Here is a 55423-nt window from a genome sequence, read left to right on the forward strand (position 1 = left end):
CACCAGCGTGGTTTCACAAACTCTGGATTGGGATGATCCCCGGGTGGCTAAGTTAAACTTGAAATTCGCGTTTTTAGATCAGTCTGATAATAAAAGGGTTTTCTATAAATTCAAAAAGGATATGCTGCCATTCATGTATTGGCATGCGCTGCTAAAAGGGAGAATATAAAATAAAAACGCACACCGACTTTTGCTGGTGTGCGTTTATTCTATTCAAAGATTGTAAAATCTTCCGCCAAATCTTCAACGTCATCATTAAGATTTGTTTCAGAAATATTGCGTGCATTATACCCTATACGTTCTAAAGTACTGATCAGGTCTACATATAATAGGCCACCATCAGTTGAACATAGCCCTTTGTTCAGACGCTTGACGTGCTGCTTTCTAAGTTTGTTCTCGATCTTATAGGATTTCTGGCTGAGTCTGATGACTTCCTCGAGATCTTGTGGGCTGTATATATCGAGCGATTGGACAGCCTTGCTGTAAGATTTATAGACATGTTTGAATAGATCTTCCAAGCCCTCTTGTGCCGGCTCGGTCAGAATGATCTTTTCACGGAACTTTTTGTTGTAAAGGTCTGTATAGTCATTGATCTGATCTGTCGCCTTGTAGAAGATGCGGGTTACTTCAAGCAGCGTTGATTGCCGCTCTGCATCTTCAGGGGAAATGTCGTACTTGGATGCATCTATCAGATATTTTCTGAGTGCATCTTGAAGTGTATCAACTACGTTTACTTTTTCTTTGATCTGCTTATACATCTTTGGATCATTATTTTCACTGAATTTTTTCGCGTCATCCAGTATGCTTATTGTGAGGTTTCCAAGGTTCTGAACTTCCTTTTGGGCACCTTGCAAAGCGAGACCTGGAGACCGCTTCAACAATAGTGGGTCAAGATGGTTCGGTTTGTAATCCTCGGAAAAGTCCCGGCCCGGTACGATGCGGGTTACAATCCAGGCAAGGATGGCAATGAATGGCAGCTGGATAAGCGTGTTGGAGACGTTGAAGAAGCCGTGGGCAAATGCAATCGTCATTTCCGGATTCAGTTGGAGCAATGACTGCAAGTAAGATACCAAGCCGATAAAGAGCGGCATGATGATCAGAAATATTGCTGCCCCAATCAAGTTGAATATAACATGCACAGCGGCAGCTCTTTTTGCTGCAATAGAACCGACGAGTGCGGCAAGTACAGCTGTAATAGTTGTCCCTAAGTTATCCCCGAGCAGTACCGGCAATGCTGCACTTAGATCAATCAGATCATTGCTGAATAAACTTTGTAAAATACCGATAGTGGCACTCGAACTCTGTACGATGACCGTCAATACTGTTCCTACTGTTATACCGAGGAGCGAATTGGATGACATGTCGATCATGAGGTCTGTAAACCATGGGTATTCCGCCAATGGTTTCATTCCCTGCCCCATCAGGTCAAGCCCATAGAATAAAGCACCAAATCCGAAAAGTATCCGTCCGATATTATGTGCTTTAGGGTTGTTTTTCAGAAAGAAGATAAGGAAAGCGCCCACTGCAAGAATAGGCAAGGCGTAATCACCGATCTTCAATCCGATGATAAATGCTGTAACTGTCGTCCCTATGTTAGCTCCCATTATGACACCGATGGATTGACGCAATGTCATGAAACCTGCTGATACCAGGCCGATGGTCAAAACTGTGGTCCCCGTACTGGTTTGAATCAAGATTGTAACGATTATACCAGCGAGGATACCTTTTATAGGATTTGAAGTCATGCGGTTGAGTATCTCCCGTAGCCTGTCTCCGGCTGAAGCTTGTAAGCCGTCACCCATCTGTTTGATGCCGTAAAGAAAAATACCAAGTCCGCCTGCGAATAGGAAGATGACTTCCACCGGACTGAGTTCCATAATTATTCCTCCAACCAGGTACATAGTACCTTACAAAGTTTTTTCTTTTAAGAGTGCTGACCCATTTGTGGTTACGCCTTACATTATAAAATGAAAGATATTAAAATGCATTAGGATAAAAAAATTAACCTGAGTTAAAATCTTGCATTTGAAGGGAAGCGCGAATTCATCCTATTAAAAGTCAATATAGCCAATATTCAAACTAGGAAAAATACTCACGTGTATATGGTATCTTAAATTATACTTTTACTAAAGGTAAAGCTATAATGATGGAGACTATTCAGATCATCTGAAGTATCGTCGACAACTACTTGATGATATGAGAAACTTAATCTTATATCATCTGAATAGAGACGGGGAGGATAAATTGTGACTGTTGTATTGTTTGATGTAGATGGGGTGTTTTTAAGTGAGGAAAGGTGCTTTGATGTATCAGCACTTGCGATCCATGAAATGCTTTATAGCCCAAGGTACCTTAACCTTGACCAACAAGAATTCAAGACGGATTATGATGATCATCAGATTAAACAGATACGTAATGAAATATTCATCGACGATGCAGTTTTGAGCCGCTTTAAACAGATGGGATTGAATTCCAACTGGGATATGCTGTTCATCACTTTCTCTATTGTATATATAGATCTGATTGAAAAAGCCGGCATCAATCTATCAAACATAGACCTTTCAGACCTCCAAGGGATGGGTGAGATGCTAGGGTCCGGGCGTCCTGATTATTCCAAGGTACTGGCCTTCCTACAAAAGGAAGGGTTCAAAAAAGATACCACCTTTGATGCTTTGCAGGAATATGCAAAAGAACATCTGGGTGTTGAAGACGTATCAGCATTCGGTATATCCGGGTCCATTTGGAGGACAGGCCAGTATAAATATCAAGAGTGGTATTTGGGGAGCAGGGACGTCAAAACTTCAACTGGAATTGAAGCGGAGGAAATGGATAAAACCGGATTCATTCACGATGAAGAATGGATTGTACCGCCAGAAGAGATCCGGGGCATGCTGAACAGACTTCTAGACGCAGGTGTTGAGATTGGAGTGGCTACAGGAAGACCACGTCAGGAGACGTTAATCCCTTTCAATCAGGAGCGTTTGATGGATATTTTCAGAAGCAACAAAATTTCTACAGCATCTGAAGTGCTGGCTGCAGAAGCAGTTGAAGGTGTAGGGATATCTCTGGCAAAACCGCATCCATACAGTTACTTATGGACACTTTATGGCCATGACGAAAATCATTTTTTCGATGCGGTAAACAAGAAGAATAATGTCGATGATACTGTGATCATTGTGGGAGATTCTGTTGCGGATTATTATTGTGCCGAAGCGATTGGCGCCGGATTCGTTGCGACTTTAACAGGTCTGACGGGACGTGAAGTGATTCCCACTTTTAAGGCCCTTGGGGTAGATGAGTCCCAAATGACCGGGACAGTGCTTGATGTTGAAGAAATCATTTTAAAAAGCCATCACGCTTAAGTGATGGCTTTTCTCTTGCTATGACAAATCTACTTGTTTCAAGTTATGGAACCCTTCGATCTGCCCGAGTTCATCCATAGCCTCTTGATTGACACTCTGGTCAAGTGAGAGGGAGAGGAGTGCAGACCCTCCGGCATCAGTCCGGCCAAGTTGCATTGAGGCGATATTCACGTTGTATCTGCCTAAAGTGATTCCCATTTCACCGATGATCCCCGGACGGTCCAGATGGTTTATGAATAGGAGATGATTAGTGGGTTTTATATCGACTTGGAAATCGTTTATTTTGACGATGCGCTCACCATAACCATTGAGTACGCTGGCCCCAAGGGTGAGCGACTCTTCTCCATTAAGGAGTTCTACTTCAAGGTAATTACTGTATCCATGTGCCTTGCCCCTCTTCTCGACCTTGTAGGTGACGTCTTGCTCTTGAAGGAGGTAGAGTGCATTGATGATGTTGACGGTCTCCCCCAAATGGGGTTTTAACATGTTCGCGACAAATGAGCGCGTTAAGAGGCTGGTATCGTCCAAAGCCAATTCCCCATGGTACTTCAGCTTCACTTCTGATGGAGGGCGGTTCATCAGTTGAATGGCAACACCACCCATATGGGTGGCAATATTGATGTAAGGTTTAAGCTCATCATTGATGGTGTCCCCCATCCTCGGTGCGTTCACGGCATGGATGACTGTATCGTTCTCCAAAATATCAATGATTTCCCGGGAAACGCTTGTTGCGACTTTTTCCTGGGCTTCTACAGTCGAAGCACCCAGATGTGGGGTGACTACGATGCGTGGATGTCCAAGAAGCTTTTTATTAGAGGGGGGTTCCTCTTCGAAGACATCGAGGGCTGCGCCTTCGATTTTACCTTCGTCCAAGGCACTCAGCAATGCAGTTTCATCGATGATGCCTCCACGCGCGACATTTACGATTTTAAGCCCGGGTTTTGCACGGGCAAAAAAGGATTCTCCAACTATACCTGTTGTTTGAGGAGTAAGAGGAGTATGTACAGTCAAAAAATCGGCGTTTGAAGCAATTTCTTCAACTTCCATTTTTTCTATCTCCGCTTCTTGTGCTTTCTCATCAGAAAGGTAAGGGTCGAATGCAATAACCCGCATACCAAAGCTCTGCGCCCTTTTAGCGACGCCAAAGCCAATTTTGCCTACGCCGATTATTCCAAGCACTTTTCCGTACATTTCTGTACCCTTGTACTTCTTACGGTCCCACTTGCCTTCAGAAAGCGCTTTGTGTGCAGCTGGAATCTGGCGTGTCAACGCGAGCATCATGGCCATTGTGTGCTCTGTCGCGGATATTGTATTGCCATCAGGGGCGTTGATGACGATGACCCCATATTTTGTGGCGGCATCGACATCAATGTTATCAACGCCAGCCCCGGCACGGGCAATCACCTTCAGGTTGCGTGCATATTGAATGATTGTTTCAGTAATCTGCGTCTGGCTGCGGACGATAAGGGCTTGGTAACCATGTACGATATTCAAAATTTCTTCTTCAGCAAGACCAATATGGACATCGACTCCATAGTTGGGATGATCGACGAGTTCTTTTAAACCTTCTTCATTTACCGGGTCTAGTACAAGCACTTTAAATTGATTCATGGTAGGCCTCCTGTGCGGCAGTCAATGCTGTGCCGTAGTAGTTCTTATTGCGGTATCGGGTCAATATAGATTCAAGGGCTGCAAGGACGGTGAGCATATCTTTAGGGAACATATAACCCATATGGCCGATCCTAAGGATTTTCCCTTTTAATTGCTTCTGGCCACCAGCTATGGAGATGCCATATTCTTTTTGAAGGGTGTCTTTTATATGGGATAATTCTGCTTCTTCTCCTTTAAATGCTGTAACAGTTGGAGAGGCATATGCTTCTTCGACCAGAAGTTCGAGGTCAAGGGCTGTGAGTCCGGCTCGGATCATGTCCTTCATTTTCATATGGCGGGCAAAGATCTTATCCATCCCCTCTTCTTTATAGATGGACAGCACCTTGTCCAGCCCCTGCATAAGAGATACAGCCGGCGTGAAGGGGGTGGAGTGCTTTTCCAAGGCAGAGAAGTATTGGTTGATATCCAGATAAAATCTTGGCAGTCTGTTTTGTGAGGCCCGTACTCTCGCTGCTTCATTCATGGTGACAAAGGCGATGCCCGGCGGAAGCATCAAAGCTTTCTGACTGCCGGTCACCAGGCAGTCTATGGATTGCGCCTCGAGATTGAAAGGGGTGCCACCTACAGCGCTCACGCCATCCACTATAAAGAGGGTGGATGGATCATAGTTTTTAACTATCCTGCCAATTTTCCCGATTGGATGCAGAACTGCAGTTGAAGTTTCACATGCCTGGCTGAAGACGGCTTTGATATCAGACTTACTGTTTAGGAAAGCTTCAAATTCCTGAATGTCGACCCCCTCCCCCCAGGGCACTTCATATACATGTACGTGGAATGGGTGGGCTTTGGCGATACTTTTGAAGCGATCACCGAATGCACCGCTGGCTATAATAATGATCGATTCATCTTTTCCGACAAGGTTGATCATGGCAGTTTCAAGTGCGCTGGTTCCGCTGGAAGTAAGCACTGCGACTGGATATTTGGAACCGAAGACCTCCCCAATATTGGATTGTACATGCTGCATCAGCTCTGTAAAATCCGAAGAGCGGTGTCCGATCATTCCTTGCGACATGGCTTGTGACACTTCAGGTGGAATAGGTGTAGGTCCAGGTGTAAGAAGCAGTTTAGGCTCCATGCATTATCAGCCTCCATGGCATATAGTAAATCTATAGTATCAAATTTTTCAGTATTTTACATAAATTATGAAGATATTCGTTATTTCAAATGCCCTTCATCACTAAAAAATAATGTCGTTTCAATTATCTTTACCATCCTGTAGTAGCCCGTCGACGAGGGAATGTGCTTTTTGGTATCTATCGCGGTAGGAATCTCCATCCAAAACATGGGTGATTGAAGAGAGCTCGTTTTTGTTGATTTCATCCCACAGCATTGAGTGTATGCGATGCTTAGTCGCATCATGAGGGTCTTCTGGCGGGAGCAGCAAGATCAGCGACCAGTGCTGGAGATGGATATAATAGTCGAACACCGACTTCAGACGATTGAATTCCTCGCCGTCGGCACGTATCTTCATGTTCACTTTAGTGTACATTACATCGGTGTCAGCAAAAAATACTTTTCTTGTCCCTGTCGAATGGATACGCTGTTTGTTGTTTTCAAATTGACCAATGCCGATTGAATGAAAATCTTTAACATCGAGTTCATCCTTATGAAGGCGCTGTTCCATCAGGTAACTTTTAGCATATTCCGTCGAATGACTGGTGGAGTATCTGCGCGCCAGATCTTGGACGAGCGAGGTTTTGCCCGTCCCCGGTGCACCAAGTATCAACACATTCTGAACAAAGAACTTTCTGAAAGGCCGTGTTACATAATCCCAATTCAAAATAGGCTCTTCGCGTATACTGGTACCGCTGATGCCTAATATTTTACGGTCTACCATGGTGATATGGATGGCTGAGTTTGGGCGTTCAGCTTCAAAAAATGACTTCAACGGTTCGAGATACTCCTGTTCACCCGCATAAAAGGTTAAGCTATCGACTTTAAATGGAAGGGTGGCTTCTTCCTGACTGATGATATCGGATAACCGATCCAACCAAGAGCGCCATCCATGGGGGTATCTTGGTATATCTGTTTCATCAAGTTTAAGGATGGTTACATTGTCATCCGGGGTAAGCAGTTGCCGCATTGCCTTAACACGATTGTCGAGCGTCATTTCGTGTTCTTGACCCCGGTCCCCTTCATATCCACTGACGATTACGAATGCATGCCGGTTTTCACGTTTTGCACGTATGACCTGTTCGAAGTGACCAACGTGACAAGGGGCGAAAGTGCCAAAATAGATGCCTAAATCTCTCATTGAACTAGCTCCTAACTGTTTCAGTGTTAAAATAGTTATATCAGTATAAAATTTGTTTATCAAATCATCAGGCGGCCGTAATCCCATTTATGCTACAATCAGTATGTCAAAATGAAAAGTAGAGGGATAATGAAATGATAAGATGGATAAATATATTTAAAGGGTTTCTGATGGGTACATGTGAACTCATACCCGGTGTCAGCAGCGGCACCATGGCCTTGCTCCTCGGCATATATGACCAGTTTTTAGGAGCCATCTCAAGGATAGTATCAAAGGACTATAAAAAAGCAATCTTGTTTCTGGTTCCGCTTGTGGTCGGCATGGGTATAGCCATTGTAACGCTGTCTTCATTGATTGATTATTTGTTGAAGGCGCATACCGTACCTACCCACTGGTTTTTCATCGGTTTAGTATTGGGTGTGGTGCCGATGCTGCTGAGGATTTCAAACTATAAGGTTGAATTCCGTACGGCTCATTACCTCATCTTCCTAGCTGCGGTCGCGGTGTTGTTCATAACGGGTATGGCCAGGGGAGAAGGCGCACCTGTTACGGAAATTGTCATCACTGGTCCCTTGCTGTTGAAGATGTTCGCAAGTGGTCTGCTCGCGTCCACCACCATGTTGTTGCCGGGGATATCGGGATCATTGGTACTATTGATACTCGGCTCTTATTCGGTCGTCATATTCTCAATCAGTGAACTTCTGGATCTGAACTTCAGCATACTGCCGGTCGTCATCGCTGTGGGCATCGGCATCGTATTGGGGCTGCTTGCAGCAAGCAGAATCATACAATATATGCTCAGACATTATACCTACTTGACTTATGCAATGATTTTGGGGCTTGTGACGGGCTCTGTATTCGCAATATATCCAGGGCTGCCTGACACTATTGGCGCATGGATTGTAACGGTCATAACAGCATTTATCGGATTCATCATCAGCCTATACATGGGATCAAGAAATGAAGATGGCGTTTAGGAGGTGAATAGGCATGGAGAAAGAACATCCTTTGCTGGAGTCCTATCATGAATATATCAAAAGCACTTTAGATTATCGTATTGCGATAATTGGCCAGGTTGATGCCGGAAAAAGCGCACTCGTCAATCGTCTGACAGGAATGGATTCAGCCGTCTCGACACAGACTGATGCCACACGTGAGGTAAGTGCCTATCCCTTTGGGGATAAAGGTGAGATATTGGACTTCCCGGGCGTCGGTACTACAGAGTATTCCCCAAAACAGTACAAAAAACTGATTTCAAAAACAGGGATAAAACATGTACTGTATGTCTTTTCCTCCAAGATAAGAGAAGCGGATGAAGCGGTGATCCGGTACTTGGCGAAAAAAGGAGTACGCATCACCTTCGTCTACAATAAAAGCGACACCTTGATTGATGTAAGCGGCGAGCGACTGCAAAAAACACTGATGAACGACAAGGATACTGAGCTGCATGTCACCTTCAAGAAGCATCTCGACCAGCCGCTTCATTACCAATTTGTCAGTGTTAAGGACGATGTCGGCATCCATGAACTGGAACAGACGATATCATCCGTATTCGAGGAGAAGGATGCACTTTTTGATAAGAGGGCTAAAAGTGCAGGGTATCTGGAGAAGTTCCTGACCCGCAAGATGAATACATTGGCGAAGAAGCTCCTTTCGCCAAGCTTCAAAGACATCATATTGAACCGGTCATATAAGTCGATTGAAGAGATGACCGAAGACCATTATCAAGTCAGTAAGGCTGATGCCGATGTCATTGGCCGCGAAATACCAAGAGCAGTCGATCACATCAACCGCGCAAAAGCGGAAGACACTGATAAGAAGAGTCCAGCAGACTACATCACTCACCTTACGTCATTATTCAGCGCGGTATTCAAAATGCGTAAATTAAACGTGGTGACGTTCATTGTATCTTCACTGGGTGAAATGGGAATCAAAAACATCTATCCGGTCCTAAAAGGGACTTTCGGATACGCGGGGGACATGAATGATTTTGCGCGCGAAGTCATAAAATACCACCGCTAAATACACCGGCATTTGCTGGTGTATTTTTTTGCGACAATCGTTTGCATAGAAATTTCTTCGCACCTCCATAAAAACTTTCTATGAGCGTATCAATTTAATGCAATCGTTTGCAAAATGAGCATTGACAATTATTATCAGAAAAATTAATATTGATATAAGAGCGTTTGTTAACGCTTACATATGAAGGGGGAAGCTGAATGAGGAAATTCAAATGGGGCTACATATTTCTGGTGGCTACGGTTCTGGTCTTAGGTGCCTGTGGAAATAGTGGCGATGCCGGTGGGACGGCAAGTAGCGGCAACGAGCAGGACAGTGAGGAAGGCGGCGAAGTCACAATCGACCTCTATCAGTTCAAAGTAGAATTCAAGGAACAATTTGAAGAAATGGTGGCACAGTACGTAGAAGAAAATCCAAATGTCAAGATCAATGTCGAGACCGTCGGTGGTGGAAATGACTACGGCGCAACATTGAAGTCTAAAATCGCCTCTGGGAATGAGCCGGATATATTCAATATAGGCGGTCCTCAGGACTATGAAGACCATAAAGATCGCATTGCACCAATAGAAGATTCAAAAGCGGCCGATACTGCACTCGAAGGCACACTCGATGCTGTGACGGTAGATGATCAAGTATATGGTCTCCCGTATAATCTGGAAGGTTACGGATTGATCTACAACAAAGCAATCCTTGAAGAAGCGGGCATCAATCCAGATGAATTGAAGACTATGGAAGATCTTCAGGGCGCAGTGGAGGAGCTTGATGGCATGAAGGAAGAATTGGGACTGGAAGCAGTCTTTGCGTTCCCTGGTAAAGAAAGATGGGTCTACGGGAACCATTCCAGCAGTTCTTTCCTGGCACCTGAGTTCAATGACAGTGTCACTGAAGCTTTCGAAGCAGATACAGTGGAATTCGAACTATCAGAAGAATTGAAGAATTATATTGATATGCAGGTCAATTATTCAGAACAACCGGTTTTGAGCCTGGATTATTCACAACAAGTAGAAGCACTCTATTCAATGGAAAAAGTGGCGATGATCCAGCAAGGCAACTGGGCCTATCCATCTATCGAGCAGATTGCACCTGAAGTTGCTGAGAATTCTGGAATTATTCCTATTCCTGTAGACGGAGAATCCAAAATGCCAGTAGGCGTTCCCCAGTACTGGGTAGTAAATTCAGGAGCTGAAGATGAAGTCCAAAAAGCCGCTGTTGAATTTCTAGACTGGATGTATACTTCAGAAGCTGGTATGGATATAGTGTTGAATGAGTTTAATTTCATCCCGGCGTATGAAGGCTATGACACAAGTCAGATCTCTGACCCTCTCTCGGAGGAGATCTATCGATACTCTGAAGAGGGCAACACCAGTGGTTGGGTATTCCTCGGATATCCGACAGGATTTTCAGAAGATGTCTACGGTAATAATGTACAGCAGTATATATCAGATGAAATTACTTGGGAAGAAGCCATGGAGAATTCTCAGAAGTATTGGGAAGAGAATAGATAGTATTTAAATGATGGAGCGATCATATTGCTCCATCATTTCTTAAAAGAGGTGTATATATGAAGACTAGAAATATCATGTACTGGGTGTTTATCGCGCCGGTTTTAGCAGCCCTCCTCATTGTTGTCGTCATACCATTCGTCTGGGGCATCTACTACTCCCTCACAGAATGGTCCGGGGATATGGCACAGATACCGATCTTCACAGGATTTGAGAACTATAAAAGTCTACTCTCGGACCCCACATTCTTGAGCGCTCTATGGTTCACCTTTAAATACGCCATCGTTACGGTAATCATTATAAATATCGTTGGCTTCTCATTGGCACTTATAGTAACAAGCTACATAAAGTCCAAAAACTTCCTCAGAACCATCTTTTTCATGCCAAATCTTATTGGAGGATTGATTCTGGGCTTCATATGGCAGTTCATATTTACGAATATATTTAATGCTCTGGGTGACGCGATGGGGGTTGAAATGCTGCAGGGTTGGCTTGCAACCCCTGCTACCGGCTTTTGGGGCCTGGTGATCCTTCATGTATGGCAGATGGCGGGCTACATCATGATTATCTATATCGCATATCTGCAGAGCCTCCCCGATGAACTGCTTGAAGCAGCGGATATGGATGGGGCAAGTTATTTCCAGAAGCTTAAGAATGTCGTAATGCCCCTTGTAGCGCCAGCGTTTACAGTGAGCATGTTTTTGACACTCTCAGGAGCGTTCAAAATATATGATCAGAACTTGTCCCTCACAGGAGGAGGGCCGGGTGGTTCCACGAAAATGATAGCCATGGATATTGTAGACACTGCATTCGCGATGAATACGATGGGCCTCGCCCAGGCAAAAGCAGTCATATTCTTTATAATTGTAGCCATTCTGAGTCTGACACAAGTTTATTACAATAAGAAGAAAGAGGTGGAGATGTAATGAAGAAGAATAAGTCTAAAGGTCGTATCACTCTTGAAATCATAGGCATTCTACTCGCGCTTCTTTGGCTCTCCCCTTTCTATATCATGTTGGTGAATGCGTTCAAAACTAAAAGGGAGATGTTCGGAAATGTATTGGCGCCCCCAAAAGAACCGGTATTCTCAAATTTTGTGGAAGCGTTCCAGGAGCTTGATTTCTTAAGGACTTTCTTCAATTCCTTTCTCATTACGTCACTGAGCATTGTCTGCATTGTTTTCTTCTCTGCGATGGCCGCATATGCATTATCAAGAAATAAAAGTAAAGTGAGCGGCATCATCTTCTTCCTGTTTGTCGCCTCTATGCTCATCCCATTTCAATCCGTGATGATTCCACTTGTTAAGGTCTTCAGTGATCTCCAGAGTTTAAATAAATGGGGATTGATCATCATGTATATCGGCTTTGGTTCAGGGCTCTCGCTATTCCTTTATCACGGAGCGCTCAAAAACATTCCTTTATCATTGGACGAAGCCGCAAAGATTGATGGGGCCACTAAATGGCAAACATTTTGGCATGTCATTTTTCCGTTGCTACGTCCAATTGGCGTGACGGTAGCTATACTGAATGTAATTTGGATCTGGAATGATTTCCTCCTTCCGAGTCTTGTATTAGGAAAAGGTGATGAGACCATACCGCTTAAATTATTTTTATTCTTTGGTCAATATACTAAACAGTGGACGCTAGCATTGGCTGGTCTGACGATTTCAATCATCCCAGTAATCATCGGATACTTTATTGCCCAAAAGCATATCATCAAAGGCGTTTCAGATGGGGCAGTGAAATAGAGCAGGAGGACAGCACTAAATGGCTACAATAAAAGATGTGGCAAAGATCGCCGGAGTATCACCGTCTACGGTATCGAGAGTGATCAAAGACCATAAAGGTATAAGTCGGGAAACGAAGAAAAGGGTTAGAAAGATAATGGAGGAGATTGGCTATACTCCAAATATCGCGGCGCGTAATCTGGTGACCAATCAATCGAATACAATCGGTCTTATACTAAAGAGTGGAGTCTACGAAGTGAATTTGAACCCATTCTATTCGGAAGTGAGCCTAGGTGTGTCTGATACATGCCGAGACAAGGGGTTTTCCACACTTACGACGGTTGAAGACAACGATATGAGACTGCTTGAGGAAGTGAGGGAACTGGTGAACTCCAGGCAGGTAGATGGCTTCATCCTACTGTACTCGAAAGAGCGGGACGCCATCATGGATTATTTGATGACTATCAACTTCCCGTTCGTAGTCATCGGAAAAGATGTAATGAACAGCGGTGATGCCATCCATGTCGATAATGATAATGTACAGGCTGCAAAAGAGATGACGGAGTTGTTGATTGATGAAGGTTATGAAGATATCGTCATGGTGGTCGATAATGAGGTTTTCGCTGTTTCCCAAGATAGGATAGCCGGTTTTGAACAGGCGATGGCAGCTAACGGGCTAAGCAGTAAATGCAAAGTCGTGCAATGCGACAAGGATGAGTCTTCTATTGAAAGGATGCTGGTTGATCTCTTTGACCACACACCACCGCAAGCACTTCTTACACTCGATGGGGTATTGAATGCACGGATCATCTCCCGGCTGTATCAAATGCAGATTCGGATACCAGAGGATGTGGCGACAGCCACTTTCAGTGAATCACCTCTAACCAAGTTTGCAGCACCTCCCCAGACAGTCGTGGACATATATCCCAAGGAATTGGGGAAAGAGGCAAGTAACGAAGTAATCATGCTGATAAAGGATGACAACAGACTAAAACGCAATATTACTGTACCGACACGTATCATAGAACGCCAATCGACGAAAAAGGAGGAGGATAAAGGATGAAGGTAACAGTTTGGAATGAATACCGTCATGAAAGAGAGTCGGAAGTTGTAGAGCGTGTCTACCCGGAAGGCATCCATAATCAGATAGCCAGTTTTCTGGGAGACCACGAAGTGAAGACGGCTACACTGGACGAGCCTGAAAACGGATTGACTGATGAAGTGCTGGACAACACTGATGTCCTTATATGGTGGGGGCACAAAGCCCATGACGAAGTGTCCGATGAAGTGGCTGATAAAGTACGCCAGCGCGTCTGGGACGGCATGGGTCTGGTGGTGCTGCACTCTGCTCATTTCTCAAAACCATTCAAGCTTTTGATGGGGACCTCGTGCGATTTGAAGTGGCGTGAAGCTGGGGAAAAGGAGCGTCTTTGGGTGGTAGATCCAACCCATCCGATTGTGGAAGGTCTGGGAGAGTATTTCGAACTGCCAGCAGAAGAGATGTACGGTGAGCACTTCGATATTCCAACCCCCGAGGAGTTGATAATGCTCAGTTGGTTCGAAGGCGGAGAAGTCTTCAGAAGCGCATGCACGTTCAAAAGAGGGAACGGCAAAATATTCTATTTCCGCCCAGGTCATGAAACACATCCGACGTACTATAACGAAAACGTTCAGACAGTCATCAAAAATGGTGTCGTTTGGGCAGGAAGCGGACATGGCAGGAAACATCATTACGGAAATTCCGAACCACTGGAAGAGATAAAGGAGAATGAACATGATTAATGTTGGCATTATCGGTTGCGGCAGTATCGGTGTAAAGCGGCATATCGCTGAATATGAAGAGAACGATAATGTAAAGCTGACAGCCTTTTGCGACCGTGTAGTCTCGCGTGCGGAGGCACAACAGAAGATATATGGAGGAAAATCCTACGAAAAGTATCAGGACCTTTTAGAAGATGATTCCGTCGATGCTGTAAGTGTCACGGTGCCTAATCACCTACATGCCGAAATTTCCATTGCTGCCCTGAAAGCGGGTAAGCACGTTCTATGCGAAAAACCTATGGGGCTATCTACTGAAGAGATGGACCGTATGATTGCAGCAGAAAAAGAGTCAGGCAGACAATTGATGATCGGCCATAATCAGCGGTTGATAAAAGAGCATCAGGTGGCACGTGATTATGTAGCCACAGGAAAACTCGGAAAGGTCTATGCCTTTCGTACGACGTTCGGTCATCCGGGACCCGAAGAGTGGAGCGTAGATGGAAAGGAAAGTTGGTTCTTCAAGGAGGACGAAGCGGGTATGGGCGCAATGGGGGACCTTGGGGTGCACAAGGCAGATCTGATCCGCTACATTTTAGACGAAGAAATCGTTGAGGTAGGTGGATTGATCTCCAAGGAAGCGAAAAGTTTCTCGGATGTCGATGATAATGCAGTATGTATCCTGCGGACAGCGTCCAATGCCGTCGGCACACTTCAGGCAAGCTGGTCCTTTTATGGATTGGAGGATAACTCCACGACGATATATGGTGAAAAAGGAGTGCTGCATCTCCTTGGCGACGAGAAACATTCTTTTGTATTCACAGGACGAGACGGCACAGTTGTACAGGAAAACTACGGAGGCATCCAGACGAATGATGAGGAAGGGCAAGCAAAGAAATCATTTGTGATGGATGCATTCATCGAAGCACTTGTAATGGATGAGCGGGTGCCAGTGACTGCTGATGATGCAAAGAAATCCGTAGAAATCATTTTGGCGGCTTTTGAATCGGACCGGACCAAAAAGATTATGATGGAGGAATAGGTGCTGAACATGACTAAAATCAGATTGGGTTTCATCGGGGTAGGTGGGATAGCTACAGGGCGCCATATACCAACCTTCAGAACATTTGATGAAGTGGAGATTGCCGCTGTTCATGATGTGGATATAAAACGGGCAGAGAAGGTAGCAGAAGAACTGGGGATCCCCGGTGTCTTCGCCGAAATTGAAGATATGTATCCACACGTTGATGCCATAGTCATTTGCACCCCGAATAAATTCCATGCCGAGCTTAGTATAGACGCGATGGATAACGGAAAACATGTACTGTGCGAAAAACCGATGGCCATGACGACCGAGGAATGCAATGCCATGATTGAAGCGGAAAAACGCAATGGTGTAAGGCTTCACATTGCTTACCATTACCGCTATATGAAAGAAGCCATTGCATCCAAGAAAGTAATTGAACGTGGAATGATCGGGGATCCATTGGTGGTACGTGTGCGCGGATTAAGACGGCGGAAAGTCCCGGGATGGGGTGTGTTCACCAATTATGATCTGCAGGGTGGAGGTGCTCTGATCGACTATGGATGCCATCTGCTTGATATGGCCATGTATCTTATGGGGGATGTCAAGCCAGTGGAAGTGTCGAGTACCACCTATAACCATCTGAGTCGTACAAACACTGTCAATGAATGGGGGCACTTCAATCGGGATACTTTCGAAGTGGAGGACCACGTCAGTGCATTCATCCGCTTCAACAACGGTGCCACTATGCTCTTTGAAACAAGTTGGGCAGCGAATATTCCTGAAGATGAGAATCATATAAGCATCTCTGGCACAAAAGCGGGGCTTGATGTATTCAACATGCAAGTCAACCAGGCTGATGAAGACCTTATGACGACTATGAGGATTGATTATATCAAAGTCGACGAAACATTCAGCCGGCTTCAAGCTGAAGATTTCATTTCGGCTGTCAAATACGGGACCCCCTTGACAGTGGCTTCAGAAGAGGCGAAAGAAGTATCGAAAATCATCGAAGCAATATACTTGAGCTCGAAAGAACAGCGCAGTATCAGACTTTAGGAGGCTAACGGATGAAACTAGGAGTATTCAATCCTCTGTTCCAGAACATGGAGCTTGAGGAAATGTTGGAGTACATCGAAGCATCAGGACTTGAAGCGGTTGAAATAGGAACAGGCGGCTATCCGGGAAATGCACATTGCGATGTTGATGCATTGCTCGAATCTGAAGAGTTGCGAGCCGAGTATATGGAGAAGTTCGCTTCGCGCAATATCATCATCAGCGCATTCAGTTGCCATGGCAATCCAATATCGCCGGATGAAGCATTCCGTAAGCAATCTGATGAGAATCTGAGAAAGAGCATACAACTTGCAGAACTCATGGATGTGCCTGTCGTGAACACTTTCAGCGGAACGCCTGCAGGCAATGAAACAGATACGACAGTCAATTGGCCGGTGACGCCGTGGCCGGAGGAATACTCTGCAATAAAGAAGTGGCAATGGGAAAACAGATTGATTCCTTATTGGCAGGATATCGCGGAGTTGGCAAAGTCAAAGGGTGTCAAAATCGGGCTTGAGCTTCACGGTGGTTTCCTGGTGCACTCCCCCCACACCATGCTTGAACTGAGGCGCGCGACGAATGAATATATCGGAGCGAACCTTGACCCGAGTCATATGTGGTGGCAAGGCATCGACCCAGTAGCCGCCATTAAAATTCTGGGTCGTAGGAGTGCCATTCATCATTTCCATGCGAAAGATACCTATATCGATCAGGACAACCTTAATATGTACGGCTACCTGGACATGAACCCATACAGTAGCATCAAAGATAGGAGTTGGACATTCAGGAGTGTCGGACTCGGCCACAGTATGGATGAATGGGCTGATATGATGAGTGCCCTCAGAATGTATGACTATGACTACGTCGTCTCCATTGAGCACGAAGATGGGTTGATGTCTATAGAAGAAGGGTTCCGTACTGCTGTCAGGAACCTGCAGAATGTCATTATAAAAGAGAAGCCGACTGACATGTGGTGGGCTTAAAGGAGTGGGAATATGGCAGAACTAAAACTCAGCAATATACAAAAGACATATGACAAAGGCCCGACAGTCGTCCATGACTTCAACCTGGATATACACGATGAGGAATTTATCGTTCTGGTCGGCCCTTCAGGATGCGGCAAGTCGACGACGTTGCGCATGATTGCAGGGTTGGAGGAGATTTCAGGAGGAGATTTGTACATCGACGATAAACGAATGAATGATGTCGAGCCAAAGAACAGGGATATTGCGATGGTCTTCCAGAACTATGCCTTATATCCCCACATGAGCGTCTACGACAATATGGCGTTCGGCCTCAAATTGCGCAAGACCCCGAAGGCGGAAATTAAAAAGCGTGTGGAAGAAGCAGCGGCAATTCTGGGATTGACAGATTATCTTGACCGTAAGCCAAAAGCACTGTCGGGTGGCCAACGTCAACGTGTGGCGCTTGGCCGTGCGATTGTCAGGGAAGCCAGTGTGTTTCTGATGGATGAGCCTTTATCCAACCTTGATGCAAAACTGAGGGTGCAGATGCGCGCTGAAATCATCAAGCTACATAAACGACTCAAAACTACGACCGTCTATGTGACGCATGATCAGACCGAAGCGCTTACTATGGCCTCTAGAATCGTCATCCTCAATGAAGGGGACATCATGCAGGTGGGCTCCCCGAAAGAAGTATATGATTACCCTGAGAACGTCTTCGTGGCACAATTCATCGGCTCTCCGGCAATGAATGTATTTGATGCGGAGATGAGGGATGGCGTGCTTATGATCGGAGATACCACAATAGAAATCCCTGAAGCGAAACGCCGCATGCTCATTAACGGTGGATACGACAATCAACCGATTAAATTCGGCATCCGTCCCGAAGATGTAAGGGAAGAGACCGTGTTTGTGGAATCCGGTCTATCGACTGCTTTCGAGGCGGAGGTGAAGGTGAGTGAACTGCTCGGATCAGAAATCATGCTCTACTCAGAGTTAGAAGGCCAGGAATTCATTTCTCGTGTAGATGCGCGGAACAATCTGGCACCGGGTGATGTCGTCAAATTTGCTTTTGATATGAACAAGGGTCATTTCTTTGATTGGGAAACTAAGCAGCGCATCGTCACAAAAGACGATCGGGCGAAAGAAAAAAAGACTTTGGCATCCAAAAATCAGACTTCGAATGTAATAGAGGCATAAGGTCAAAAAACAGTCCACCCATATTCAGTGGACTGTTTTTTTGCTCATTCGATCTGATGCCATGGTATTATGATATAGTTGAAGTGAGGTGAAGAAGATGATTAAATTTGATCATATCATACACTATGTAGATGATTTGGATGCTGTAAAATCCGAAGGAGTACTGCCCATCCATTCAGGTGGGGAGCACCCTGCCTTCGGTACTGAAAATGCACTGTCTTACTTTGATTTGAGATATATAGAGTATTTGACGATAAGCGATGAAAAGCAGTTCAATACCCATCTTGAGGACGGAACAGAGTCCTTTGCCAGGACCATTGTGGACAAAGGCTACAAGGAAGGGTTTATCAGGTATGCGATAAACACCGACAAAATTGAACAGCTTGCAGAACGATACCGTGCCAAAGGATTCAACGTATCAGGTCCGGTTGATATGGAACGGGAGACCGCAGGTGAAACCATCCGTTGGAAATTACTTTATATAAAGGATGATGTTGAAACATTTCCATTCTTTATAGAATGGGAAGAGAGTGACGACATACGGCTATCACGTATAGAGGCGATGGGAAAAGAAATCATCTCCCCGGAAATCGTCATCCATAACAATGTAGTGGATTTGAAGAGATGGGAAGCGTTCTATGATGTGGTTGGCGTGTGGGAGGGCCAGTTGGATTCTCGGACTACAGTCTCCCTCAAGGAGACCGGGGCACCTTCAATTACTCTACAGATAGAAATGGAGGGCACCTCAGCCCACTACAGGGGAGCGGACTATAGATTTATATAAAGAATCATGAGCAGATGGCCCAAGGCTAAAAGCGCCGTGACCACACTCAGGATGACAAGGGACTTCGAACCGCGTACAAGGATATAGGCAATGCTCAGCATAACAGTGACAACGCCAAGTATTATCCTCATGCTCATTAGCGCGATGAGGTCACCATGTCCATATTGATTCAATTGGAACATGCTGATTGCGTTGAGAACGATAAGTAGGATTAAAATGACTTGTCTCATTTATAAAGGACCACCTTTCTTGCAATTATTATATCAGATTTTAATCGAATGGAGATTATTATGCTTAAACTAATCAATCTGACCGAAGAAGAACACAATCAATTTATAGAACACCACCCGAATGGCGATTTACTTCAACTGACTGACTGGGCACAGTCAAAGCGGCTGACAGGATGGTACTCCAGAAGGTTTGCGGTCAGCGATGGTGATCAGACCGTAGGCGCTGCGGTACTGATGTTCAAAAGGCTGCCAAAACTGAAGCAGACGTTGTGCTATGCCTCAAGAGGGTTCGTCTGTGATTATGATGATGAGGGACTCGTGGAATTCATGCTTGAAGAAGCATTGAAAATCGCCAAAGAAGAGAAGGCCTATGTACTGAAAATCGATCCCGATATACCACTTGAGACACATGGAGGGACCATAGAATTCCTCAAGCAGATTGGATTCAGGCATCGTGGGTTAAAGGACGGCATGAGTAAAGATAACATCCAGCCGAGGCAGACAATGGTGACACGAATCGATAAGTCGGATGAAGATCTGCTTGGAAGTTTCGAAAGGAATAACCGGACGAGAGTGCGCAACGCAATAAGAAAAGGGACGAAGGTATATAAAGCTACGAGAGAGGATCTGCCGATTTTTGTGGAACTGATGAAAGTCACAGGGAAAAGAGATGGCTTCTTGACCCGGGATATCACTTATTTCGAGTCCTTATATGATAACTTGCATGAGAACGGCCATATGGAATTGTTCCTTGTTAAACTTGTGCCAAAAGACGTATCCGCGTCGCTTGACTCTGATATCAGCAAGGTAGCCAAAGAACTGGAGAAAGCCCAGAAGAGGAAAGACAGCAACAAAAAGGAAAATCAACTTAAAGACCTTGCCAACAGAGCGGAGAAACTGGAGAAGCAGAAACAGGAAATTGAAGAAATGGCCCATGATCATCCAGAAGGCATTATTTTATCCGGTGCGCTTTTAGCACATTCGGGACATAAAGCGTACTACCTCTACGGGGCCTCCTCTGACTTGTACAGGGAATATCTGCCAAATCATCATATGCAGTATGAGATGATGAAGTACGCGCGTGATGTAGGAGCGCTGACCTATGATTTTGGTGGCGTCAGTGTCGATCCGCCTCAAGACTCAGGGCATTTCGGCTTATGGCAGTTCAAGAAAGTATGGGGTACGGAGGTAAGTGAGAAAGTCGGCGAATTCGACTATGTGATCAATAGACCACTCTATACATTGGCTGAAGTGGGCGTTCCACTGTTTCAAAAAGGAAAGGTTAAATTGAACCAGCAGATTAAAGCATTCAAAGAAAGAAAATAAGCTGCCCTTGAAAGGGCAGCTTTTATATTCTATAGGAAATACGGCCTCGTCGCTGCAATAAGCGCAACGAATATCAGTGACATCAAGGACATTATGAGAAGTGTGAGAGACAACGAAAGATGTATGCTTCTGTTCTCATATAGGTTTGGTTCGGCAACGACAGCGCGCCAGGATGAAATGAATGAGATTATACTAAGCAGTGCCCAGATATAGATGCTGAAGAAGATGACACCGTTGTTGACGATATAATTTATGAAGAACATCGCTTGCATGAGAATGAGAAGAATGAGGATGACACGTCTCATCAAAACACCTCTTTCCTGTTACGCTGTCAGCAACATGAGTATAAGTACTGCAGAAATCATGAGTGTGAACGCGTGAATGAGAAATAACCGGTTACGATCGCCCTTGTATTCCTTGTAGCTAGTTATCTCCACAGAGATGAAGAGGCTGAGCGCAAGCGCAAAAATCAAGTAACCATCTGGGTTGGGTATTGCTAGGGCGAGAGTGGTGATCATTAGGAGGAACGCCACTCCTGCAATGATGCGGAAAACATCGAATAGCATACTTCTTTGATATAGGATGGTCATGGCACCGACTACAAGGTACATGAGGAGCATGAGGACTGCTAGAATCATACAACTTTCCTCCTCTTTCTAAAGTATTGGAATATAAAGTATGTCGATAATACAGTAGTTATGGCGCCGAACCAGAAGGGCAGCCCAGGAGTCATAAGGAATAGTATATTAAAGGCCAGGGGACCAAAAATCCTCCCAAGACTATCTAACGAATATGTGGTCGCTGTAATGCGTCCCATCTCCGCTCGACGTGCCTCCTTGGTGATCTGTGAAGTCAGGAGCGTCTTTACTAAGGCATTTCCTGTCATGAGGAGCACAATGCAGAATCCAGCAAACAGCAGGCTCGACATGAACGGCAGCAAAACGAAAGCGATGATGGTCATAACTTGGCCAAGCAGCATCATCGGATACTCCTGGCCATCTTTCAATCGGCTGATGACACCACCTTGAATGCCTGCATTGAATATTCCACCGATGACAAAAAGAAGTCCCATCTCAGCGGGGGTGATATTTATCCGGTCTATACCCAATAGCTGGAAAGTGCTCTCCATCCCGCTCATGGTGAACATGATGAAGAATGTGGAGATCAGAAGAATGCCGACAGGTTTCAGGAAGTACTCGCTGGCAACAGTAATTTCCTCTCTTGAAGATGCACCCGGCTGATAGGTCTCTTCAATTTTAAACATGCTGAAGAGTAGTGCCCCTATGATTACAGCAGCAGTCATATAATAGGCAAGACTCAGGCTGATTTCCGCCAAGAGGCCACCTACACCTGGACCGAAGATGAATCCGAGCCCGATTGACATTCCTATCAAGCCCATGAAGCGGGTGCGTTCCTCCCTGGTCGTCAAGTCTGCAACCATACTGGTCGTTGCAGTGTAGAGTGCCCCAGAAGCGGCTCCCCCTATTACCCGGCTTATGTATAGAATCCATAATACATCGATGAACATGCCGAAAAGAAGGAAGCTGAAACTGAAGGCCAGAAGGCCATACAGCAAGATGGCACGACGGCCATGCCTATCGCTGAGCCTTCCAAAAAACGGGGCGGATATAAAACTGGCTATTGAATACACAGCAAGCAGTCCGCCCATATGGAGAGTAGAGACTTCAAGCGTGTCCACCAACTCAGGTATGACGGGTATGACCATACTAAAACCAAAGTAGATCAAGAATTGTATGATCATAATGAATAGAATCATTTTTTTCATAGTCTGCACTTCCTATTTATTACTTTGTTCTCTGACCTCTTTTTTCGTCTCAGCAATTTCTGTTTCTATCTGAGCAAGCCTTTCGTCCATTTTGGATGTACTGTTTCCAGTAGATTCGAGTTTTTCCAAATCACCTTGGATACGCACATATTCATTTTTCAATTCTCTCAATTTATACTCTAGATCCATTGTGCTCACCCCCCTTGAAATTATAGTTGTATCTTATCATAACATATTGCATATTAGGGGAAACACTGATGACATCTGAAGGATGATTGAAGTAAAATGGGAGGGAATGGAGGGACATTGATGCATACATTTGAAATATACGAAGAATATTATGATTGGGAACAGCTGAAAGGCGATTCTGATGCAGAAGTGCACTTGCTGAGTTATGGAGGAGAGGACCCGCCCAATATGTATCAGCCCCAAGAGCCGTTGATTGCGAAATCATATTTAAATGATATCAGGAAAACAAGGCGTGAATACAAAAGACTCCTTTGGATGGACATCAATAATGTGAATGGCGTGCCAAAGCCGGTCACCTTATATGAGGAAGCAGGGGCTTATATGTTCTATCTCGCCCTACCGGGCGTAGATGCCCAGGCATTCCTGAAGCATCAGGACGAGAAGACGACAGCTGAGACCCTTAAGCAGATTGGAAGATATTTGAGTTTTTTCCATAAGCAAAAGGTTGAAGAGTGCCCATTTGACCATAGGAATGGACTATTGGATGAGGACCCGGTTTTCAGCCATGGTGATTTTAGATTATCCAATGTGATCGTCAATGAGAACTATATTACCGGAAGCGTTGATATGGTCGGGATTGGTATACGTGACCGTTACTATGACATTGTGTCGATGGCTTTGGATATAGAAGAAAAGTTGGGTGAGGGTTATGTAGAGAGTTTCTACGAGGGGTACCGCATAAAGGATCAGGTTGAAAAGGGAAAGTTCGAGCAGTTTGAAAAACTTATAGTCAACAAATAAAGATGCCCGGTGCAACCCGGGCATCTTTATTTGATTAATCATCGGTTTTCAGGACTTCTCCATTTTCTGCATTGATTTTAACATCATGACTGTTGCTGTCTTTCTTCAGTTCTACCTCGTATTCCAGCTGACCATCATCCTTATCTAGACTCCATCCTTCCAGCTTGCCATCTTTCTCGTCCATTGCGGTCTGGATGGCGTCTTCTGCTGGGATGGCATCTTGGTAATTGAAATGTTCATCCGTATCGAAGTCGCTGTCTTTTTCGTTTTCTTCATTAATTACGGAAAGGTCATCAGCTGAGATGTGCGCTTCGTATTCTTCGCTTTCATTCTCAAATTCTACTTTGTAGACCCACGCATCATTTTCTTTTTCGAACTCTAGACTTTTCAACTCCCCTTCGAAATTATCAGATGCCGTCTGTACCGCTTCATCCGCACTATGTTTTATTTCCTCAGGAGATATGGTATTGCTGGTGGTGCCGGAGGATTCGTCCGTAGTTCCGCTCGCCGAGCTACTTTCAGTAGTAGCCTTATTACTGCTGGAACTTTCATCTGTTCTCTCTTCTGTCGTAGTTTCTTCTGTCGTTTCGTTTGCTGTACTTTCTTCTGTTGTGGTTTCCGCATTCTCACTTTCGGAGTCATCACTGCATGCCCCGACTATAAGTGACGTCGCGAGGAGTAAACTTGCTAACTTGTATCGTCTGTTCATAAGATTGCTTCGCCTCCCATAAAACATTTAGTATCATATTCCCGTACCAGCCAATGTTAAAACTATTAATAGGGTCTGTAAAGCATATTGCAATTTTTTGTGGCCGGGCGTACACTAGTTTAGATAATAATAGGTATGGAGGTGCCCTGTGAAAACCAATATAATGAAACGCTGGATATTTTATATGATGGGTCTTGTCATTTTGGCCTTAGGTGTTACGCTGACAATCAAGGGTCATCTCTTGGGGCTTGGGTCATGGGATGTTTTCCATTATGGATTGTGGCAGACATTCGGCCTCACAATCGGAAGCTGGTCCATTATAGTCGGTGCAGTAATTGTCATATTCACTGCGGTGATGACGCGTGAATGGCCTCGTCTCGGAGTCTACGTCAATATGCTCTCCATCGGCATTTTCATCGACCTCTTCAATTGGCTGCTGCCGAATTTTGAAGGTTGGACGCAACATACAATCGTCTTTTCCATCGGTCTTTTAGTAATGTCATTTGGTGTGGCATTCTACATCACCCCAAATCTCGGTGCCGGGCCGCGTGATTCACTGATGCTTCTAATGGTCGAAAAATTTGGCTTAAAAATTTCCGTTGCCCGAAATATCATGGAATTCAGTGCAGCGGTAGGGGGCTATCTATTGGGTGGCCCGGTATTCATAGGCACCCTTGTGATTGTATTTGGGCTTGGTAAATTAATAGAAGCGTGGCTACCTTTAACGCGTCGTCTACTGGTACTGTTTTTGGGCGCTGAAGATAAGAACATCATTAAAGTGATCTAGTTTTTATAATATGACAAATGAATGGAGTAGATTATGAAAAAGTTTTTTGACTTTGAAGGGCATGGCACGACTTACCGCAGCGAAATCATCGGAGGATTGACCACATTCCTTTCGATGGCATACATACTAGCCGTCAACCCATCTGTATTGTCACTTCAGGGGATAGAGGGGATACCTGATTCCATGGGCATGGATATGAACGCAGTATTTGTGGCCACTGCACTCGCAGCTTTCATCGGCTGTCTCATCATGGGATTATATGCAAGGTATCCGATTGCATTAGCACCTGGCATGGGGCTTAACGCATTCTTCGCATTTACGGTGGTTCTGACGATGGGTATACCATGGCAGACCGCGCTGACAGGTGTCCTCTTCTCAGGTGTGATTTTTGCCTTGCTGACGATTAGTGGGTTGAGGGAATATGTCATTAACTCAATCCCTATGGAGATGAAGATGGCAGTCAGTGCAGGTATAGGCTTCTTCATTACCTTTGTGGGACTTCAAGGCGCCGGTATTATAGTGATGAATGAAGCGACACTTGTGGGATTGGGTACACTGCATGACCCTAAAGTACTTTTGGCGGTAGGCGGTCTCTTCCTTACAGCAGTGCTCATGGCAAAACGCGTCCCGGGTGCGATATTCTTCGGTATGATACTGACGGCCGTGGCAGGACTCGTCCTTGGGCTTGTACCGAGACCTGAAAGTGTCTTTGGACCTGTGCCAAGCATGGCGCCGACTTTTGGTGCAGCATTCGAAGCATTTTCGAATCCGGCGGATATTTTTAATGTACAGTTTCTGATTGTGGTCCTGACATTCCTATTTGTAGACTTTTTTGATACGGCGGGCACATTGGTAGGTGTAGCAAGTCAGGCGAATATGATCAAGGACAACAAACTGCCGCGTGGAGGACGTGCACTGCTTTCCGATTCGATTGCTACAATAGCAGGTGCAATCTTCGGTACTTCTACTACGACTTCATATATCGAGTCGACAGCTGGGGTGGCAGCAGGTGCAAGAACTGGTTTTGCGAGTGTCGTGACTGGTTTTCTTTTCTTATCTGCAATTTTCCTATCGCCTCTTATAGTGACATTCACTTCAGAAGTGACGGCCCCAGCCCTGATCATCGTAGGAGCGCTCATGGTCTCCAATCTGTCTAAGGTGAGGTGGGATCAGTTTGAAGTCGCGGTACCTGCTTTCCTGACTATGTTCATGATGCCATTGACCTATAGTATTGCAACGGGTATTGCGATCGGTTTCGTATTCTACCCGATTACAATGATTATGGCAGGGCGGAGAAAGGAGATCCATCCTATAATGTATGGGTTGTTTGTGGTGTTCATTCTATACTTCATATTCATGACGGAATAACCATTGAAAACCACGGAAAAATGATGTAATATTATACATCTTGATCATGATCAAGTGAAAATAGTGAAAGAATCTCGAGGTAACCCTTGATTTTTTCGCTTTTTTCGTGTAATATATCTAGCGTTGGACTGAAATGGGTGGCAACCACCCATGCTGAAAGACAAACGCCACAACTACAGTGGGCGCGTGTTTTTCGAATCGATGAAGCGAGAGGTTACTGACACGCCAGGCCGCATTGCCATGGCTGCGTGTAAGAGAATTTTCGTGGAGAAGTCTATCACACAATGATGACGACCAAAAGGAGGTTAAATAATGGCAAAGCAAAAAATTCGTATTCGTTTGAAAGCTTACGATCACAGAGTGTTGGATCAGTCGGCAGAGAAGATTGTAGAAACAGCAAAACGTTCTGGTGCGGATGTATCGGGTCCTATCCCACTCCCTACAGAAAAGGCTGTTTACACGGTTATCCGCGCGGTGCACAAGTACAAGGATTCCCGTGAGCAATTCGAGCAGCGCACACACAAGCGCCTTATAGACATCGTCAACCCTACACCGAAAACAGTAGATGCCCTCATGGGACTCAATCTGCCATCAGGTGTAGACATCGAAATTAAATTATAAATTATAGTAGGAGGTGCGACTTTCGATGACCAAAGGAATCTTAGGTAAAAAAGTAGGAATGACTCAAGTTTTCGGAGAAAACGGAGAGTTGATTCCTGTAACAGTAGTTGAAGCAGCAGGAAACATAGTACTGCAGAAGAAAACGGAAGAAACTGATGGGTACAACGCTGTACAAATCGGTTTTGACGACAAGCGTGAATATTTTGAAGGTGCAAGAACCAAAAAATATGCAAACAAAGCAGAAACCGGCCATGCCAAAGCATCCGGCAAAGCTCCTAAGCGCTTCGTACGCGAATTCAAAAATCTCGCAGCAGATGAATTCGAGGTAGGTCAAGAAGTCACTGTAGATACATTTGAAGCAGGAGACGCAGTGGACGTGACGGCAACATCCAAAGGTAAAGGTTTCCAAGGCTCAATCAAACGCCATAACCAAAGCCGCGGACCAATGTCACACGGTTCCCGTTTCCACAGAAGCTCTGGTTCAATGGGACAAGCCTCTGACCCATCCCGCGTATTTAAAGGCAAAGAATTGCCTGGACGCATGGGCGGCGAAACTGTCACCCTACAGAATCTTGAAATCGTAAAAGTGGACGCAGAACGTAATGTTCTATTGATAAAAGGTAATGTACCTGGTCCACGTAAAGGCTATGTAAAAGTCGTAACAGCAATCAAAAAAGGTGTTAAATAAATAGTAATTCAGGAAGGGAGGATTTAACACATGGCAAACATAGATGTATTGACTAAAGAAGGAACGAAAGTTAACTCTATAGAACTCAATCAGGACATCTTCGGCATCGAACCGAACCAGCATGTGCTGTTTGAAGCTGTAAACCTGCAACGTGCATCACTGAGACGCGGCACGCATTCCGTCAAGAATCGCGCAGCAGTACGTGGTGGCGGTAAGAAACCATTCAGGCAAAAAGGTACCGGTAACGCCAGACAAGGTACGATTCGTGCGCCGCACTATCGTGGAGGCGGAGTCGTTTTCGGACCGACTCCAAGAAGTTATTCCTACAAAATGCCTAAGAAGATGCGTCGTCTTGCATTGCGCTCTGCACTTTCCGCAAAAGCGAATGAAGAGGCAGTCACAGTAGTCGATAACTTGACTATTGATGCACCTAAAACAAAAGATTTCCTTGCGATTCTCAACAACCTCAAAGCGGATAGGAAAGCACTTCTTGTTCTTGAAGCAGAAGATGTCAATATCGAACTTTCAACCCGCAATCTGCAAGGTGTCACACTGTTGACGCCAGAAGAGCTCAATGTGCTTGACATTCTTTCTGCAGATCGTGTCATCTTCACAGAAGGTGCTATCAAAAAAGCAGAGGAGGTGCTTCTGTAATGGATGCACGCGATATCATTAAACGCCCAGTCATCACTGAGCGTTCTGCTGACTTGATGTCATTTGACAAATACACTTTTGATGTAGATGTGAAAGCTAACAAGACACAAGTCAAACATGCAGTAGAAAACATTTTTGATGTAAAAGTCAGCAAAGTCAACATAATGAATTATAAGCCGAAGAAAAAACGTATGGGACGTTACAGCGGCTATACTAAGAAAAGAAGAAAAGCGATCGTAACACTAAAAGAAGGCTCTATTGATATATTCTAAGAGCTGTTACCAATAAGGAGGTAAAACGAGATGGCGATTAAAAAATATAAGCCGACCACCAATGCTCGTCGTAATATGACTGGTTCCGACTTCGCAGAAATCACATCAACGACACCGGAACGGTCATTGTTACAGCCGCTTCCGAAAAAAGCGGGACGTAATAACCAAGGTAAGATTACAGTGCGTCATAGAGGTGGCGGACACAAGCGTCAATATAGAACAATCGACTTCAAACGCATCAAAGATGGCGTGCCTGCGCGCATCACTCAAATAGAGTATGACCCGAACCGTTCAGCCAACATAGCACTTGTCATCTATGCTGATGGCGAGAAAAGCTACATCCTGGCTCCTAAGGGTGTGCAGGTTGGCCAAGAAGTGATGAGTGGACCTGAAGCCGACATCAAAGTAGGTAACGCAATGGCGCTTACAGACATCCCTGTCGGTACTACAATCCATAATATTGAACTTAAGCCAGGCAGAGGCGGCCAGTTGGTCAGATCTGCAGGCGCAAGAGCTCAAGTACTTGGTAAAGAAGGTAAGTATGTACTGGTTAAACTGCGTTCTGGTGAAGTGCGTATGATTCTTTCAACATGCCGTGCAACAATCGGTGCTGTCGGCAACGAGCAGCACGAATTGATCAATATCGGTAAAGCAGGTCGTTCCAGATGGAAGAAGAAACGCCCTACAGTTCGTGGTTCTGTTATGAACCCTAACGATCACCCGCACGGTGGTGGTGAAGGACGTGCCCCAATCGGTATGCCGTCACCTATGTCTCCTTGGGGTAAACCTACCCTTGGCAAGAAGACGCGTAGAGGCAAAAACCGTTCTGACAAGCTGATCGTAAGAGGACGCAAGAAGAAATAAATGAAACCATAGTGTGCGGATAAAATATCCGCACGCATTATTGGAAGGAGGCGCCAAAATGGCACGCAGTCTTAAAAAAGGACCTTTTGTTGATGATCACCTCATGAAAAAGGTGGAAGCACTCAACGAAGGCAACAAAAAAAGTGTAATTAAAACTTGGTCACGCCGTTCCACGGTATTCCCTAACTTCATCGGACATACTATTGCTGTATACGACGGCCGTAAGCATGTACCGGTTTATGTCACAGAGGATATGGTCGGTCATAAGCTTGGAGAATTCGCTCCGACAAGAACTTTCAAAGGCCATGGAACTGACGATAAGAAAACAAGAAGATAAAAGTGATAAGACGGAATAAAGGAGGAACGAAAGATGCAAGCGAAAGCAGTTGCTAAAACTATAAGAATTGCTCCTCGTAAAGCGAGAATGGTCCTGGACCTGATTCGCGGCAAGGAAGTTGGAGAAGCCATCGCAATTCTTAAACTCACAAACAAAAGAACATCGCCGGTAGTTGAAAAACTGGTTCATTCAGCTGTAGCCAATGCTGAGCACAACTACGACATGGACGTCGAAAACCTGTTCATCTCAGAAGCTTATGCTGATGAAGGGCCGACATTGAAACGATTCCGCCCGCGTGCACAAGGCCGTGCGACTAAAATCAACAAGCACACGAGCCACATCACTATAGTTGTTTCAGAAGTTGCAGAAGAAGCAGTACAGGAAACGACTGAAGAAGCTGAAACAGAAGAAAACGCATAAAACCACAAGGAGGGAATTAATTTGGGTCAGAAGATAAATCCTATTGGACTTCGTACAGGAGTCATCCGTGATTGGGAAGCGAAGTGGTACGCAGAGAAAGATTTCGCAGACCTTTTGCATGAAGATCTTAAAATTCGTGAATATATCGAAAAAAACCTTAAAGACGCAGCCATTTCCAAAGTGGAAATCGAACGAGCGGCTAATCGTGTGAACATCGCACTTCATACCGGCAAGCCAGGTATGGTCATCGGTAAAGGCGGTAGTGAAATAGATAAGCTCCGCACAGCGTTGACGAACCTCACAGGCAAGAAAATCCACATCAACGTTGTAGAAATCAAGAAAATTGATATGGATGCAAAGCTTGTTGCAGAAAACATCGCACGTCAGCTTGAAAACCGTGTATCTTTCCGTAGGGCACAAAAACAAGTGCTGCAAAGAGCGATAAGAGCTGGAGCTAAAGGCATTAAAACGCAAGTTTCAGGGCGTCTCGGCGGCGCTGACATTGCACGTTCAGAAGGCTACAGCGAAGGAACAGTTCCACTTCACACTCTCCGTGCAGATATAGATTATGCACATGAAGAGGCTGATACAACATACGGTAAACTCGGTGTTAAAGTATGGATCTACCGTGGAGAAGTTCTTCCTGTCAAGAATGACAAAAAGTAAGGGAGGAAAATAACAATGCTATTACCTAAAAAAGTGAAATACCGTCGTCAACATCGTCCGGACACAAAAGGACGTGCTAAAGGCGGAACAGAAGTAAGTTTTGGTGAATATGGCCTACAGGCAACAACAACAGCATGGGTAACTTCCAGACAGATTGAAGCTTCCCGTATCGCCATGACACGCTATATGAAACGTGGCGGTAAAGTATGGATCAATATTTTCCCGCATACACCATATACAAAGAAGCCATTGGAAGTACGTATGGGTTCAGGTAAAGGTGCTGTCGAAGGATGGATGGCAGTCGTTAAACCTGGCCGCGTAATGTTTGAAGTTTCAGGTGTGCCAGAAGAAGTAGCGAGAGAAGCACTTCGCCTTGCAAGCCACAAACTTCCTGTAAAGACTAAAATCGTTAAACGTGAAGAATTAGGTGGTGATACGAATGAAAGCTAATGAAATCCGCGAACTGACAACTTCAGAAATTGAAAATAACGTCAAAGACCTTAAGGAAGAACTCTTCAACCTACGCTTTCAACTAGCTACTGGTCAGCTAGAGAACACTGCTCGTATCAAAGAGGTTAGAAAAGCTATCGCAAGAATGAAAACAACTATCCGCGAGAGAGAGCTCAGCGAAGCTAAAGCGAACCAATAATAATAGAGGGAGGCTCACATAGTGGAAAGTAAAACAGAACGTAAAGTTTACCAGGGCCGCGTCGTATCCGACAAAATGGATAAGACCATCACTGTAGTCGTAGAAACTCAGAAAAGACACCCGATCATTGGTAAACGTGTCAAATATTCCAAAAAATATAAAGCTCATGATGAAAATAACACTGCTAAGACTGGCGATATCGTAAGAATCGAAGAAACTCGCCCATTGTCTGCAACTAAGCGTTTCCGTCTAGTGGAAATCGTGGAAGAAGCAGTTATCGTCTAAACAATCGAAGATAAAGGAGGTCTATTCGCATGATCCAACAGGAATCCCGCTTGAAAGTGGCAGATAACTCAGGCGCACGTGAAGTGCTGACTATCAAAGTCTTAGGTGGAACAGGCCGTAAGACAGCAAACATTGGCGATGTCATCGTTGCAACTGTAAAAAATGCAACACCTGGTGGCGTTGTTAAAAAAGGTGAAGTAGTAAGGGCTGTAATCGTTAGAACCAAATCCGGTGTACGTCGTGAAGATGGTTCCTATATCAAATTTGATGAGAACGCATGCGTAATCATCCGTGATGATAAAGGTCCAAGAGGTACGCGTATCTTCGGTCCCGTTGCTCGTGAACTGCGTGAAGGCAACTTCATGAAGATAATCTCACTGGCACCAGAAGTACTTTAATCTACATTTAAATTAAGGAGGTGCGATTCCCATGCACGTAAGATCTGGAGATAAAGTCGTTGTAATCAGCGGTAAAGATAAAGGTAAAGAAGGCACGGTCCTAAAAGCGATCCCTGCAAAAAACCGTGTAATCGTCGAAGGCGTCAATATGATGAAGAAACATCAGAAGCCTTCCCAGATGAACCCTGAAGGCGGCATCCTTGAAACTGAGGCGGCCATCCATGTTTCCAACGTCATGCACGTTGACCCTGAATCAGGCGAACGCACTCGTGTCCGTCAAGAAGTAAAAGAGGACGGTTCTAAAGTCAGAGTAGCAGTAAAATCAGGTAAAGAAATCCCTAAAGCAGCATACGAAAAAAATAACTAAGCAGTGGAAGGAGGTCCATATTAATGATACGCCTTAAAGAAAGATACAATGATCAAATCAAAAACGAACTAGTGAATAAATTTAACTACACATCTGTTATGCAAGCTCCGAGAATCGAAAAGATCGTAGTCAACATGGGAGTTGGTGATGCTGTTCAAAACGCTAAAGTACTCGATACGGCAGTAGAAGAATTGACGGCGATCACAGGACAGAAGCCAGTAATTACAAAAGCTAAAAAATCCATCGCAACGTTCAGGCTTCGTGAAGGTATGCCTATCGGTGCCAAAGTCACTCTCCGTGGCGATAGGATGTATGATTTCCTGGATAAGCTGATTTCAGTATCTCTACCACGTGTCAGGGACTTCAGAGGTATTTCCAAGAAAGCATTCGATGGCCGCGGCAACTATACACTCGGCATAAAAGAGCAGTTGATCTTCCCTGAAATCGACTATGACAAAGTCTCCAAAGTAAGAGGTATGGATATTGTTGTTGTTACGACAGCGAACACAGACGAAGAAGCCCGTGAGCTGCTCACTCAGTTCGGAATGCCATTTCAAAAGTAAGCTATAAGGAGGCAAAATTGTGGCTAAAAAATCAATGATAGCTAAACAGAAAAAAGAACAAAAGTTTAAAGTACGCGAATATACACGCTGCGAGCGTTGCGGGCGTCCACACTCAGTCTACCGCAAGTTCAAGCTCTGCCGTATATGTTTCCGTGAACTTGCTTACAAAGGTCAGATCCCTGGCGTTAAAAAAGCAAGTTGGTAAGCGCCATAAATTGAAAGGAGGCAACTAGTAATGACACTCTCAGATCCAATTGCAGATATGCTAACTCGCATCAGAAATGCGAACATGGTGAGACACGATTCACTAGAAATCCCTGCATCCAACATCAAAAAGGAAATTGCAGAGATTCTGAAAACAGAAGGTTTTGTTAAAAATGTTGAATACATTGAAGATGACAAACAAGGCGTCATCCGTGTATTCCTCAAGTACGGCAGCAAAAATGAAAAAGTCATCACTGGTTTGAAACGTATTTCCAAACCAGGACTTAGAGTATATGCAAGAAGAGAAGAGCTTCCTAAAGTTCTTAACGGACTTGGAATCGCACTCATCTCTACTTCAGAAGGCGTACTTACTGATAAAGAAGCACGCAAAAGAAATATCGGCGGGGAAGTACTCGCATACGTTTGGTAATGAATTAACAGGAGGTGCAAAGAAATGAGCCGTGTAGGTAAACGTATTATTGAAATTCCTAGCGACGTAACAGTCGAAATCAATGACAATACAGTCAGCGTAAAGGGCCCTAAAGGGGAACTTGTCAATACTTTCAATGAAAAAATGACTTATGAGCTTGAAGATAATACACTTCAGGTCGTCAGGCCAAATGATTCTAAAGAAAACCGTACGAATCATGGTACAACGCGTGCGCTTATCAACAATATGATCGTTGGCGTATCGCAAGGATTTACTAAGGAACTCGAACTTGTAGGTGTTGGTTACCGTGCGCAGATGCAAGGTAACAAACTCGTACTGAGTGTTGGGCTTTCTCACCCGGTTGAATTCGAACCTTCTGAGGACCTTACCATTACAGTGGAAGGCAACACGAATGTTAAAGTTGAAGGCATCAACAAAGAATCTGTTGGAGCACTTGCTTCTAAGATCCGTGCTGTACGTCCACCAGAGCCATATAAGGGCAAAGGTATCCGTTATAAAGGCGAACTGGTTCGTCAAAAAGAAGGAAAAACTGGTAAATAACTAAGTGGGGAGTGAACATTAATGATCGCAAGGATCGATAAAAATAAAGTCCGTCAAAAAAGACACGAACGCGTGCGCAGCAGACTTTCCGGTACTGCAGAAAGACCGCGTCTGAACGTCTATCGCTCGAACAAGCATATCTATGCTCAGTTGATTGACGACAATCAGCAGACTACTCTTGCAAGTGCTTCCACACAAGATCCAGATTTCAAAGGTGAAGTTGGATCCAACAAGGAAGCTGCAGCAGAAGTGGGAGCTTTGATTGCGAACCGTGCTAAAGACAAAGATATTAAAAGCGTAGTATTTGACCGTGGAGGCTATCTGTATCACGGACGTGTGCAAGCACTAGCAGAAGCAGCCCGCGAAAATGGTCTACAATTCTAATCGAAGGAGGGAATCACACTTATGGCTCGTAGAGAAGAAAAAGTACAAGAGTTCGAAGAACGTGTTGTTACAATCAACCGTATCGCTAAAGTCGTAAAAGGTGGACGTCGTTTCCGTTTCTCTGCACTTGTTGTTGTAGGGGACAAAAAGGGACGTGTTGGCTTTGGTACAGGCAAAGCACAAGAGGTGCCTGAAGCTATCAAAAAAGCGATCGAAGCAGCGAAGAAAGACCTCATCGAAGTACCGCTCGTAGACGGTACGCTGCCTCATGAAGTGATCGGCAGGTTCAGCTCAGGTAATGTATTGATGAAGCCAGCTGCGCCAGGTACAGGAGTTATCGCCGGTGGTCCGGTTCGTGCGGTATTGGAACTTGCGGGTGTAACTGATATACTAAGCAAGTCGCTTGGTGCGAATACTCCAATTAACGTTGTCCGCGCGACTATGACTGGACTCTCTGAACTTAAAAGTGCAGAAGAAGTTGCTAAATTGCGTGGTAAATCTGTAGAAGAGTTACAAAATTAAGGAGGGATTTACAGACATGGCAAAAATTAAAATCACCCTCAAAAAAAGCTTGATCGGAAAGACTGAAACACAAAGGCAGACAGTTGCTTCACTAGGACTGAAAAAGCTGCATCATTCCGTCGAGTTGGAAGATACACCTCAACTCAGAGGCCAAGTCGCAAAGGTTAATCACCTGGTCTCAGTTGAAGAGAAATAATTATATTATATAGGAGGTGCGGAGATGAAACTACATGAAATGAAGCCGGTTGAAGGCGCACGTAAAAGTCGTCATCGCGTCGGACGCGGTATGTCTTCAGGTAATGGACAAACAGCTGGACGTGGTCATGATGGTCAGAACTCCCGTTCAGGCGGTGGAGTGAATCCGACGTTTGAAGGTGGACAGCTACCACTTTTCCGTCGTATACCTAAACGTGGATTTACGAACATCAACCGTAAAGAATATGCAGTGCTTAATTTGAGCGATTTGAATCGCTTCGATGATGGTACTGAAGTAACACCTGAAATGCTGAAAGAAAATGGTATTGTTAAGGATGCTAAATCTGGTATCAAAGTGCTTGGCAATGGCACTCTTGAGAAAAAGTTAACAATTAAAGCTCATAAGTTTTCTGGTTCAGCTGCTAAAGCAATAGAGGAACAGGGCGGAAGCTACGAGGTGATCTAATGATCAGCACGATCTCCAATTTCTTTAGGATTAAAGAAATCCGAAGTAAGATCCTCTTTACTTTGGCAATGCTCGTGATCTTCAAAATCGGCACTTATATACCGGTTCCAGGTGTGGACCCGAGTGTATTTGATGCCGGAGCAGGACAACAGGGCGTGCTTGATCTAATGAACACCTTCGGTGGTGGCGCACTGATGAACTTCTCGATCTTGGCAATGGGGATCATGCCTTATATTACGGCATCGATCGTCGTCCAGCTTCTACAGATGGATGTAGTGCCAAAATTTGCCGAGTGGGCCAGTCAAGGTGAAGTAGGAAGGCGTAAACTGAGTCAGTTTACTCGTTATTTCACAATAATACTTGCGTTCATTCAATCATTGGGAATGTCCTTTGCTTTTAATCAGATGTTTGAAGGTATGCTTCTTGATAACAACAACATTGCATCGTATCTTCTGATTGCGCTCGTCCTTACTACAGGAACAGCGTTCCTCATGTGGTTAGGGGAGCAGATTACGACCCATGGGGTCGGCAATGGCATCTCAATCATCATATTTGCAGGTATTCTCGGAATACTGCCAAGTTCAATCATACAGCTGTACCAACAGAAGTTTTTAGGTGCAGATGACACAACAGTGGCTGTACTACAGATGGTCGGTTTGTTCATATTGCTGGTTCTTATTACAGCATTCGCAGTCTTTATACTGCAGGCTGTGCGTAAAATCCCAGTACAATATGCCAAGCGCCAGAGGACTTCGACCCAACTTGGGCCGCAGTCAACGTTCCTGCCGCTTAAAGTCAACCCTGCAGGGGTTATACCAGTTATCTTTGCTATGGCATTCTTCATGATGCCACAGACTTTGACACTGTTCTTCCCTGATGCAGGTTGGGCACAGACTGTGGCGAGACTCGCCGACCCCACCGATTGGATAGGCATGATATTCTATGTCGCACTGATTATCGCGTTCACTTACTTCTATTCATTCGTTCAGGTCAACCCTGAAAAAATGGCTGATAATCTCAAGAAGCAAGGGAGTTATGTCCCAGGTATACGCCCAGGTAGAAACACTCAGGAGTACATCACTTCGGTGCTTTACAGGCTCGTATTCGTAGGTTCTCTCTTCCTTGCAGGAATTTCGATCCTTCCACTGCTCATCACCAAATTCATGGATCTGCCTCAGGCAATCCAGATTGGCGGAACAAGCTTGCTGATCGTGATTGGTGTGGCACTTGAGACTATGAAGCAACTGGAAGCACAGGCGAACCAAAGAGAATATCGTGGCTTCAGAAAGCGCAGGTAGGAGGAAATCGTATGAATATCATTTTGATGGGATTACCTGGTGCCGGAAAAGGCACCCAGGCTTCCAAAATTATTAAAAAATACCCGATCCCTCACATCTCGACTGGGGATATGTTCCGTCTTGCTATCAAAAACGGAACAGAACTCGGTAAAAAAGCAAAGTCATTTATGGATGCGGGTGAACTGGTGCCTGATGAAGTTACAATAGGCATTGTAAAAGAACGTCTAGCCCAAAGCGATGCGAAGGAAGGTTTCCTGCTGGATGGCTTCCCCCGTACCGTGGAGCAGGCTGAAGCGTTGAACATCATCATGGAGGAGCTTGGGACAAAGATCGATAGGACGATTTTTGTGGAAGTGACCGAAGAAGAACTGATGAATCGTTTGACTGGGCGCCGCATCTGCGAAATTTGCGGCACGACTTATCACCTGGTGTTCAACCCACCTAAGCAAGAAGGCGTATGCGACCTTGATGGTGGTAAGTTGTATCAGAGAGAAGACGATAATCCTGAAACAGTTGCGAATCGTCTAGAAGTGAACATCAATCAGACAACACCGATGCTTGATTTCTATGAAAATCAAGGTGTTCTTGTTAAAGTGGATGGATCACAAGATATCGATGAAGTATTTGATGATGTCGATGAGATTCTGCAGAGTATATAGGGATATTCACCTCTACAGACGCTTTGGGTGAATATTACTTGTATGATAACGGAAAATATCCTAGTTCATATTTTGGCGTTAAGTGTAGATCAATCTTCACCTGAAGTGAATTTCTAAAAGAGTTTAGAAGCTGTAAAGGGGGAATTTGCAATGAGTAAACAAGATGTTATCGAACTGGAAGGCACAGTGCTGGATACACTGCCGAACGCCATGTTCAAAGTGGAACTGGAAAATGGGCATGAGATTCTCGCACATGTTTCCGGCAAAATCCGCATGAACTATATACGTATCCTTCCTGGAGATAAAGTAACAGTAGAAATGTCACCGTACGACTTGACACGTGGCAGGATCACTTATCGTTTTAAATAATGGACTCCACATTCTAAGGAGGTAAAACACATGAAAGTAAGACCATCAGTCAAACCTATCTGTGAGAAATGCAAAGTCATTCGCAGAAATGGCAAAGTTATGGTAATCTGTGAGAACCCTAAGCATAAACAGAAGCAAGGCTAATATATAATAACGGAGGTGTAACATATGGCTCGTATTGCAGGAGTAGACGTACCGCGTGAAAAACGCATCGTAATCTCACTCACTTATATTTACGGTATCGGTAAATCAACAGCACAGGAAATCCTTGGTAAAGCAGGTGTGTCTGAAGACACGCGTGTAAGAGATTTGACTGATGACGAACTGAATAAAGTCCGTGAAGTCATCGACACGTACAAAATTGAAGGTGACCTTCGCCGTGAGCAAAGCCTCAACATAAAGCGTTTGATGGAAATTGCCTCATACAGGGGAATCAGGCACCGTCGCGGACTGCCAGTGCGTGGACAGCATACAAAAAACAATGCCCGCACACGTAAAGGTCCAGTTAAAACAGTTGCTAACAAGAAGAAATAATTAGGGAAAAGGAGGAGAAAAAATGGCTCGTAGACAACAAACACGTAAACGTAGAGTGAAAAAGAATATTGAATCAGGCGTAGCGCATATCCGTTCAACATTCAACAATACGATTGTGACGATTACTGATGATTTCGGTAACGCACTGTCATGGTCTTCAGCTGGTGCACTTGGCTTCAAAGGATCCAAGAAATCTACACCATTTGCTGCACAGATGGCTTCTGAAACAGCTTCAAAAGCTGCTATGGAGCATGGCCTCAAAACTGTTGAAGTTACAGTAAAAGGTCCTGGTGCAGGCCGTGAATCTGCAATCCGTGCACTGCAATCAGCAGGGCTTGAAATCACAGCAATCAGAGATGTCACTCCTGTACCACACAATGGCTGCCGTCCACCTAAACGTCGCCGTGTATAATTACTGGTCACAGGAAAAATCCGAGTGTAATGTAATATACGTGGCTGCATAATATTTTCGACGTTTAAAGGGAGGATAAGTAGACAAATGATAGAAATCGAAAAACCTAGAATTGAAACAGTTGAAATGTCGGATGATTCTAAGTTTGGTAAGTTTGTTGTCGAACCTCTAGAAAGAGGCTATGGGACAACACTTGGAAACTCCTTACGTCGCATTCTGTTATCTTCATTACCTGGTGCGGCAGTCAAAACGATAGAAATCGAAAATGTGCTGCATGAATTCTCGACTGTAGATAACGTCGTAGAAGATGTTACAACCATCGTCACAAACATCAAGAAGCTTGCACTTAAAATCTATTCTGATGAAGAAAAAACACTTGAGATTGATTTTAGTGGTGAAGGCATTGTTACAGCAGGTGACATCACCCATGATAGTGACGTTGAGATTTTGAACCGCGACATGAAAATCGCGACAGTCTCAAACGGAGGCCAGTTGAAGATCCGCATGATAGCGAACCGTGGAAGAGGCTATACTCTTGCTGAAGTCAATAACAAGAGCGAAATGTCCATCGGCGTCATCCCTATCGACTCGATCTATACACCTGTCGAACGTGTCAACTACACTGTTGAAAATACACGTGTAGGTCAAATGACGAACTTCGATAAACTGACTCTCGACATCTGGACTGATGGATCAATAACACCTCAGGAGGCTGTGTCCCTTGCAGCTAAAATCATGACGGAACATCTGAATATCTTCGTCGGACTTACTGATGAAGCTCAGAATGCAGAAATCATGATTGAAAAAGAAGAAGATCAGAAAGAAAAAGTTCTGGAGATGTCAATTGAAGAACTGGATCTGTCAGTACGTTCCTACAACTGTCTGAAACGTGCAGGCATCAACTCTGTCCAAGAACTGACCGACAAGAGTGAAGCTGATATGATGAAAGTAAGAAACTTGGGACGAAAGTCTCTTGAAGAAGTCAAATTCAAACTCGAGGACCTCGGTTTGGGGCTCCGCAACGAAGACTGATAGAAGACTGATAAAGGAGGTAAATTTCAATGGGCTACAGAAAACTAGGACGTACGTCCGACCAGAGAAAAGCAATGCTTCGTGACTTGGCGACATCCCTTATCGTCAACGAACGCATCACTACTACTGAGCAGAGAGCCAAAGAACTCCGCAGAATCGTGGACAAACTTGTTACTCTCGGCAAACGTGGAGACTTGGCGGCAAAACGCCGTGCAGGCCAAACGGTACGTAATGTAGAGATTGCAAAAGAAGATGGGACAAGCCAGCATGCGCTTCAAAAACTCTTTGAAGACATTGCACCACGTTTTGAAGACCGTCAAGGCGGATACACAAGCATCAAGAAACTTGGTGAACGTCGTGGCGACGGTGCAGAACTGGTAGTTATCGAGTTCGTACAAGGCGCGGTTGAAGCTGAAGAAGCATAAATTATAAAAGCAGAATGAGTGTTACGATAATGTGATTTGCATCATATTGTCTAGCTCAACGTACCCTGCAGGCAATACACAAGATATGCGCGACTCCTATGCAGGGTACGCGCTTTTTTATTACATAAATATGGCGGTGGAGATATGATCAGGCTGGAAAATGTAGCTTACGGCTACAAGACAAGTGAACATAAGGCATTGGATTATGTCTCCCTATCCTTTCGTCAAGGAGATTGGATATCCGTCATAGGGCACAACGGTTCAGGGAAGAGCACACTCGTTAAAATCCTCATGGGTATTATCAATGAGTATGAGGGGACCATTACAGTTGACGGCACAGTGCTTGACGATACGAATGCATCGGCACTTCGTAAGCGTTTTGCCATAGTCTTTCAAAACCCAGACAACCAATTTGTGGGGGCGACCGTCGAGGACGATGTGGCCTTTGGTCTTGAGAATGATGGGGTGCCGCGTGAGGAAATGATCATCCGGACTGAGGCAGCTTTGAAAGCAGTCAATATGCTCGATTTCAGGAACCATGAACCCAGTCGTCTATCAGGAGGGCAAAAACAGCGGGTCGCCATAGCCAGCGCGCTTGCCATGGCGCCGGATGTCCTCATCTTGGATGAAGCAACCTCGATGATCGACCCTGAAGGGCGCCGGGAAGTGATGAAAATCTTGAGGACTATTCATAAGGAGCGCCAGACGACCCTTATATTCATCACTCATGATCTGGCAGAAATCGAGCACAGTGATCATGCCATAGTTATGGGTGACGGCAAAGTAGTCAGTGAGGGGACCGTAGAGGAAATATATCGAGACATTGATACATTAGTGGCGAGTCGTCTTGAACTCCCTTTTAATATGAAGTTATCCCACGGTCTGTTGGATGGCTCATTCATGTCATATGAAGAGCTGGTGGCGCGCCTATGAAGCTCCATATAGAGAACCTGACAGTTGTCTACCACCAAAGTACTCCGTTTGAACACTTGGCGTTGAACAATATTACGACGACATTTGAAGAGGGCGTATATTATGGGATCGTCGGACACACCGGGAGCGGCAAATCGACGCTTATCCAAACTTTAAACGGTCTATTATTGCCAAGTAGCGGCACGGTATACGCCGGTGACCTTGCGTTAAGGAAAAAGACGAAATACAAATATGTGCACGAAGTCAAAAAACACGTAGGGATGGTCTTCCAGTTTCCCGAGCATCAGTTGTTTGAGGAGACTGTTCTGAAGGATGTGATGTTCGGTCCGAAGAATATGGGTCTAGGCGAAAAGGAGGCTAAATCAAAGGCGGAATATTATTTGGAATTGATGAATGTAGACAATTCCCTATTTAAGGAGTCGCCGTTTGAACTCTCCGGTGGTCAGATGAGGAAGGTGGCGATAGCCGGTATACTGGCAATGGAGCCTGAAGTCCTTATCCTGGATGAGCCGACAGCAGGGCTCGATCCAAAAAGTCATAGTGAGACCATGCGCCTTTTTCAGCAGATTCATAAGGATATGGGGATTACCATCATTCTCGTCACACATGATATGAATGACGTCTTCGAATATACCGACCAAGTTAAATTGTTAAGCGGCGGGAATCTTGTCCGTGAGGGACGCACAGAAGATCTTTTGATGGACTCTGGCATCCTTGAGAATAATGCACTTGAACCACCGGATATTGTCAGGCTCATGAAAGATCTGAAAAAGAAAGGCCGGAGTTTCGAAAGCGTGCCACGCAACATAGAAGATTTTATTGCCCTCTATGAAGAACGGAGGAGTGCGGATGCTGAGTAAAATGTTATTGGGCAGGTACATCCCCGGCTCGAGTGTCATACACAAGATGGACCCCCGAGCAAAAATTTTGGCGGTAGTATTGTTCATGATTATTGTATTCTTCGCCAACCATTGGACAGGTTATGCGCTGCTGGTCACTTTTGTAGCATTCACAACCAAACTCGCTGCGCTCTCCTTCCGTTTCCTCTTCAACGGATTGAAACTTATATTCCTGATACTTCTGTTTACCTTCTCGATGCACCTTTTTCTGACTAAAGGAGGAGTAGTCCTGATCGACGGTGGCTTCTTCACAATAGAGTCAGAAGGTATCATCAGAGGGGTATATATCACCATCCGTCTGGCGCTTCTTGTACTGATCACGACGATACTGACTCTCACCACACGTCCTCTGGAGCTTACAGATGCTATAGAGCGATTGTGCAAACCCTTAAAAAAGCTTAGGGTGCCTGTACATGAAATTGCATTGATGATGTCAATCAGCCTCCGTTTCATTCCGACACTGATGGATGAAACGGAAAAAATAATCAAAGCTCAGAGCGCCCGGGGGTCTACATTTATGACAGGCGGGCTGAAGTCAAGGCTCGAAGCTCTGCTTCCGATCTTCATACCCCTGTTCATCTCTGCCTTCAAACGTGCAGAAGAAATGGCGGTAGCAATGGAAGTAAGGGGGTATCAGGGCGAAGAAGGACGCACCCACTACCGTATCCTCGATTGGCAGTTCAAAGACACAGCAGCACTCATATGCATCGTTCTGTTCGGCATCGTACTATGGCTAGTCAGACAGTAAGGAGTAAAGAATGCGATACTTGGTAAAAATCAGCTATAATGGTTCCCGGTTCAATGGTTTCCAATACCAGTTGGAAGGACGTACGGTACAGGGAGAAGTGGAGAAGGTTCTTGGACGTATGCATAAAAAACCTGTCAGGATTCATGCAGCCGGCCGTACAGACAGCGGTGTACATGCACGAGAACAGTTCTTTCACTTCGACTCAGACCTGAAAATCCCTGAAACAAAGTGGCAACATGCACTGAACAGTGCTATGCCTGATGATATCGCCATCCATCGCGTACAAGCGATCGATTCCGATTACCATGTGAGATACCACTCACACGGCAAAATCTATCGTTACCGCATCTATCAGGGAGCAGTACGCGACCCTTTTGAGAAAGGCTTGAAGACATATTATCCTTATGCACTCTCGGAAAGTAAGATGAGACAGGCGATGTCGTATTTTATCGGTACACATGATTTTACAAGCTTCTCAAGCGCCAAATCACCCATAGAAAACAAAGTCAGGCACATCTACGCTTTTGAATTGATAAAGACCGATAATGGCTATGATTTCCTGATAATCGGCTCCGGTTTCCTCTATAATATGGTTCGTATCCTCGTCGCCTATGTGCTTGAAGTCGGCCAAGGCAGATGGGAAGCTGAGAAAACTCCAAGCATAATTGCGGCAAAAGACCGCACGCTGGTGCCGAAGACCGCCCCCGCGGAAGGGTTGTATTTGGAGAGGGTATTTTTAGATGAAAAAGCACGCAATGACGCATTGGAAAATTTAAAAATCCCCCGGTGACACATTGACAAAATGAGCGATTAGGGTTATCATAGACAACGGTATAATTTTATATCACCCACGATAAGCCCCGGAAACTTATTGTGCATACAGATATAAAGCAAACGAAGCTTTTTAAAAATTTTAAGAGCAATTAACGCGCACTACTGATATATTTAGGAGGACTGGAAATGCGTCAAACATTCATGGCTAATGAAGCTAACATTGAACGTAAATGGTATGTTGTCGATGCAGAAGGACAGACGCTCGGCCGTCTCTCTTCTGAAGTCGCTGCGATACTACGTGGCAAGAACAAAGCCACATACACACCACACGTTGATACAGGTGACAACGTCATCATCATCAATGCAGGAAAAATTGAAATGACGGGTAATAAAGCCCAGGATAAAATGTACTACAGACACACAGGTCACCCAGGTGGAATCAGATCCATCTCTGCAGGCGACCTTAGGGAAAAGAACCCGGTACGTCTTTTGGAAAATTCCATCAAAGGCATGCTGCCTAAGAACAGACTTGGACGTGCACAGGGCAAGAAACTTCATGTATATGCTGGAAGCGAGCACAAGCATGAAGCACAAAAACCAGAAAAATACGAACTTCGCGGTTAAGGATAGGAGGTTAATTCATTGGCTAAAGTAGAATATACAGGAACAGGTCGTCGTAAAAATGCAGTAGCGCGTGTACGTCTCGTACCAGGTGAAGGCAATGTCACAGTTAACGGTCGTGACATGAGGGATTATCTCCCATTCGAAAGTCTTATACTGGACTTGAACCAGCCATTCGCGGTTACTGAAACACAAGGTAACTACGATGTATTGGTAAACGTTAAAGGTGGCGGCTTCACAGGACAAGCACAGGCAATCCGTCACGGTATCGCCAGAGCACTTCTGGAAGCAGACCCGGAAAACCGCGGTCCCCTTAAGAGAGCAGGCCTCCTTACACGTGACCCACGTATGAAAGAGCGTTACAAATACGGCTTCAAGAAAGCCCGTCGCTCACCACAGTTCTCAAAACGTTAATATATTTATATATATTGGAAAGCACTCCCCAAAGATTGGGGAGTGCTTTTTTGTTTTGGGAGTGAGGTTGTATATAGTTCTTAAGGCGTGATAAATTATGTATAATATTTAATAAGCCATTTTAGTAAAATTGAGCTATAGCCATTTAAAATAGGAATAAATTTCCATATTTTTGTTATATGGTAAAATAGATAGAAAGACGACATTTTATAAATAGAGGTACCCAAGAAAGAGGGAATGTTAAAAGTGGAAGAAATAGAGGTAGGGATTAAATGTAAGCTTCGTGTACAGAAGCATGGAGAAGTGTTCACACCGAAGAGGATAGTAAATCAAATGTTGGATACACCAGGAGTAAAAGAAGCATGTGAAAACTTACTGTCTACATTTCTAGAACCTTCTGCTGGGGAAGGTGTTTTCCTAGTTTCTATTCTTAATAGGAAACTCAATATGGTTGCCAAACAATACAATAGTGATTTAAGGCAATTCGAGAACTACTCCCTGTTAGCTTTATCAAGTCTTTATGGTATTGAGTTGCTAGAAGATAATGCACAGACATGCGCTTTAAATATGTTTCAAGAATATTATGAAGTATATCAAAAACAAGCTAACCATCATAATGGAAAGGTAAGAAAAAATGTATTAGATAGTGCAAAAGAAATCATTTCATCTAACATTTGCCAAGGGAACTTTTTAACTAGAGAAGCGGTAGATGGGAAGCCGTTGGTATTCAGTGAATGGGTTCCAATCAACCTGAAGAAAACAACCAAAATAATAAAAGTACAGAGAACAGAATACACCTTGGATGAGGTATATGAAAATATAGAGAAGGAATCAGGGAAGGTTCTTGATAAATTAACAAATAAATCTATACATCAACCTGAGCAAATGGACATGTTTGATTTATTAGAAGAAGATATTGATGATGAAATTTCAAAAGAAATGCGTTATATACCTGTTAATATTGTAGATGTATATAAAGCAGAAATGGAGGAAAATGATGGATAAGACAATAATTAAACCTTTTAGTGAAATTGAATATAAAGTGTATGGTTATACCTTACCTGAAGTTCCAACTCATGAGGGCTACGTAAAAATAGGAGACACGACACGTGAAGCAGTTACAAGGATTTTTGAGCAAGTAGGCACCGCTGGATTAAACCCTGAAGTTTTATTTGAGAAAAAAGCACAGAAATCAGATGGGGAATGGTTTCGTGATAAAGATTTACATAGATTTCTAATTCAAAATGGCATCCCAAAGAAAAACTTTAATGATCGTGCTAGTGAGTGGTTCTATTTTAATGGAAGATTGGAGAAAGCTGAAGAGTTAACGAATAAGTTTATTAACCGTGATTACGATGAGGTACAAATTGATGATAAGCATTCGGATTATATACTAAGAAATGAACAGCAGCAAGCTGTTGAAAAAACATATGAATATTATCAAAGTAAGCAGGGACCCAGAGAGTTTTTATGGAATGCAAAACCACGTTTTGGGAAAACACTAACAACATATGATTTTATTAGAAACCTTAAGGCAACGAATGTCTTAATTGTAACGAATAGACCAGCAATCGCTAACTCGTGGTATGATGATTTCCAAAAATTTATCGCTTGGCAAGAACCACAGATGAAGTTCGTGTCAGAAACAGATGCATTGAATGGAAAAGGGATGACGAGAGATCAGTATCTTGAATATATAAATACAACTAATCATGATAATCCTACACAAATTGCCTTTATTTCATTGCAGGATTTAAAAGGTGCAGAGTTTGCAGGAGGCGTATATAAAAAATTAGAGTGGCTAGCTGGCCTGAACTGGGATCTGCTCGTAATTGATGAGGCTCACGAAGGAATAGATACTAGAAAAACTGACATAGCTTTTAGTCAATTAAAAAGAGACTTTACCCTGCATTTATCAGGTACTCCGTTTAAAGCTTTAGCCAAAGGTGATTTTTCTCAAGAACAAATATTCAATTGGTCCTATGTAGATGAACAAGAGGCTAATGAAAATTGGGATGCAACAATTGGCGGCAACCCTTATGAAAGCTTGCCTACGTTAAATTTGTTTACGTACCAAATGAGTAAAATGGTTGAAGATGAAGTGTCTGCAGGACTAACAATAGAAGAAGAGAAAAATGTCGATTATGCATTTGATTTAAACGAATTTTTTAGAGTGAAAGAAAATGGCCGATTTGAGTATGAAAAAAGCGTGATTCGCTTTTTAGACAATCTGTCTTCTGGCAAATTTCCGTTTTCCGAAAATCAATATCGTAATGAATTAAATCATACATTTTGGCTTTTACCTCGTGTTAATGCAGCCAAAGCACTTGAACAGCTGTTAAATGCTCATCCTACTTTTAAAGATTATAATATCGTCCTTGCAGCAGGAGATGGTGTGAGCCTAAATGATGGAGTAGAAGCAGAGGCGCTTGATTTAAAAGAAAATACAAAAAGCTTTGATAAAGTGAGAAATGCAATTGAACAAAATGATAAGACAATAACACTTTCTGTAGGACAACTGACAACTGGTGTAACGATACCAGAATGGACAGCTGTATTCATGTTAAACAATATTGAATCTCCTAGTTTGTATTTTCAAGCTGCGTTCAGGTCACAGAACCCTTTTGAATACGACAAAGAGGGAGCACGCTTTCGTAAAGAGAATGCTTATATATTTGACTTTTCACCAGATCGAACATTAAGACTCTATGATGATTTTGCTAACAACTTATCTAGTGGAGGTTCTAAGACAAGTGAGGAAAGAAAGAGTAAAATTAAGAAGCTATTAAATTTCTTTCCAGTCATTGCTGAAGATGAAAATGGTTCAATGCATGAAATAAACGCTTCTGAAGTTTTAACGATTCCAACTCGTATCACCTCAAGGGAAGTAGTAAAAAGAGGATTCATGAGCAATTTACTATTTGCTAATATATCAGGCATTTTTTCAGGAGATTCACCATTTAAAGAAATTCTAGATAAAATACCGCCTGAAAAAAATAAAAGATTGGATAAGCCGCGTGATGTCTCCATCACTGATCCTCATTTAAATGAAGAGGGAGAAGTAGAGATACCAAAAGAAGTTGTATTGGGTAAATCAAATGAACTGTTTGGAGATAAAATATATTCATCAATTGAAGTGGTGGATGAAGTGGTATCATCCTTGGAAGAGGTTGAGGAAAAACAAAAAGAATCCATTAAAAAGCTTGCAGAAGATATAACCACATCATTTTCTGATGGTTTCAGTAACTTAAAGAACTCTTTCAAGCTGAACAAAGTACAAGCTGATCGATTACAAAATTCAGTAAATAATTCTATTGAGGACGTTATAACTGAGAAAAGTCTGTCTTTGGGCAACCAGGTTAATGAAATAAAAGCAAAATACGAAAAACGGAAGCAAGAAGCAGAAGAGAGAGAAGATGAAGAAGAGTTAAAAGTAGTAATTGAACAATATGAAGAAGAAAAGCAAAAGATTGAAGAAACTTTCTCTAAGGAAATTAACAAAGAAGTAGAAAATACAATCAATACTGTTGTAGAAGAGCAAATAGAAAAAGTAGAAGAAAAGAAAAAGAAAACAACAGAAGATGATGTACGGGATCATCTACGAGGTTTTGCCCGTACAATACCTGCGTTCTTAATGGCGTATGGTGATGAAAATACGGAATTAGCAAACTTTGAAAAGCATATCGATGAAGCTACCTTTGAAGACCTTACAAGTATCACAATTGAAGAATTCAAGAAGCTCCGTGATGGCTTTGAATACGAGGATGATGAAGGAGAAATAAAAGTCGTTCATGGTTTATTCAACGAAGTAGTTTTCAATGCAAGTATACAAGAGTTCTTAGATACTAAGAAACGTTTGGCAAATTACTTTGATGATAGTTTGGAAGAAGATATTTTTGATTATATTCCACCACAGAAAACGAATCAAATATTCACTCCAAAAAGAGTAGTTAAAAAAATGGTCAATAAATTAGAGGAAGAGAATCCGGGTATATTCTCTATCAAAACAATGAAATTTGCTGATTTATATGCTAAAAGTGGATTGTACATTACAGAGATAGTGAAGAAGCTAAACATTGGATTGAAAGAACAGATCCCTAACCAGCAAGAACGTATTAGATGGATTATGGAAAATCAAATATACGTGTGTGCACCTAACAATATAATTTACAATATAGTTAAGAATTTCATATTTAATGGGGTAGATTATGTATCAAATCAAAACTTGATTTTAGAAAATACAATGGAATTAGCAAGACAAGAAACATTAGCATCAAGTGTTGATAAAATATTTGGAGATGGTGATTTGAAGTTCGATGTTATAATAGGAAATCCTCCTTACCAGAATGAAGGCGTTGGAGAGGTAGCAAGAGATGAACCAATTTATAATAAATTTATGGAAGAATCCTATAAAATAGCAAGCAAAGTCTGTTTTGTAACCCCTGCTAGATTTTTATTTAATGCAGGCCAAACTCCAAAAAAATGGAATGAAAAAATGTTAAATGATAAACATTTGAAAGTTTTGTACTACGAACAGAATTCAGCTAATGTTTTTTCCAATACTGATATAAAAGGTGGAATTGCAGTAACTTACCGTGATACAAATAAGGATTTCGGTGCTATAGGCACTTTTACTCATATAGAAGAATTAAATTCAATATTAGATAAAGTATTAAACGAGAATTTTTATTCATTTAATAACCTTCTTTACGGAAAAAGTAGTTATAAATTCACATCTAAAATTTATGAAGATAACCCTTCTTTAAAAGGTAGAGTGTCAAAAAATGAGGAAAAAGCTATTGGTTCTAATGTTTTTGAAAAGATTCCTGAGATTTTCTTTGATACGAAGCAAAGTAATGGTCAAATTCAAATTTTAGGTCGTAAAAATGGATTGCGCATATTTAATTGGATTAATAAAGATTATATTGAGAGTCATCCTAATTTAGAAAAATATAAAGTTATTCTTCCTGCAACAAATGGTACAGGGGCATTTGGCGAAACCTTATCTACTCCTATTATAGGCGAACCATTTATTGGCTATACACAAACATTTATTTCTTTCGGATCTTTCGATGAAAGGTCGACAGCAGAAAATGTATTAAAGTATATTAAGACAAAATTTGTGCGAGCGTTGCTTGGTTCTATGAAAATAACTCAACACAATCAAACAAAAGAAGTCTGGAAAAACATTCCAATTGAGGACTTTACGTCTACATCGAAAATTGATTGGTCAAAATCTATTTCTGAAATTGATCAACAACTCTATGAAAAGTATTCTTTAATCAAAGAAGAAATAAGATTTATTGAAGACAATGTAAAACCAATGGATTAGCCAATAATATATTTAAGTAATACCAAGAATTTTAAATAACATAGTAATATATTACAAAAATACCAGCATAGTGCAATCATAGTGACTTCCAAAATTTTTTGCTCGCTCTAGTTGATTCTACTATTCTCGATTCTACCCAGGACCCAGCCGGTCCTGGTTTTCTTTAATAAGAACAATAGAATGTATAGAAGTAATAGATAATCCTTAAACTGAATTTTTCTAATTAATAGTATAGTAAGGCTATGTTATACTTATCTTATTGAATTGTAAAAAAATAAGGGGGGTTAATAATGGTTATACCTATATCAACACTAGAATCTTGGTCAAACCAAGGAGCCACGCAAACACCGAAATCTTTAAGAGAAAAAATAGAAAAAAAACTTACTGAATCTGATTCGAGAATTACAAGAAAGAATCAGCTTGATATTTATCTTCAAGGCTCATATAGAAATAATACAAATATATATGGGAATAGTGATGTTGATGTCGTTGTTCAACATAATGCTACTTTTTTTAGCGATATTTCCGATTTAGATGCATATGAGACGACTATTTATAAACGTACATTCAGTAATGCTACTTACACTTGGCAGGATTTTAAAAACGAATTGATAGAGACACTTGAAAATGCTTTTGGTTCGTATAATGTAGAAGTTGGTAACAAATCTATAAAAATAGACAACGGAAGTTATGAAGCTGATGTAGTTCCTTGTTTTGAGTATCGTAAATATACTTCATTTGGTGAAAATGAAGAAGATAGAGAATATATTCCTGGAATAAAATTCTATACCACTAATGAAAATCGTGACGTAGTTAATTATCCAAAAGAACACTATTCAAAAGGTGCTGCTAAAAATCAACGAGTTAATAAGAAGTATAAACCTGTGGTAAGAATATTTAAAAACATTAAAAGAAAGTTGATCGAAAAAGATATGATCAACAAAGAGCAAGCCCCTTCGTATTTTATAGAGAATTTACTTTATAATGTACCAGATAAATGTTTTGATAACATTAACGTTTCCACAAGAGTTTACGATGTTACTAAATGGTTACAAGATAACAATGGTTCATTTTCACAATTTATATGTCAAAATGAACAAATTAAGTTGTTTGGGGAGAGTCAAGAACAATGGAATGAAGAGGACGCATATACATTTCTCACACAAACTATTAATCTTTGGAACGAGTGGTAAGTATGCATGAATACAGTATTGATGTAGAACATAACAAAATTCTTTTTTACTTGTCAGCATTATCAATTTTATTTTCAGGTATAATCGCTACCCTCTTAAATGTATTAATAGAAAAAATTCCTTTCATAGAGTTTACTGTGTCGATTACTGCAATAGGTATTTTTGGTATTTTACATTCTTTATTCAATAAATTTATTTGGAAATGGAAGTTTCTTAAAACAATCGGAATAGTAAAAGTTCCCGATTTGAATGGTAAATGGAAAGGAGAATTTCGATCTTCTTTTCATAATTTTGACGAGAGTTTTCCGGTTATTCTGATTATCGAACAAACATGGTCAAAGATTTGTATTAGAGGAAAATTTAATCATTCTAAGTCATCGAGTAATACAGCATCATTAAAAATTAATGAAGGTGGAGGAATTAAGTTACTTTATTCTTATTATAATGATAAAGACCCTCAATATTATGAAATAGGTACTAGCAACCACCGAGGTTATGCGAGTTTAGAAATAAATGAAGATTCAATGGAAGGGCATTATTTTAATGATCCAACCAATAACAAAAATCATGGAAAACTCACACTATCAAAAAGATCCTGATTATTAAATAGATAAAACTTAATGTAAAAAAACAGGATGGCTTTGCTATATACTATTGTGTCTAGGGGTCTAAAATTATGAATTTTTAATAATTAATATATGATTTATTTAAATCCACAAACTTTTATATAACAGTAGATTATATATTAACAAAATGTATTCAACTAACATCTATCATGTTGGTTCAAATTGGTTCAAGTGATATCATTTTTAATCCATTTTCATACATTTTTATCCATATAACAATTTCCAAAACATTGATATAAATGGATTGCGATGCATTCAACACCCTTAGAATTTATCTGTATATTTCTCAAAACGTTAATATTATTTTACAACCCCTTCAACCATTTAAGGTTGAAGGGGTTTTTCTGTTTACTTTGTTACGAGAATTTAAAATAACTCCCAATTTCTTGTTTATATGTTTAAGGCTGAACGGGAAAGGCTATTGCTATATATGATAACAGTATACATTATATAAACAAAGGTAAGGAAGGGATACAATGAAGGCGGTAACATTCCAAGGTAAGAAATCAATGGTTACAAAAGACGTGGCGACACCGGATATACAAGACAACAAAGATATGATCGTCCGTATCACTGCAAGTGGAATATGCGGATCAGATCTTCATCTATACCATGGTGGAATAGTCCCAGAAGAAGATTATGTCATTGGACATGAACCGATGGGTATCGTGGAAGAAGTGGGTTCTGAAGTCAAGCATCTGAAAAAAGGCGACCGTGTGGTCATTCCATTCAATATCGGTTGCGGAGAGTGCTTCTTCTGCAAGAACCAGATGGAAAGTCAATGTGATGAATCCAATCCTCATGGAGAAGTAGGCGGGTTGTTTGGGTTCGCGGAGCCCAATGGTAATCATCCAGGCGGCCAAGCGGAATACCTACGCGTGCCATACGCCGACTTTACTTCATTCAAAGTGCCTGAATCCAGTGAGTTGAAAGATGAGCAGGTCATGCTGCTCTCTGACGTGCTGCCGACAGCCTATTGGAGCGTGGAACATAGCGGCATGAAGAAAGGCGACACTGTCATTATATTGGGCTCAGGTCCAATTGGACTTATGGCGCAGAAGTTCGCATGGATGAAAGGCGCTGAACGTGTCATAGCTGTAGACCAGGTGGACTACAGGCTCAAGCATGCGAAGAAAACAAACAATGTTGAAACATTCAACTTCAAGGATAATGAACAGATCGGCAAACTTCTTCATGAAGAGACGAAAGGTGGCGCGGATGTAGTCATCGACTGCGTCGGCATGGACGGCACGGTACCGCCGAATACAGAATTCGGCTCAGAGATGGATAACCAGTTCGGTACCATCAGCCCGATAGTAACTGCTTCGCAGTCTGTCAGGAAGTTCGGTACAGTACAGCTTACTGGTGTCTATGCATCAGAAGCCAATGCTTTCCCGCTTGGTGATTTCTTCACACGCAACGTATCGCTCACGATGGGTCAGGCTCCTGTCATCCACCTTATGCCTGAAATTTATGAGAAGATCGAAAACAATGAATTTGACCCGACTGATATCATCACCCACAAGATGGATCTCGATGATGCAGGAAAAGCGTATGATATCTTCGACAGGAAAGACGACGACAGCATCAAGATCATATTCAAGCCATAATCTTATGAATGTGATGAAGGAAAAGGCAGTTTGACAATGTGACCTTAAACAATTTCATATTCTATCATGTAGATTAAAGGCATCTGAAGCAATTGGAGGATTAAATTTTATCTTCAATTACTAGGATGTCTTTTGATTTATAGCCAGAAAATGTCTGAACCTTTACCTATGGGGAAAAGATATAGTAATAATAGAAGGGAGGAAGGCGTATGGCGTTTGATTATGACATGGATTTTGACTCGATCGATTTCAGGGAACAGCCTGAATTATATAGGGTCGGCAGGGGAGAGCAGGGCGTACTGATGGTCGAGCCCTATAAGAGTGAGATATTGCCTCATTGGCGCTTTAAAACGCCTGATATCGCAAAAGATTCTTCTGAAAAAATATATGCCATGTATCTGGATTATAAAAAGTCAGGGGATTTCGTCGGAATGGATATGTCACGAAAATTTCTGCAGATGGGATATACTCGCGCGCGTCGTTATGCAAACTATAAAGGGGGACGCAAGTACGATGAAGAGGGCCATGTAAAAGAGAGGGAGATTGATTCACAAAAGGCAGAAGCGGCTGAAATTTTTGAGAAGAAATGGATAAAGGTCAGGGAAGATGAAGAATATCTTGCACTTAAGAAAGAACATCAAAAGAAGTATGGATGATGATTACGATGAAGAAGACGGCGCAGGAAGACATGTTGGGCATACGCGCTCTGATATAATGGAGCCAAGGAGAGTGACGCCATGAAAGTACTCGTTGATGCGGACGCATGTCCCGTAAAAGACATCGTGATTGATGTGACCGCCCGCAAATCTTTACCGGTCGTACTGGTATCCAGCTTATCCCATTATTCATCAAAAGATCTTCCTGCCCATGTTGAGAGCATCTATGTCGAAGCGGGACCAGATGCAGCGGATTTCCGCATTGTAAAATTGGCTGAGAGTGAAGATATAGTTGTTACCCAGGATTATGGCTTAGCCTCATTATTGCTGCCTAAAGGCTGTACAGTTCTTCATCACAAAGGGTTTACGTACACCAGTGATAATATCGGTTATCTTCTTGAGACCCGTTATATGGGTGCTATGATACGAAAAGGAGGTGGCCGAACGAAAGGTCCTAAACCTTTATCCAAAGAGGACCGTAAGGCATTTTCGGAGCTTTTTCTTCAAAAGATTGAACAGCTGGCCATGGAGTAGATGACTATACTAACTTAAAAGATTTATAGTAATAGCAAAACTGATAGAATAAGGAGGGATGTATATAAATGGATGTTAAATTTCCAATCGGTGAATTGAGTGTACCAGATAAGGTTGGCAAAGCGGATGTTGAAGAGTGGGTTGCCCAAATTGAAACGTACACCAAACGTCTGAGGGAACAAGTGGATGGGCTGACGGAGGAGCAACTTGGAAAGACGTATAGAGAAGGTGCATGGAATGTGCGCCAATTGGTCCACCATATAGCAGATTCCCAGTTGAATATGTACCAGC

Annotated in this window: 70 protein-coding genes (1 of these 70 cut by a window edge); 60 read left to right on the top strand and 10 right to left on the bottom strand. The window is 43.0% G+C overall.

What is annotated here, in order from left to right; translation table 11 throughout:
• Positions 1 to 209: 209 nt before the first annotated feature.
• Positions 210 to 1877 (bottom strand): Na/Pi cotransporter family protein, encoded by a 1668-nt coding sequence (locus tag ACFFLE_RS05385; protein ID WP_380570127.1) that lies wholly within the window; start codon positions 1875 to 1877, stop codon positions 210 to 212.
• A 369-nt stretch (positions 1878 to 2246) separates the two neighbouring features.
• Here ACFFLE_RS05385 and ACFFLE_RS05390 point away from each other — a divergent pair, with 369 nt between their 5' ends.
• A complete protein-coding gene (locus tag ACFFLE_RS05390) occupies positions 2247 to 3362 on the top strand; it encodes an HAD family hydrolase (RefSeq protein WP_380570128.1) in 1116 nt (371 codons plus the stop codon).
• Between the two features lie 18 nt (positions 3363 to 3380).
• Here the strand turns inward: ACFFLE_RS05390 and serA are convergent, their stop codons facing one another.
• The 3 genes from serA to ACFFLE_RS05405 all read right to left on the bottom strand — a co-directional run bounded on the left by serA (position 3381) and on the right by ACFFLE_RS05405 (position 7287).
• On the bottom strand, positions 3381 to 4973 hold the full coding sequence (serA, locus tag ACFFLE_RS05395) for a phosphoglycerate dehydrogenase (protein ID WP_380570129.1): 1593 nt from the start codon (positions 4971 to 4973) through the stop codon (positions 3381 to 3383).
• Entirely contained in the window at positions 4960 to 6108 is a 1149-nt protein-coding gene (locus ACFFLE_RS05400) for a pyridoxal-phosphate-dependent aminotransferase family protein (protein WP_380570130.1), read from the bottom strand. The genes serA and ACFFLE_RS05400 overlap by 14 nt, the downstream gene beginning before the upstream one ends.
• 120 nt (positions 6109 to 6228) lie before the next feature.
• Positions 6229 to 7287, bottom strand: coding sequence for an AAA family ATPase (locus ACFFLE_RS05405; protein WP_380570131.1), 1059 nt, complete (start codon positions 7285 to 7287; stop codon positions 6229 to 6231).
• A 134-nt stretch (positions 7288 to 7421) separates the two neighbouring features.
• Here ACFFLE_RS05405 and ACFFLE_RS05410 point away from each other — a divergent pair, with 134 nt between their 5' ends.
• The 12 genes from ACFFLE_RS05410 (at position 7422) to ACFFLE_RS05465 (ending at position 19321) form a co-directional block, all read left to right on the top strand.
• A complete protein-coding gene (locus ACFFLE_RS05410; protein ID WP_380570132.1) occupies positions 7422 to 8264 on the top strand; it encodes a DUF368 domain-containing protein in 843 nt (280 codons plus the stop codon).
• Between the two features lie 13 nt (positions 8265 to 8277).
• Complete coding sequence (locus ACFFLE_RS05415; RefSeq protein ID WP_380570133.1) at positions 8278 to 9309, top strand: GTPase domain-containing protein; 1032 nt, start codon at positions 8278 to 8280, stop codon at positions 9307 to 9309.
• A 197-nt stretch (positions 9310 to 9506) separates the two neighbouring features.
• Positions 9507 to 10811: an ABC transporter substrate-binding protein gene (locus ACFFLE_RS05420; protein WP_380570134.1), complete on the top strand. Its 1305-nt coding sequence runs from the start codon at positions 9507 to 9509 to the stop codon at positions 10809 to 10811.
• A 56-nt stretch (positions 10812 to 10867) separates the two neighbouring features.
• Entirely contained in the window at positions 10868 to 11734 is an 867-nt protein-coding gene (locus tag ACFFLE_RS05425) for a carbohydrate ABC transporter permease (protein WP_380570135.1), read from the top strand.
• Entirely contained in the window at positions 11734 to 12555 is an 822-nt protein-coding gene (locus ACFFLE_RS05430; RefSeq protein WP_380570136.1) for a carbohydrate ABC transporter permease, read from the top strand. Before ACFFLE_RS05425 ends, ACFFLE_RS05430 begins: the two co-directional genes overlap by 1 nt.
• A 19-nt stretch (positions 12556 to 12574) precedes the next feature.
• Positions 12575 to 13597, top strand: a complete 1023-nt coding sequence (locus ACFFLE_RS05435) for a LacI family DNA-binding transcriptional regulator (protein ID WP_380570137.1) — start codon at positions 12575 to 12577, stop codon at positions 13595 to 13597.
• Positions 13594 to 14316, top strand: a complete 723-nt coding sequence (locus tag ACFFLE_RS05440; protein ID WP_380570138.1) for a ThuA domain-containing protein — start codon at positions 13594 to 13596, stop codon at positions 14314 to 14316. The genes ACFFLE_RS05435 and ACFFLE_RS05440 overlap by 4 nt, the downstream gene beginning before the upstream one ends.
• Complete coding sequence (locus tag ACFFLE_RS05445; protein WP_380570139.1) at positions 14309 to 15334, top strand: Gfo/Idh/MocA family protein; 1026 nt, start codon at positions 14309 to 14311, stop codon at positions 15332 to 15334. Before ACFFLE_RS05440 ends, ACFFLE_RS05445 begins: the two co-directional genes overlap by 8 nt.
• Before the next feature lie 9 nt (positions 15335 to 15343).
• Complete coding sequence (locus ACFFLE_RS05450) at positions 15344 to 16375, top strand: Gfo/Idh/MocA family protein (protein WP_380570140.1); 1032 nt, start codon at positions 15344 to 15346, stop codon at positions 16373 to 16375.
• Positions 16376 to 16386: 11 nt separating this feature from the next.
• Positions 16387 to 17355 carry a sugar phosphate isomerase/epimerase family protein gene (locus ACFFLE_RS05455; protein WP_380570141.1) on the top strand — a complete coding sequence of 323 codons (969 nt, stop codon included), beginning with the start codon at positions 16387 to 16389 and terminating at the stop codon, positions 17353 to 17355.
• Between the two features lie 12 nt (positions 17356 to 17367).
• The gene (locus ACFFLE_RS05460) at positions 17368 to 18537 is read left to right on the top strand and encodes an ABC transporter ATP-binding protein (protein WP_380570142.1); all 1170 of its coding nucleotides are present in this window, start codon (positions 17368 to 17370) and stop codon (positions 18535 to 18537) included.
• A gap of 97 nt (positions 18538 to 18634) precedes the next feature.
• Entirely contained in the window at positions 18635 to 19321 is a 687-nt protein-coding gene (locus ACFFLE_RS05465) for a VOC family protein (protein ID WP_380570143.1), read from the top strand.
• Here ACFFLE_RS05465 and ACFFLE_RS05470 read toward each other — a convergent pair.
• Positions 19306 to 19551, bottom strand: a complete 246-nt coding sequence (locus tag ACFFLE_RS05470) for a hypothetical protein (protein WP_344701616.1) — start codon at positions 19549 to 19551, stop codon at positions 19306 to 19308. The genes ACFFLE_RS05465 and ACFFLE_RS05470 overlap by 16 nt on opposite strands.
• A gap of 60 nt (positions 19552 to 19611) precedes the next feature.
• Between ACFFLE_RS05470 and ACFFLE_RS05475 the strand changes: the two genes are divergently transcribed.
• Positions 19612 to 20877, top strand: a complete 1266-nt coding sequence (locus ACFFLE_RS05475) for a peptidoglycan bridge formation glycyltransferase FemA/FemB family protein (RefSeq protein ID WP_380570144.1) — start codon at positions 19612 to 19614, stop codon at positions 20875 to 20877.
• A gap of 29 nt (positions 20878 to 20906) precedes the next feature.
• On the opposite strand, the gene ACFFLE_RS05480 is transcribed toward ACFFLE_RS05475, so the two are convergent.
• Genes ACFFLE_RS05480 through ACFFLE_RS05495 form a run of 4 tightly spaced genes read right to left on the bottom strand, consistent with a single transcriptional unit; the run spans position 20907 to position 22852 of the window.
• The gene (locus ACFFLE_RS05480; RefSeq protein ID WP_344701612.1) at positions 20907 to 21182 is read right to left on the bottom strand and encodes a hypothetical protein; all 276 of its coding nucleotides are present in this window, start codon (positions 21180 to 21182) and stop codon (positions 20907 to 20909) included.
• An 18-nt stretch (positions 21183 to 21200) separates the two neighbouring features.
• A complete protein-coding gene (gene mspA, locus ACFFLE_RS05485; RefSeq protein ID WP_380570145.1) occupies positions 21201 to 21515 on the bottom strand; it encodes a membrane stabilizing protein MspA in 315 nt (104 codons plus the stop codon).
• Positions 21512 to 22663: an MFS transporter gene (locus tag ACFFLE_RS05490; protein ID WP_380570146.1), complete on the bottom strand. Its 1152-nt coding sequence runs from the start codon at positions 22661 to 22663 to the stop codon at positions 21512 to 21514. The genes mspA and ACFFLE_RS05490 overlap by 4 nt, the downstream gene beginning before the upstream one ends.
• Positions 22664 to 22675: 12 nt before the next feature.
• Positions 22676 to 22852 (bottom strand): SE1832 family protein, encoded by a 177-nt coding sequence (locus tag ACFFLE_RS05495; RefSeq protein WP_380570147.1) that lies wholly within the window; start codon positions 22850 to 22852, stop codon positions 22676 to 22678.
• Between the two features lie 120 nt (positions 22853 to 22972).
• Between ACFFLE_RS05495 and ACFFLE_RS05500 the strand changes: the two genes are divergently transcribed.
• The gene (locus tag ACFFLE_RS05500; protein ID WP_380570148.1) at positions 22973 to 23653 is read left to right on the top strand and encodes a phosphotransferase; all 681 of its coding nucleotides are present in this window, start codon (positions 22973 to 22975) and stop codon (positions 23651 to 23653) included.
• Positions 23654 to 23687: 34 nt separating this feature from the next.
• On the opposite strand, the gene ACFFLE_RS05505 is transcribed toward ACFFLE_RS05500, so the two are convergent.
• Positions 23688 to 24362 carry a PepSY domain-containing protein gene (locus ACFFLE_RS05505; RefSeq protein ID WP_380570149.1) on the bottom strand — a complete coding sequence of 225 codons (675 nt, stop codon included), beginning with the start codon at positions 24360 to 24362 and terminating at the stop codon, positions 23688 to 23690.
• 148 nt (positions 24363 to 24510) lie between these two features.
• Between ACFFLE_RS05505 and ACFFLE_RS05510 the strand changes: the two genes are divergently transcribed.
• From ACFFLE_RS05510 to ACFFLE_RS05730, 45 genes are all read left to right on the top strand, one after another.
• Positions 24511 to 25149 carry a YczE/YyaS/YitT family protein gene (locus ACFFLE_RS05510; protein WP_380570150.1) on the top strand — a complete coding sequence of 213 codons (639 nt, stop codon included), beginning with the start codon at positions 24511 to 24513 and terminating at the stop codon, positions 25147 to 25149.
• Positions 25150 to 25182: 33 nt separating this feature from the next.
• Positions 25183 to 26517 (top strand): NCS2 family permease, encoded by a 1335-nt coding sequence (locus ACFFLE_RS05515; protein ID WP_380570151.1) that lies wholly within the window; start codon positions 25183 to 25185, stop codon positions 26515 to 26517.
• Between the two features lie 312 nt (positions 26518 to 26829).
• A complete protein-coding gene (gene rpsJ, locus ACFFLE_RS05520; RefSeq protein WP_344701597.1) occupies positions 26830 to 27138 on the top strand; it encodes a 30S ribosomal protein S10 in 309 nt (102 codons plus the stop codon).
• 25 nt (positions 27139 to 27163) lie between these two features.
• The gene (gene rplC / locus ACFFLE_RS05525) at positions 27164 to 27826 is read left to right on the top strand and encodes a 50S ribosomal protein L3 (RefSeq protein ID WP_380570152.1); all 663 of its coding nucleotides are present in this window, start codon (positions 27164 to 27166) and stop codon (positions 27824 to 27826) included.
• 30 nt (positions 27827 to 27856) lie between these two features.
• Complete coding sequence (rplD, locus tag ACFFLE_RS05530) at positions 27857 to 28480, top strand: 50S ribosomal protein L4 (protein ID WP_380570153.1); 624 nt, start codon at positions 27857 to 27859, stop codon at positions 28478 to 28480.
• The gene (gene rplW, locus ACFFLE_RS05535) at positions 28480 to 28752 is read left to right on the top strand and encodes a 50S ribosomal protein L23 (RefSeq protein ID WP_344701591.1); all 273 of its coding nucleotides are present in this window, start codon (positions 28480 to 28482) and stop codon (positions 28750 to 28752) included. The genes rplD and rplW overlap by 1 nt, the downstream gene beginning before the upstream one ends.
• A 30-nt stretch (positions 28753 to 28782) precedes the next feature.
• Entirely contained in the window at positions 28783 to 29616 is an 834-nt protein-coding gene (gene rplB, locus ACFFLE_RS05540; RefSeq protein ID WP_380570154.1) for a 50S ribosomal protein L2, read from the top strand.
• A 58-nt stretch (positions 29617 to 29674) separates the two neighbouring features.
• Positions 29675 to 29953: a 30S ribosomal protein S19 gene (gene rpsS / locus ACFFLE_RS05545; protein WP_380570155.1), complete on the top strand. Its 279-nt coding sequence runs from the start codon at positions 29675 to 29677 to the stop codon at positions 29951 to 29953.
• A 33-nt stretch (positions 29954 to 29986) separates the two neighbouring features.
• Complete coding sequence (gene rplV / locus ACFFLE_RS05550; RefSeq protein WP_344701585.1) at positions 29987 to 30373, top strand: 50S ribosomal protein L22; 387 nt, start codon at positions 29987 to 29989, stop codon at positions 30371 to 30373.
• A 21-nt stretch (positions 30374 to 30394) separates the two neighbouring features.
• The gene (rpsC, locus tag ACFFLE_RS05555) at positions 30395 to 31039 is read left to right on the top strand and encodes a 30S ribosomal protein S3 (RefSeq protein ID WP_344701583.1); all 645 of its coding nucleotides are present in this window, start codon (positions 30395 to 30397) and stop codon (positions 31037 to 31039) included.
• Between the two features lie 15 nt (positions 31040 to 31054).
• The gene (rplP, locus tag ACFFLE_RS05560) at positions 31055 to 31489 is read left to right on the top strand and encodes a 50S ribosomal protein L16 (protein ID WP_344701581.1); all 435 of its coding nucleotides are present in this window, start codon (positions 31055 to 31057) and stop codon (positions 31487 to 31489) included.
• Positions 31479 to 31688, top strand: coding sequence for a 50S ribosomal protein L29 (gene rpmC, locus ACFFLE_RS05565; protein WP_344701579.1), 210 nt, complete (start codon positions 31479 to 31481; stop codon positions 31686 to 31688). The genes rplP and rpmC overlap by 11 nt, the downstream gene beginning before the upstream one ends.
• Before the next feature lie 21 nt (positions 31689 to 31709).
• Positions 31710 to 31973: a 30S ribosomal protein S17 gene (gene rpsQ / locus ACFFLE_RS05570; RefSeq protein WP_380570156.1), complete on the top strand. Its 264-nt coding sequence runs from the start codon at positions 31710 to 31712 to the stop codon at positions 31971 to 31973.
• Positions 31974 to 32002: 29 nt separating this feature from the next.
• Positions 32003 to 32371 (top strand): 50S ribosomal protein L14, encoded by a 369-nt coding sequence (rplN, locus tag ACFFLE_RS05575; protein ID WP_344701575.1) that lies wholly within the window; start codon positions 32003 to 32005, stop codon positions 32369 to 32371.
• Between the two features lie 31 nt (positions 32372 to 32402).
• Positions 32403 to 32738 carry a 50S ribosomal protein L24 gene (gene rplX / locus ACFFLE_RS05580; protein ID WP_380570157.1) on the top strand — a complete coding sequence of 112 codons (336 nt, stop codon included), beginning with the start codon at positions 32403 to 32405 and terminating at the stop codon, positions 32736 to 32738.
• Positions 32739 to 32761: 23 nt separating this feature from the next.
• A complete protein-coding gene (rplE, locus tag ACFFLE_RS05585; RefSeq protein WP_380570158.1) occupies positions 32762 to 33301 on the top strand; it encodes a 50S ribosomal protein L5 in 540 nt (179 codons plus the stop codon).
• Positions 33302 to 33320: 19 nt separating this feature from the next.
• The gene (locus ACFFLE_RS05590) at positions 33321 to 33506 is read left to right on the top strand and encodes a type Z 30S ribosomal protein S14 (protein ID WP_344701569.1); all 186 of its coding nucleotides are present in this window, start codon (positions 33321 to 33323) and stop codon (positions 33504 to 33506) included.
• A gap of 30 nt (positions 33507 to 33536) precedes the next feature.
• Entirely contained in the window at positions 33537 to 33935 is a 399-nt protein-coding gene (rpsH, locus tag ACFFLE_RS05595) for a 30S ribosomal protein S8 (RefSeq protein ID WP_344701567.1), read from the top strand.
• Positions 33936 to 33959: 24 nt separating this feature from the next.
• The gene (gene rplF, locus ACFFLE_RS05600; protein ID WP_380570159.1) at positions 33960 to 34496 is read left to right on the top strand and encodes a 50S ribosomal protein L6; all 537 of its coding nucleotides are present in this window, start codon (positions 33960 to 33962) and stop codon (positions 34494 to 34496) included.
• 21 nt (positions 34497 to 34517) lie between these two features.
• Positions 34518 to 34880 carry a 50S ribosomal protein L18 gene (rplR, locus tag ACFFLE_RS05605; RefSeq protein ID WP_380570160.1) on the top strand — a complete coding sequence of 121 codons (363 nt, stop codon included), beginning with the start codon at positions 34518 to 34520 and terminating at the stop codon, positions 34878 to 34880.
• Positions 34881 to 34901: 21 nt separating this feature from the next.
• Complete coding sequence (rpsE, locus tag ACFFLE_RS05610) at positions 34902 to 35402, top strand: 30S ribosomal protein S5 (RefSeq protein WP_344701562.1); 501 nt, start codon at positions 34902 to 34904, stop codon at positions 35400 to 35402.
• Between the two features lie 16 nt (positions 35403 to 35418).
• Positions 35419 to 35598, top strand: a complete 180-nt coding sequence (gene rpmD / locus ACFFLE_RS05615; RefSeq protein WP_344701560.1) for a 50S ribosomal protein L30 — start codon at positions 35419 to 35421, stop codon at positions 35596 to 35598.
• Between the two features lie 24 nt (positions 35599 to 35622).
• Positions 35623 to 36063, top strand: coding sequence for a 50S ribosomal protein L15 (gene rplO / locus ACFFLE_RS05620; protein WP_344701558.1), 441 nt, complete (start codon positions 35623 to 35625; stop codon positions 36061 to 36063).
• Entirely contained in the window at positions 36063 to 37361 is a 1299-nt protein-coding gene (gene secY / locus ACFFLE_RS05625) for a preprotein translocase subunit SecY (RefSeq protein WP_380570161.1), read from the top strand. The genes rplO and secY overlap by 1 nt, the downstream gene beginning before the upstream one ends.
• An 11-nt stretch (positions 37362 to 37372) precedes the next feature.
• A complete protein-coding gene (locus ACFFLE_RS05630) occupies positions 37373 to 38020 on the top strand; it encodes an adenylate kinase (protein WP_380570162.1) in 648 nt (215 codons plus the stop codon).
• 150 nt (positions 38021 to 38170) lie between these two features.
• The gene (infA, locus tag ACFFLE_RS05635) at positions 38171 to 38389 is read left to right on the top strand and encodes a translation initiation factor IF-1 (RefSeq protein WP_017547668.1); all 219 of its coding nucleotides are present in this window, start codon (positions 38171 to 38173) and stop codon (positions 38387 to 38389) included.
• 30 nt (positions 38390 to 38419) lie between these two features.
• A complete protein-coding gene (rpmJ, locus tag ACFFLE_RS05640; protein ID WP_017473641.1) occupies positions 38420 to 38533 on the top strand; it encodes a 50S ribosomal protein L36 in 114 nt (37 codons plus the stop codon).
• Between the two features lie 24 nt (positions 38534 to 38557).
• Positions 38558 to 38923: a 30S ribosomal protein S13 gene (gene rpsM, locus ACFFLE_RS05645; RefSeq protein WP_344701551.1), complete on the top strand. Its 366-nt coding sequence runs from the start codon at positions 38558 to 38560 to the stop codon at positions 38921 to 38923.
• A gap of 22 nt (positions 38924 to 38945) precedes the next feature.
• The gene (gene rpsK / locus ACFFLE_RS05650; RefSeq protein ID WP_344701549.1) at positions 38946 to 39335 is read left to right on the top strand and encodes a 30S ribosomal protein S11; all 390 of its coding nucleotides are present in this window, start codon (positions 38946 to 38948) and stop codon (positions 39333 to 39335) included.
• Between the two features lie 87 nt (positions 39336 to 39422).
• The gene (locus ACFFLE_RS05655) at positions 39423 to 40367 is read left to right on the top strand and encodes a DNA-directed RNA polymerase subunit alpha (protein ID WP_380570163.1); all 945 of its coding nucleotides are present in this window, start codon (positions 39423 to 39425) and stop codon (positions 40365 to 40367) included.
• Positions 40368 to 40396: 29 nt separating this feature from the next.
• Positions 40397 to 40792, top strand: a complete 396-nt coding sequence (gene rplQ / locus ACFFLE_RS05660) for a 50S ribosomal protein L17 (RefSeq protein ID WP_344701545.1) — start codon at positions 40397 to 40399, stop codon at positions 40790 to 40792.
• A 144-nt stretch (positions 40793 to 40936) separates the two neighbouring features.
• Positions 40937 to 41725 carry an energy-coupling factor transporter ATPase gene (locus ACFFLE_RS05665; RefSeq protein ID WP_380570164.1) on the top strand — a complete coding sequence of 263 codons (789 nt, stop codon included), beginning with the start codon at positions 40937 to 40939 and terminating at the stop codon, positions 41723 to 41725.
• Positions 41722 to 42585 carry an energy-coupling factor transporter ATPase gene (locus ACFFLE_RS05670; RefSeq protein WP_380570165.1) on the top strand — a complete coding sequence of 288 codons (864 nt, stop codon included), beginning with the start codon at positions 41722 to 41724 and terminating at the stop codon, positions 42583 to 42585. The genes ACFFLE_RS05665 and ACFFLE_RS05670 overlap by 4 nt, the downstream gene beginning before the upstream one ends.
• Positions 42575 to 43372 (top strand): energy-coupling factor transporter transmembrane component T family protein, encoded by a 798-nt coding sequence (locus ACFFLE_RS05675; protein ID WP_380570166.1) that lies wholly within the window; start codon positions 42575 to 42577, stop codon positions 43370 to 43372. Before ACFFLE_RS05670 ends, ACFFLE_RS05675 begins: the two co-directional genes overlap by 11 nt.
• Positions 43373 to 43382: 10 nt before the next feature.
• On the top strand, positions 43383 to 44162 hold the full coding sequence (truA, locus tag ACFFLE_RS05680; RefSeq protein ID WP_380570167.1) for a tRNA pseudouridine(38-40) synthase TruA: 780 nt from the start codon (positions 43383 to 43385) through the stop codon (positions 44160 to 44162).
• A gap of 170 nt (positions 44163 to 44332) precedes the next feature.
• Complete coding sequence (gene rplM / locus ACFFLE_RS05685; protein WP_380570168.1) at positions 44333 to 44770, top strand: 50S ribosomal protein L13; 438 nt, start codon at positions 44333 to 44335, stop codon at positions 44768 to 44770.
• 18 nt (positions 44771 to 44788) lie between these two features.
• The gene (gene rpsI, locus ACFFLE_RS05690) at positions 44789 to 45181 is read left to right on the top strand and encodes a 30S ribosomal protein S9 (RefSeq protein ID WP_344701532.1); all 393 of its coding nucleotides are present in this window, start codon (positions 44789 to 44791) and stop codon (positions 45179 to 45181) included.
• Positions 45182 to 45418: 237 nt separating this feature from the next.
• Positions 45419 to 46186, top strand: coding sequence for a DNA methyltransferase family protein (locus ACFFLE_RS05695; RefSeq protein WP_380570169.1), 768 nt, complete (start codon positions 45419 to 45421; stop codon positions 46184 to 46186).
• Positions 46179 to 50513, top strand: a complete 4335-nt coding sequence (locus ACFFLE_RS05700) for an Eco57I restriction-modification methylase domain-containing protein (protein ID WP_380570170.1) — start codon at positions 46179 to 46181, stop codon at positions 50511 to 50513. The genes ACFFLE_RS05695 and ACFFLE_RS05700 overlap by 8 nt, the downstream gene beginning before the upstream one ends.
• A gap of 290 nt (positions 50514 to 50803) precedes the next feature.
• Positions 50804 to 51706, top strand: a complete 903-nt coding sequence (locus ACFFLE_RS05705; protein WP_380570171.1) for a nucleotidyltransferase domain-containing protein — start codon at positions 50804 to 50806, stop codon at positions 51704 to 51706.
• Positions 51707 to 51708: 2 nt separating this feature from the next.
• A complete protein-coding gene (locus ACFFLE_RS05710; protein WP_380570172.1) occupies positions 51709 to 52305 on the top strand; it encodes a Cap15 family cyclic dinucleotide receptor domain-containing protein in 597 nt (198 codons plus the stop codon).
• 503 nt (positions 52306 to 52808) lie between these two features.
• A complete protein-coding gene (locus ACFFLE_RS05715; protein ID WP_380570173.1) occupies positions 52809 to 53942 on the top strand; it encodes an alcohol dehydrogenase catalytic domain-containing protein in 1134 nt (377 codons plus the stop codon).
• Between the two features lie 209 nt (positions 53943 to 54151).
• Complete coding sequence (locus tag ACFFLE_RS05720; RefSeq protein WP_380570174.1) at positions 54152 to 54598, top strand: DUF4385 domain-containing protein; 447 nt, start codon at positions 54152 to 54154, stop codon at positions 54596 to 54598.
• A gap of 81 nt (positions 54599 to 54679) precedes the next feature.
• Positions 54680 to 55132, top strand: coding sequence for a YaiI/YqxD family protein (locus ACFFLE_RS05725; RefSeq protein ID WP_380570175.1), 453 nt, complete (start codon positions 54680 to 54682; stop codon positions 55130 to 55132).
• Between the two features lie 68 nt (positions 55133 to 55200).
• Positions 55201 to 55423: the start of a YfiT family bacillithiol transferase gene (locus ACFFLE_RS05730; protein WP_380570176.1), read on the top strand. The gene runs 287 nt beyond the window's last position; 223 of the gene's 510 nt are visible here — the first part of the coding sequence; its start codon is at positions 55201 to 55203; its stop codon lies beyond the right edge, outside the window.

The organism is Salinicoccus siamensis (assembly GCF_042429615.1).
Taxonomy (GTDB): domain Bacteria; phylum Bacillota; class Bacilli; order Staphylococcales; family Salinicoccaceae; genus Salinicoccus; species Salinicoccus siamensis.

Coding starts and splice junctions, on each gene's coding strand:
- rplO (WP_344701558.1), top strand. CDS start 35,623: ATGAAACTACATGAAATGAAGCCGGTTGAAGGCGCACGTAAAAGTCGT.
- ACFFLE_RS05420 (WP_380570134.1), top strand. CDS start 9,507: ATGAGGAAATTCAAATGGGGCTACATATTTCTGGTGGCTACGGTTCTG.
- ACFFLE_RS05495 (WP_380570147.1), bottom strand. CDS start 22,852: ATGGATCTAGAGTATAAATTGAGAGAATTGAAAAATGAATATGTGCGT.
- ACFFLE_RS05715 (WP_380570173.1), top strand. CDS start 52,809: ATGAAGGCGGTAACATTCCAAGGTAAGAAATCAATGGTTACAAAAGAC.
- secY (WP_380570161.1), top strand. CDS start 36,063: ATGATCAGCACGATCTCCAATTTCTTTAGGATTAAAGAAATCCGAAGT.
- rplF (WP_380570159.1), top strand. CDS start 33,960: ATGAGCCGTGTAGGTAAACGTATTATTGAAATTCCTAGCGACGTAACA.
- ACFFLE_RS05720 (WP_380570174.1), top strand. CDS start 54,152: ATGGCGTTTGATTATGACATGGATTTTGACTCGATCGATTTCAGGGAA.
- rplX (WP_380570157.1), top strand. CDS start 32,403: ATGCACGTAAGATCTGGAGATAAAGTCGTTGTAATCAGCGGTAAAGAT.
- rplV (WP_344701585.1), top strand. CDS start 29,987: ATGCAAGCGAAAGCAGTTGCTAAAACTATAAGAATTGCTCCTCGTAAA.
- ACFFLE_RS05455 (WP_380570141.1), top strand. CDS start 16,387: ATGAAACTAGGAGTATTCAATCCTCTGTTCCAGAACATGGAGCTTGAG.
- ACFFLE_RS05425 (WP_380570135.1), top strand. CDS start 10,868: ATGAAGACTAGAAATATCATGTACTGGGTGTTTATCGCGCCGGTTTTA.
- rplM (WP_380570168.1), top strand. CDS start 44,333: ATGCGTCAAACATTCATGGCTAATGAAGCTAACATTGAACGTAAATGG.
- ACFFLE_RS05630 (WP_380570162.1), top strand. CDS start 37,373: ATGAATATCATTTTGATGGGATTACCTGGTGCCGGAAAAGGCACCCAG.
- rplE (WP_380570158.1), top strand. CDS start 32,762: ATGATACGCCTTAAAGAAAGATACAATGATCAAATCAAAAACGAACTA.
- serA (WP_380570129.1), bottom strand. CDS start 4,973: ATGAATCAATTTAAAGTGCTTGTACTAGACCCGGTAAATGAAGAAGGT.
- ACFFLE_RS05410 (WP_380570132.1), top strand. CDS start 7,422: ATGATAAGATGGATAAATATATTTAAAGGGTTTCTGATGGGTACATGT.
- ACFFLE_RS05405 (WP_380570131.1), bottom strand. CDS start 7,287: ATGAGAGATTTAGGCATCTATTTTGGCACTTTCGCCCCTTGTCACGTT.
- ACFFLE_RS05415 (WP_380570133.1), top strand. CDS start 8,278: ATGGAGAAAGAACATCCTTTGCTGGAGTCCTATCATGAATATATCAAA.
- ACFFLE_RS05430 (WP_380570136.1), top strand. CDS start 11,734: ATGAAGAAGAATAAGTCTAAAGGTCGTATCACTCTTGAAATCATAGGC.
- rpsH (WP_344701567.1), top strand. CDS start 33,537: ATGACACTCTCAGATCCAATTGCAGATATGCTAACTCGCATCAGAAAT.
- ACFFLE_RS05400 (WP_380570130.1), bottom strand. CDS start 6,108: ATGGAGCCTAAACTGCTTCTTACACCTGGACCTACACCTATTCCACCT.
- ACFFLE_RS05670 (WP_380570165.1), top strand. CDS start 41,722: ATGAAGCTCCATATAGAGAACCTGACAGTTGTCTACCACCAAAGTACT.
- ACFFLE_RS05505 (WP_380570149.1), bottom strand. CDS start 24,362: ATGAACAGACGATACAAGTTAGCAAGTTTACTCCTCGCGACGTCACTT.
- ACFFLE_RS05475 (WP_380570144.1), top strand. CDS start 19,612: ATGCTTAAACTAATCAATCTGACCGAAGAAGAACACAATCAATTTATA.
- rplP (WP_344701581.1), top strand. CDS start 31,055: ATGCTATTACCTAAAAAAGTGAAATACCGTCGTCAACATCGTCCGGAC.
- rplN (WP_344701575.1), top strand. CDS start 32,003: ATGATCCAACAGGAATCCCGCTTGAAAGTGGCAGATAACTCAGGCGCA.
- ACFFLE_RS05460 (WP_380570142.1), top strand. CDS start 17,368: ATGGCAGAACTAAAACTCAGCAATATACAAAAGACATATGACAAAGGC.
- ACFFLE_RS05665 (WP_380570164.1), top strand. CDS start 40,937: ATGATCAGGCTGGAAAATGTAGCTTACGGCTACAAGACAAGTGAACAT.
- rplR (WP_380570160.1), top strand. CDS start 34,518: ATGATCGCAAGGATCGATAAAAATAAAGTCCGTCAAAAAAGACACGAA.
- ACFFLE_RS05450 (WP_380570140.1), top strand. CDS start 15,344: ATGACTAAAATCAGATTGGGTTTCATCGGGGTAGGTGGGATAGCTACA.
- ACFFLE_RS05445 (WP_380570139.1), top strand. CDS start 14,309: ATGATTAATGTTGGCATTATCGGTTGCGGCAGTATCGGTGTAAAGCGG.
- rplB (WP_380570154.1), top strand. CDS start 28,783: ATGGCGATTAAAAAATATAAGCCGACCACCAATGCTCGTCGTAATATG.
- ACFFLE_RS05710 (WP_380570172.1), top strand. CDS start 51,709: ATGCATGAATACAGTATTGATGTAGAACATAACAAAATTCTTTTTTAC.
- ACFFLE_RS05470 (WP_344701616.1), bottom strand. CDS start 19,551: ATGAGACAAGTCATTTTAATCCTACTTATCGTTCTCAACGCAATCAGC.
- rplW (WP_344701591.1), top strand. CDS start 28,480: ATGGATGCACGCGATATCATTAAACGCCCAGTCATCACTGAGCGTTCT.
- rpmD (WP_344701560.1), top strand. CDS start 35,419: ATGGCAAAAATTAAAATCACCCTCAAAAAAAGCTTGATCGGAAAGACT.
- rpsK (WP_344701549.1), top strand. CDS start 38,946: ATGGCTCGTAGACAACAAACACGTAAACGTAGAGTGAAAAAGAATATT.
- rpmC (WP_344701579.1), top strand. CDS start 31,479: ATGAAAGCTAATGAAATCCGCGAACTGACAACTTCAGAAATTGAAAAT.
- ACFFLE_RS05515 (WP_380570151.1), top strand. CDS start 25,183: ATGAAAAAGTTTTTTGACTTTGAAGGGCATGGCACGACTTACCGCAGC.
- ACFFLE_RS05435 (WP_380570137.1), top strand. CDS start 12,575: ATGGCTACAATAAAAGATGTGGCAAAGATCGCCGGAGTATCACCGTCT.
- truA (WP_380570167.1), top strand. CDS start 43,383: ATGCGATACTTGGTAAAAATCAGCTATAATGGTTCCCGGTTCAATGGT.
- ACFFLE_RS05725 (WP_380570175.1), top strand. CDS start 54,680: ATGAAAGTACTCGTTGATGCGGACGCATGTCCCGTAAAAGACATCGTG.
- ACFFLE_RS05500 (WP_380570148.1), top strand. CDS start 22,973: ATGCATACATTTGAAATATACGAAGAATATTATGATTGGGAACAGCTG.
- ACFFLE_RS05705 (WP_380570171.1), top strand. CDS start 50,804: ATGGTTATACCTATATCAACACTAGAATCTTGGTCAAACCAAGGAGCC.
- ACFFLE_RS05655 (WP_380570163.1), top strand. CDS start 39,423: ATGATAGAAATCGAAAAACCTAGAATTGAAACAGTTGAAATGTCGGAT.
- rpsJ (WP_344701597.1), top strand. CDS start 26,830: ATGGCAAAGCAAAAAATTCGTATTCGTTTGAAAGCTTACGATCACAGA.
- mspA (WP_380570145.1), bottom strand. CDS start 21,515: ATGATTCTAGCAGTCCTCATGCTCCTCATGTACCTTGTAGTCGGTGCC.
- ACFFLE_RS05675 (WP_380570166.1), top strand. CDS start 42,575: ATGCTGAGTAAAATGTTATTGGGCAGGTACATCCCCGGCTCGAGTGTC.
- rpsS (WP_380570155.1), top strand. CDS start 29,675: ATGGCACGCAGTCTTAAAAAAGGACCTTTTGTTGATGATCACCTCATG.
- ACFFLE_RS05700 (WP_380570170.1), top strand. CDS start 46,179: ATGGATAAGACAATAATTAAACCTTTTAGTGAAATTGAATATAAAGTG.
- ACFFLE_RS05385 (WP_380570127.1), bottom strand. CDS start 1,877: ATGGAACTCAGTCCGGTGGAAGTCATCTTCCTATTCGCAGGCGGACTT.
- ACFFLE_RS05465 (WP_380570143.1), top strand. CDS start 18,635: ATGATTAAATTTGATCATATCATACACTATGTAGATGATTTGGATGCT.
- infA (WP_017547668.1), top strand. CDS start 38,171: ATGAGTAAACAAGATGTTATCGAACTGGAAGGCACAGTGCTGGATACA.
- rplQ (WP_344701545.1), top strand. CDS start 40,397: ATGGGCTACAGAAAACTAGGACGTACGTCCGACCAGAGAAAAGCAATG.
- ACFFLE_RS05695 (WP_380570169.1), top strand. CDS start 45,419: ATGTTAAAAGTGGAAGAAATAGAGGTAGGGATTAAATGTAAGCTTCGT.
- rpsE (WP_344701562.1), top strand. CDS start 34,902: ATGGCTCGTAGAGAAGAAAAAGTACAAGAGTTCGAAGAACGTGTTGTT.
- ACFFLE_RS05480 (WP_344701612.1), bottom strand. CDS start 21,182: ATGAGACGTGTCATCCTCATTCTTCTCATTCTCATGCAAGCGATGTTC.
- rplC (WP_380570152.1), top strand. CDS start 27,164: ATGACCAAAGGAATCTTAGGTAAAAAAGTAGGAATGACTCAAGTTTTC.
- ACFFLE_RS05440 (WP_380570138.1), top strand. CDS start 13,594: ATGAAGGTAACAGTTTGGAATGAATACCGTCATGAAAGAGAGTCGGAA.
- rpsM (WP_344701551.1), top strand. CDS start 38,558: ATGGCTCGTATTGCAGGAGTAGACGTACCGCGTGAAAAACGCATCGTA.
- rplD (WP_380570153.1), top strand. CDS start 27,857: ATGGCAAACATAGATGTATTGACTAAAGAAGGAACGAAAGTTAACTCT.
- rpmJ (WP_017473641.1), top strand. CDS start 38,420: ATGAAAGTAAGACCATCAGTCAAACCTATCTGTGAGAAATGCAAAGTC.
- ACFFLE_RS05490 (WP_380570146.1), bottom strand. CDS start 22,663: ATGAAAAAAATGATTCTATTCATTATGATCATACAATTCTTGATCTAC.